This is a genomic window from Moheibacter sp. (genome assembly GCF_049672845.1).
Classification (GTDB): domain Bacteria; phylum Bacteroidota; class Bacteroidia; order Flavobacteriales; family Weeksellaceae; genus Moheibacter.
Genome location: NZ_JBATWT010000012.1, coordinates 115,344 through 173,014 on the forward strand (window position 1 = coordinate 115,344; position 57,671 = coordinate 173,014).

The window sequence follows — 57,671 nt, forward strand, 5'->3', positions numbered from 1 at the left end:
CATATTGCTTCGATTCCGATTAATTATTCTTATTCGAACTCAATTACAGGTTATGAAAACCTGTCTAAAATCGGCAATAATCAATACCTGATAGGTACTTCAAATGGTTACTTAATTCTAAATCCTGATAAAATTCAGCCAGCAGAAAATCCTCTGTTTTTAAATGGCGTAAGTGTCGCTCGATCCGGCGCTACTCCCGAATTCAGAGAATTGAAAGAGGAAGGGAAATTTGCCAATAAAGAGAATAATATTCATTTCTATTTTACCATTCCTTCTTTTTCAAAAATGACAAGCGTGGAATACAGTTATCGTCTTTTGGGAACTGAGGATGAGGATTGGTCTGACTGGACGACTAAATCCAATGCTCAGTTCAATAATTTAGGTTGGGGTTCCTATATTTTTGAAGTAAAAGGAAGAATCGGATATGAAGAAATGGATAGTGTTGCTTCTTATAATTTTTCTATAAAACGTCCTTGGTTTTTGTCAAATCTTGCCTTGATTTTTTATCTGATTGTTTTTGTTTTGTCAGGTTTTCTGATTAACCGATTGTACAAAAGATATTATCAGAGACAAAATGAGAAAATCATTCAGGAGAATAAGCGTCTGTACGAAATTCAGGAGCTTGAAAACCATCAGTACATTATGAAACTGAAAAATGAACAACTTCAAACAGATATAGAAAATAAAAACCGGGAACTTGCCACTTCCACCATGAACCTGATCAACAAGAGTGAAATTCTGGGAAATATTCAGAAACATCTGGAACAATGCGAAACAAAGGATGCGCATATAAAAGCAGTCATGAAGATCATTCACGAAAATCTAAATGGCGAAGACACCTGGAATATGTTTGCGGAAACATTTAACAATGCCGACAAAGATTTTCTGAAAATCATCAAGGAAATCCATCCTTCGCTTACCCCAAATGATCTCAAACTTTGTGCTTATCTCAGATTAAATCTGACCTCAAAAGAAATTGCTTCACTTTTGAATATTTCGGTGCGAAGTGTGGAAGTAAAAAGGTACCGTTTGCGTAAAAAATTAAATCTTGAACACGAAGACGGACTCATTGACTATATTTTGAGTTTGTAAACACCTTTACATTTCTGAATTTCACCACAACATTACCACAACATTTTAATAAAAACATCGATTTATAACGTTTGAATTAAACATTGTTAAAATTTCAAACCATAACTTAACATTGATTTAACGCATAATTTGACATATCGAATCTCAATTATTTTGCGCTGTATATTATTTGTAGGGGATAGATTTTAGGGAAAATCAATTTCATTTCCTTACTTGGGTATTATTAAAATACAAAACATGAAGTACAAAATTTTACTATTTCTATTTACAGTTTTCATAGGGCAAATTTATGCACAGGAAACTGTTTTAAATGGAGTTGTGAAAGATGCCGAGTCGGGCTTACCTCTGTCCGACGTTTCGGTCACAACTACCGACTTTTCAAAAGAAGTCGTAACCGATACCTCGGGAACCTTTCAGTTGGATGGAATTTCAGAAGGAGATATTCTCATTTTCAGTGCATTTGGTTATGACACCATGGAGTTTGACTACAAGGGTGAACTGGCCATGGAATTCTTCCTGAATCCCGAGCAACTCACTCTTCTGGATGACGTGGTCGTAATCGGATATGGCTCACAAGTGAAAAAAGAGATTACCGGAGCCGTTTCCACAGTAAATAGCGAAACCCTCGAACAGCTGAAACCTGTAAAAGTAGAACAAGCTTTACAAGGAACAGTTTCGGGAGTGAATGTTACCGCACAATCGGGAGCGCCCGGTTCGGGTTATAACATCAACATCAGAGGGATTGCCACCAACGGAATCACAGCGCCAACTGTTATCATCGACGGATACATCGGGGATTTGAGCACGCTGAATCCGGCTGATATTGAGAATATTACCGTTCTGAAAGATGCACAAGCCGCGATTTACGGAACCATTGCAGCCAACGGTGTAATTCTCGTTACTACTAAAAAAGGTAGAAAAAACAGGAAAATTGAATTTGGATACAATGCTTATTACGGAATTCAGGAAACTTCCAGAAAGTTACCGCTTTTGAATGCCACCGAATATGCCTTATTATTAAACGAATCTTATGCAAATGGTGGCCAGAACATTCCCTATCCGGAAATCGGAAACCTGCTGGGAATCGGTACCAATTGGCAGGATGAAGTTTTCTCGCTTGCACCTGTAATGAGCCATGAACTTTCGGCTGCTGGTGGTGGTGAAAAAGTTGCTTATGCATTGAGTGCTTCAAATCTGGAGCAGGAAGGGATTGTAGGTGAAGATAAATCCGGATACAAAAGAAACACCGCAAGAATTTCACTTTCAGGAGACCTGACCGACCGACTTCGGTTTAGTACCAATGTGAATTATATGAACATCAACCGCAAAACTTTGAACGAAAATGGTTTAGGCTCTGTGCTTTTCAATGCACTGAATGCGCCGCCGACTGTTCCGGCTTACAACGATGATGGTTCATTTTATCTGATGCCCAACACGGCAGGAATCGGTAATGAGGTAATCAATCCGCTGGCGCAGATTGCCAATACTTTTAATAATTATACAATGCGTAAACTCAGCGGAACTTTTGAATTGAATTATGATTTATTCAAAAATTTTGAAGTGACCGGACGTGTCGGATTTAATTCTTCAAATGACGATTACCGCGGTTTCAGTCCGATTGTGGATTATGGCGGAGGAAAGGTTTTTAACAATCCGAGAAGCAGCGTAACTCAAAATAAATCAAACTATTACGATTATACATTTGACTTGTTTGCGAATTATAACTTCGAACTTGCCAATCATAATTTCACCACAACAGTTGGGACAACATTTTTCAGAACCTGGGGCGATCAGTTATCGGCCACCGGATTTGATGTACCCAATAATTCCTGGGATTTTGCCGACATCGGACTTGCACAGGGACCGGTGGAAAACAACCCAAGTAATTCCTGGAATTATGACGACAGGAGACTATCTTATTTCGGGCGTTTGCAATATGATTTCAACGGAAAATATTTATTGTCAGCGATGATTCGCCGAGATGAATCAACCTTGTTCCACAAAGACAACCGAGTCGAATGGTTTCCTTCTTTTACAGCAGGTTGGATTGTTTCGGAAGAAGGATTCTGGGGTGATGCCGGATTTGTGAACTTTATGAAAATCCGCGGGAGCTGGGGACAATTGGGGAATGACCAGGTAAGCGGAACTTATCGTTCATTATTGAACGGCGAAGGGGTTTACGTTTTGAATGGTTCTATCACAAACGGTTTGGCCATCGGTGGAATTCCAAACAAAGAAATGCGTTGGGAAACAGCTGAAAAGCTAGATGTAGGATTGGATCTGAATTTCTTCAATAATAAATTAACTTTTGTGGCCGATTATTTTATCGATACAAGAAAAGACCTTTTGATTAATAATATTCCGATTTCAGGAATCGTTGGAATCGGTGCGCCGGGAAGTTCCGCTCCGACTATGAATGCTGGAACTGTTGAAAATAGAGGTTTTGAATTCGCATTGAATTACAATCAGAAAATTGGATCTGATTTTTCTGTATCGGCAGGTTATAATTTAACTTTAATTAAAAATGAAGTTACGGAAGTAAATAACAGCACCGGATTTATGGAGGGCGGTGCTTTTGGTGTGGGACAGCCTTTTCCTTCAAGAATGGAAGTCGGGCAGCCGATGGGGTATTTCTTCGGTTATCAGACCAATGGTATTTTCCAAAATCAGGATGAAGTCAATACGCACGCCGACCAATCGGCTTTGGGAACGTCCGATGTCAGACCCGGTGATTTGCGATACGTGGATCAGAACGGCGATGGAATCATCGACACAAACGACCGCGTTTACATAGGTGACCCGATTCCCGATGCCACTATGGGATTCAATTTGACTTTGAATTATAAAGGAATTGATTTTACAACTTACATTTTTGCTTCCTTGGGCAATGATATGGTTCGAAATTATGAAAGAGCGCTGAGCGATGTCAACCGACTCAATTATGTGTTGGACAGATGGCACGGTCCCGGGACCTCAAATGAAGTTCCGCGCGTGACAACCGGCGCCACAAATAATTATGTTTTTTCTGATTATTATGTAGAAGATGCTTCTTATGCCAGAATTCAGAATCTGCAATTGGGTTACTCATTCAGTGACAAACTTTTGGGAGATTCATTCATCAAGAAGCTGAGAATTTATGCAGCGGTAAACAACCTTTATACTTTTACGAAATACAAAGGTTATGATCCGGGTGCTTCGTCCAATGATCCGCTTGCAGCGGGAATTGATTACGGATTTTATCCGATTCCGAGAACCTATATGATGGGTATAAATCTTAAATTTTAATGAGCGGATCGAATCCGTCTGAAACCAAAAAATATTAAAAGATGAAATTCAACAGATATTTAACAATCGTTTTTTCTGCTCTGCTCACTTTGTCATTGTACAATTGTCAGCTGGATCAGGATCCAGAATATACCATCGACTCCGAAAACTTTTTCAATTCGGAAGATGATTATTACAAAGCATTGATCGGTGCTTATGATTTATTGCAGTCCACTTATCAGAACGTGTTGATGGGCGAAATTGCTTCTGACAATACCCTCAGTGGTGGCGAAAGTGCAAATGATGTAATCGGCTTTCAACAGGTCGATGAAATGACCCATAATCCGGTAAACGACCAACTGAAAAAAGTTTGGGACTGGATGTTTGCCGGTGTGCAACGATGCAATTTCATTATGGAAAATCAGGATAAAATCAATTTTGACGGTAAAACTCAAATGATTGCGGAAACCCGTTTCCTTCGTGCATATTATCACTTCGAATTGGTAAAATGGTTCGGGGGAATTCCTATGAAAGGGGATGAAATGTTTGTCATAGGCGATGAGAAAGTCATTCCGCGTTCTCCGGTTGAAGAAGTTTACGCAGCTATTGAACAGGATTTGATTTTTGCAAGTGAAAACCTGAATCCGGTTGCACCCGAAGTGGGACGCACAACACAGGGTGCGGCTTATGCCTTATTAGGGAAAGTGTATTTGTATCAGAACAAATTCCAGCAGGCAGCGACAGCACTTGATCAGGTAATAGGTTCCGGAAATTATTCGCTTGTACAGGATTATTCGACTTTATTTGAATTCGACCAGGAAAACGGTTCCGAATCGGTTTTTGAAGTTCAGTACACCGATGTCGAAGGCGCCGGATTCGAATGTTTACAGTGTAGCGAAGGAAATGTGGCAGTAGGTTTCAATGGTATCCGAAATTATTCTGGCCCATTATTTACTTCGGGTTATAGTTTCAACGTTCCTACTGCTGAATCTTACAATGCTTATGATGAAGAAGATTTGAGAAGAGATATTGCCATTCTCGATATCGAAGCTTGGGCTTCGGCTACCGGAGCAACTTACGGTGAAGGCTATAAACATACCGGTTATTTCAACCGGAAATATCTGCCAAGAGAAAGAAGTGGTGAAGCCCAAGGTGATTTAAACCTTACCAATCCGAATAATTACCGAGCTATCCGTTATGCCGATGTTTTACTGATGGCAGCTGAAGCTTACAACCGTGGAGGAATCAGTGATGCAACGGCAAGAAATTACCTGAACCAGGTTCGCTCACGTGCATTTGGGAATACGAACAACAATGTGACCGTTTCCGGACAGGCGCTTACCGAAGCCATTTGGCGTGAAAGAAGATTGGAACTGATGGGTGAAGGACACCGGTTTTTTGATTTGGTGAGAACGGGAAAAGCAGCCGGAACCATCCCGGGATTTGTCGCAGGTAAACACGAATTGTTTCCGATACCTTTTGAAGAAATTCAGTTTTCAAACGGAAACTGGCAACAGAACCCTAATTATTAAAATACAGAACTATGAAAAATTTAGTTAAAATAATATTTTTAGCATTGCTTCCCTTTTATTTCGGATGTTCCGATGACGACGCACTTACCGAAGTTTCGGGTACGGGAGCGCCTACCGGACTTTCGATGGATTTTAAAATTACCCAGGACAATTCAGGTCTGGTAACCATCACGCCTTCCGGCGAAAATGCTACTCAATTTCAGGTGGAATTCGGGGACGGTGAAATTTCGGAAGAAATCGCGCCCGGACAATCCCTTGAACATATTTATGCAGAAGGAAATTATGAAGTGAAATTGCTAGCAGTGAATTTAAGTGGGGAAAGAGCAGAAGTGATACAAAATTTGGAAGTTTCTTTTCAGGCACCTCAGAATCTGGAAGTAAGCATCGTAAAAGACGCAAATAATCCTTTCATTGTAAATGTTTCTGCAACCGCAGATTTTGAAACTTATTTCGATGTGTATTTCGGGGAGAATGTAAATGAAGAACCTGTTTCATTTCTGGAAGGCGAAACAGCCACCTACCAATACCAGGAAACAGGAACTTATAATATTACGGTCATTGCCTACAGCGGAGGTACCCAAACCACATCTTTCCAGCAAGAAATACAGATTTTCTTTCCGCTTGCTTTGCCTATAACATTTGAAAATCCGCAGGTTGATTATACCTTTTTTAACTTCGGAGGAGGAGATGGCGATGGCGTTCCGATTGTAGACAATCCTGCACCCAATTCGGTTAACAATAGTTCCAGAGTCGGACAATATACCAAAGTAGCAGGTTCTGAGAGCTGGGCCGGTACCGTGGCAGTTTTGAATGAAGACATTGATTTTTCGGGTTCCAACCTTTTATCGGTAGATGTGTATTCGCCGCAGGCAGGAATTCCGGTTCTGCTGAAAGTTGAAAACGGAACCGATGCCAATATTTTTGCAGAAGCCGTTACAAATACAACTGTCAGCGACCAATGGGAAAGACTTGTGTTTGAAATGCCGGTAGATGCTGCACAGACTTACGGAAAAGTTGTTTTGTTTTTCAATTTCAACATTCCGGGTACAGGCGAAACTTATTATTTCGACAACATCCAGAAAGTTCCGATGAGTCTTCCGCTTGATTTCGAAATTTTTGATCCAAGTGCCTATATTTTTACCGGATTTGGCGGCGGAAATATCACGGTAGAAGGAAATCCTTTCGCAGATGCGAATAATCCGAGCACTCACGTAGGGAAATTTAACAAAGGCGTAAACGCCGAAACTTGGGCGGGTGCCTTTATTGAACTGGATGAAGCAGTTGATTTCAGTCAGGGAAGTAAAATCCGACTGAAAGTTCGTTCGCCCCAAGCCGGAATTCAGGTTTTGGTGAAGTTTGAAGACCCGACAGATGCTGCACAGTTTGTGGAAGCCTCAGCCACCGTCAATCAGGCCGATACCTGGGAAACTGTCGAAGCCGATTTTACAGGTATGAACCTCGGAAACTGGAAACGTCTGGTTTTATTCTTTGATTTCGGAAACCCCGGAGTGGGAACTGATTATTATTTTGATGATGTGGAACAAACAAATTAAATCTTATGAATATTTTTAAAAATTATATAATCTTTTTGGTTTCGGTTTTAGGCGGATGCCTTACGCTGAACGGCTGTTATGATGATGATCATTCTATGGGAGACATCAATGCACCAACCAATTTATCGGTGAATTTTACGATTTATAACGTAACAGATTCAGATCCTTATGGCGACGGAAGCGGAATTGTAAATTTCACCGCAACTGCGGACAACGCCATGAATTACAAATTCTTCTTTGGTGATAATACGACTGCTTCTACTTCAAATGGAGAAATTTCTCATTCTTACGCACTCACAGGAATCAATACCTATACGGTTACGGTTCTGGCTACAGGCGCAGGCGGAGCAAGTACCAGTACAACGGTTTCTGTAACGGTTTTTAGTAGTTTTTCTGATGAAAATACCAAAGAATTATTGACTGGAGGTTCCTCCAAAACCTGGTACATCGCCAAAGGCTTGCCGGGTCATTTGGGATTAGGACCCATGACAAGCTATACCCAGGATTGGTACAGCGCAGCTCCTTTTGAGAAAGACGAATGTTTTTATAATGACGAACTTACTTTCAGTTTGGATGGAAATCAGAACATCGTTTATAACCTGAACAATCACGGTGAAACATTCTTTAACGTTACTTACCTGAGCGTTGGTGGCGGAAGTGGTGACGAAGACACTTGTCTGCCTTACGATACTTCGGGTGACCGTTTTGTAACGCTGGCGGCAGCAACACCGGGTGCACCCGAAACCACAGGTACTCAAATGATGATTGGTGATGGCGGCTTTATGGCGTATTATGTAGCACAAAGTAATTACGAAATTCTGGAAATCACGGAAGATTATATGTATGTGCGTTTTCAGATGGCCCCTCCGGGCGATACCAATATTGCCTGGTATATGAAATTCACAACCGATCCGAGTGGCGGTGGCGGAAATGATGATCCGGGCGAATTTGAGACGGAATTCAACAATTTATTTTGGTTTGATGAATTCGACGGAGAATCAGTTGACCTCCAAAAATGGAATTTTGAAATCGGGAATAACAATGGATGGGGAAATCAGGAATCTCAATATTATACAGATCAGAATGCAGTGATTGAAAATGGAATTTTGAAAATCATTGCCAAACGTGAAAATATGGAAGGTTTCGAATTTACATCTTCACGCATCAACACCAAAAACAAATTTGATTTTCAATACGGACGGATGGAAGTCCGTGCCAAACTTCCTGTAGGTGGTGGAACCTGGCCGGCTATCTGGATGCTGGGTTCAACATTTGACAATGTGGGTTGGCCTTATTGTGGCGAAATTGATGTGATGGAGCACGTAGGAAACAATCCCGGAGTGGTGCAGAGCGCCTTGCATTTCCCGGGCAATTCCGGTGGAAATGCGGTAGTGGGTTCAACCGATTTGCCGACTGCTGATTCTGAATTCCACCTTTATACAGTCGAGTGGACAGCCGAGCATATTTTGTTTGCAGTGGACAATGTGGTTTATCACGAATTCTCCAATAATTCGGGAATCCCGTTCAACAGTCCGTTCTTCATTATTTTAAATGTTGCGATGGGTGGTAATCTGGGAGGTGTAATTGATCCCGCATTCCAACAAAGTGCAATGGAAATTGATTATGTAAGAGTTTATAATTAGAAATAGAGTTTAATGTCATTGAATAGCTGCCCTTTCATTGGTTAGGGATTTTTAAAGGGCGGCTGTTTTTCCTAATTAAAAAAGAATGAAAATAAAATTAATAGCAGGCACCATCCTTTGCGTTGTCTGGTCAGGGCTTGCTTTGGCTCAAAATCAGAAGGAAAAGGAGATTGAAACGAAAATCGATTCGCTTCTTTCCATTATGACTTTAGAAGAAAAAATCGGCCAACTCGTCCAGTACAGTGCCAGCTGGGACGTAACCGGACCGGCCAATGATGCTTATAATCAAATTAAACTCGACAACCTCAAAAACGGACTGGTAGGTTCTATGCTGAACGTTACCGGTGTGAAAAATACCCGCGAGGCCCAACGTCTGAATTTGGAAAATTCAAGACTGAAAATTCCTTTAGTGTTTGCGTATGATGTCATTCACGGCTATAAAACGATTTTTCCGATTCCACTGGGTGAAAGCGCCAGCTGGGATCTTGATTTGATGGAAAGAACGGCTCGTGTGGCGGCTGCGGAATCTGCGGCTTCCGGAATTGGCTGGACTTTTTCTCCTATGATTGACATCTCACGCGATGCCCGTTGGGGAAGAATTATGGAAGGCTCAGGTGAAGATCCTTATCTGACTTCACTCATCGGAGTGGCAAAAATTAAAGGATATCAGGGTGATGATCTGACTTCGAAATCATCTATTGCAGCAAGTGCAAAACATTTTGCGGGATATGGACTAGCTGAAGGCGGACGTGATTATAATACGGTCAACATCGGTATTTATGAATTGAATAATTCGATTCTGCCGCCTTTCAAAGCTGCTGCAGAAGCTGGATCCGCGACATTTATGAATGCATTCAACGAATTGGACGGAATTCCTGCCACTGCCGATTCTTATCTTCAGCGAAGATTATTGAAAGGCGAATGGGACTGGGACGGTGTAATGGTTTCGGACTGGGGTTCCATCAGAGAACTGATTGCACATGGCGTAGCCCAAGACGAATCGCAAGCGGCTCTTCTAGCCATGACAGCCGGAAGTGACATTGATATGGAAGGAAGGGTTTATGAAGTCGCACTGAAAAATCTGGTCGAACAAAAGAAAATGGATATCGCATTGCTTGACGATGCTGTAAGACGTACACTTCGACTGAAATTCAGATTGGGACTTTTTGATGATCCTTACAAATATTGTGATGAGGAATTTGAAAAGAAAGAATTGTATTCCAAAGAAAATCAGGCGTTAGCATTAGAAGCAGCTAAAAAATCAATCGTTTTATTGAAAAATGACCAAAATATTTTACCACTTTCCCATACGGTGAAAAGCATTGCCGTAATCGGACCTTTGGCAGACGATAAAGATTCTCCGCTTGGGAACTGGCGGGCACAGGCGACGCCTAATTCAGCGGTTTCCGTTTTGGAAGGAATTAAAAATCACGCACCAAAAGGAATTAAAATTACCTACGCAAAAGCAGCGGAATTATCCACGGGCGAACGAAGTTTTTTAAAACCGATGACTCTTAACCAGACCGATCAATCAGGTTTTGCAGATGCGGTGAAAAAAGCCAAAGACGCAGATTTGGTCATTTTGGTGGTAGGAGAAGATGCATTCCAGTCAGGTGAAGGTAGAAGCCAGACCGACATTGGTTTTGCGGGTGTTCAGGATGAGTTGATTTCCGAAATTCATAAGGTCAATAAAAACATCGTAATGGTTTTGATGAATGGTCGTCCGATGGATCTGAGCTGGAGCGATGAAAACATTCCGGCGATTCTGGAAACCTGGTTGCTGGGCTCGCAACACGGAAATGCAGTTGGCGAGGTTTTATTCGGAAAATACAATCCAGCCGGAAAATTACCGGTTTCTTTCCCCAGAAATGTAGGACAATTACCGCTTTATTACAATCATAAACATACCGGTCGCGGCGATGAAATTCAGGAAGTAACTTATACTTCTTATCGGGATTCTGATCGAGATGCACTTTATCCGTTCGGATTCGGTTTGAGTTATACTAATTTTAAATACAGTGCGGTAAAACTTGACAAAACCAGTTTTTCAAAAGGCGGAAATATCACAGCAACTGTTCAGGTGACAAACATTGGAAACCTAAAAGGTGAGGAGGTAGTGCAACTTTATTTGCGTGATTTGGTGGGAAGCATTACCCGTCCCGTGAAAGAATTGAAAGGTTTTCAGAAAATCAGTTTAAATCCGGGTGAAACCCAAACCGTTTCCTTTAAAATCGATGAAGAAATGATTACTTATTTCACAAAAAATCAAAAATGGGAAGCCGAACCGGGAGAGTTTAAAGTTTTCATCGGGACGAATTCAAGAGATGTCCAGGAAGCTTCATTTCATTATCAATAATTCATCTCATCTTATTTTTTCAAGCTTTGGTTAGATTTAGCCAAAGCTTTTTTTATTCAAACTAAATGCGGATTGTAAGTTAAGCGCTCAAAGTCTATATTTGTAGTCAATCCTTATTTATGAACACAATCGGAAAGATTTTTCGACTTACGACTTTTGGAGAAAGCCACGGAACGGCAATGGGTGGAATTATTGACGGTTGTCCCGCCGGAATTGAACTTGATTTGGAGAAAATTCAATCCGAATTAGATCGACGCAAACCCGGACAATCCAAAATTGTAACCCAAAGAAAAGAATCCGATACGGTACAGTTTCTTTCCGGAATTTTTGAAGGAAAAACAACAGGAGCGCCCATTGGATTTGTCATTCCGAATGAAAATCAGAAATCCAAAGATTATTCGCACATCGAAGATGTATTTCGGCCGTCGCACGCCGATTTTACTTACCAAAAAAAATACGGCAACAGAGATCATAGGGGCGGAGGCAGAAGTTCAGCGCGTGAAACTGCCAATTGGGTGGTAGCCGGAGCAGTTGCCAAACAAATTATCAAAGAAATAGAAATCAATGCCTATGTTTCATCGGTCGGAGATTTATTTTTAGAGAAACCTTATCAGAAACTGGATTTCTCCAAAACCGAATCAAATATCGTTCGTTGTCCCGATGAAGAAACCGCTGCCCAAATGATTGAGAAAATCGAACAAGTCAGAAAAGCCGGCGATACTATCGGCGGAACGATAACTTGTGTGATTAAAAATGTGCCTATTGGATTGGGCGAGCCGATTTTTGATAAACTTCACGCTAGATTAGGCCAGGCAATGCTTTCAATCAATGCGGTAAAAGGATTTGAATACGGAAGCGGATTTTGCGGTGCACGAATGCAAGGTTCGGAACACAATGATTTATTCAACGAAGACGGAACGACCAAAACCAATCTTTCAGGTGGGATTCAAGGTGGGATTTCCAACGGAATGGATATTTATTTCCGTGTGGCATTTAAACCAGTGGCAACTTTGATGCAAAAACAAGAAGCACTTAGTTCTCAAGGCGAATTAGTAGAAATGCAAGGCAAAGGACGTCACGATCCTTGTGTTTTGCCAAGAGCCGTTCCGATTGTAGAAGCCCTTTCGGCAATGGTTTTGCTCGATTTTGTTTTATTGAATAATTCCCGGAAAATCTGAATTATTTAGGCAAACTGATCAAAGGAGAAGTTATATTTTCATTTTTGTCAAAGAATATTTTGCCACGCAAAACACTTTGAATTGTCTTGATGAAATTGTCTTCAAAAGACTTGCGCAGATTGGATTGATGATAAACCAAACTTACCTGCCGGGACGGCGCGGGATCTTCAAAATAACGAACATTTTTCTGATATTCTTTCGGCAGATCTTCTGCATGAAGACTTGGCAAAAGTGTCATTCCATAGCCTTCATTGGCAAGTTTTACCAAAGTATCAAGGCTTCCACTGTCAAGTTTTACAGGTTGCTCTTTAAGTTTTTCAGGTTCACAAAGGTTCAAAACATTATTTCGGAAACAATGGCCTTCTTTCAGCAACAAAAGATCTTCCACATCCAGGTCGGAAGTCTGAATCATTTTTTTGGAATGGTAAATATGCGAATCCGGAACATAGGCCACCAAAGGTTCATAATACAGCGTTTTTTCCACAATTTGATCTTCATGAAGTGGCGTTACCACTATCCCGAAATCCAAAATGCCTTCGCGTAGGCCCGCAATAATTTCTTCGGTCTGTAGTTCTCTGATGATGAGGTTTGATTTGGGATGTGCTCTCTGAAATGTTTTGTAAAACATAGGCACAAGCGTTGGCAAAACCGTTGGGATAACCCCAATACGGAAATCGCCTTCTATCTGGCCCTTTTCTTCAAAAACCAATTGTGCCATTTTGTTGGATTCTTTCAGAATAATTTTGGCTTGTTCTACCACTTTTTCACCAATGGGTGTAAGTTTAATCGGATGAGAACTCCTGTCAAAAATTTCAATCCCCAGTTCCTTTTCCAATTTTTGAATCTGCATACTCAAAGTAGGTTGCGTGACAAAAGACTTATCTGCGGCGAGCGTAAAATTCTTGTATTCGGCAACGGCTAAAACATATTCCAACTGTACCAGCGTCATATATAAATATTTTCAATAAAGGTATTAATTTAATCGAATTTGTCTATGAATGATGGTATGATTTTAGTTAGTTATAACTGAGGTTTGACATTGTTCAGGTCATCTAAATTCCTTATATTTAGAATATTAATTTAGTAACTTAAAAAAATATATAATATGAAATTATCTACCATTGGATTGGAGAAATCCACAACAAAAGAACTATCGGAAGATCTGAATATACTTCTTGCCGATTTACAGATTTATTATCAGAATTTACGTGGTGTTCATTGGAACATCAAAGGCGAGCAATTTTTCCAATTGCACCCGAAATTTGAAGAATTATACTTGGACGCCCAAGAAAAAGTGGATTTGGTTGCCGAACGAATTTTGACTTTGGGTGCAACTCCCTTGCATACATTTGAAGATTATGTAGAGCATTCGACAGTTAAGGTCGGGAAAAATATTTCTGAAGCTGAAGCTTCTGTTCAACTGATTTTGGATTCTATTCAGGAATTATTGAAAATCGAACGCCGAATTTTAGACCGTTCTGCTGAATTAGACGATGAAGGAACCAATTCGATGATGAGTGATTTCATTTCGTTTCAGGAAAAAACAGCCTGGATGCTGAAAGCATTTTTAGGAGGGAAATAAAAGCAATTGGACTTTGTTTTACGTCCGGATCAATAGGTTCGGACGTTTTTTATGGCAACAAATCGGGGTTGATGTCCAAAATATTTTCCCGTTTGTATCGCTCAATGAATTCATCCGTGAAATGCTCACTTCCCATTAATTTGTTGGTTTGAAGAAGTTTTTTTAAGTCCAATTCCTTGTACTCCTTTAGCATTCTGATGGAAATTGGTTTATAGGAAAAATGCCAAGGCTCGTAAGCAAATCCTTTTCGACCGGGTGTGTTGGTGTAAACCAGATGAAACCCAAATTTTTCTGAATTCTCATCCAACCAGATTTTAAATTTCCGCATACGACCGCCTTCATTGAAATGAACTTCACTCAAAGGGTTGGATGGAATGCCTCGGGTCGAATCGATGATGTCGAGATCCGTTCCCCAATGATGTCGCGAAGTGCCCGGAATGGTGCTGTATTGGATAATCTTCTCAATTGTTTTTTGATGCGAGAAACCTTGACTGCGGAAGCTTTTGTACTTACGCTCCCAAATCCCGTTTTGGTGCGTATAACTTCGATAACTTGAAATGACGTGCATATTGAAACCTTTTTCCTTGGCGGCTTTTCGCATCAGATTAAATTGAAGCCGTGCTTCGTCCCGTAATTTGAAGTCTTCGCCAAAAAGTGCAGGTTTTCCTTTTCCGATGAGTTCTTCCTCCGTAAATTCGTTTAAAAAATTAAAATTAAATGAAGGATTGATGATGAACAATCCACCCATGAGTGTGGATTTTTTAATAAAATCGCGTCTGTGCATCAGATAAATGAAATTTTATGTTTGTTTTCCATGAATTTGAAAAACATAAAAAGTTTGTATTCAAATTCCAAACCATAGTAAGTTCTGCTGTCATAATCAATCGGCATTTCGTAGATGTCTTTATTTCCACTGATTACCCGACTGTTCCAAACTGAAACGTAATGGTTGTTTTTGTTTTCCAAATAATTTAGCGAATAAGAAGATGCAGAAGGTTGCATCGCCATAAATGATTCATAACCCAAGTCGAGGACGGCGAGGTCGTATTCTTCTTGCGAACCCAATTCTTCCTGATATTTTTTGGTTTTAATTATTACAACATCCCTAGAAATGTGAGTAATACCTGTATTTTTTAATATATCGACTGAAAATATATCAGTTGCATTTAATGCCTCAAATTTATTCTTTTCAACATATTCTCCATCAATTACAAATAACGCATTTTCAGGAATGAAACTTTGATTACAACCAACTGTTTTAATTGACATCGAAACCTCTCTCTTCTTCAACTTGATTTCAATCAGACCGTTTTTGCCTTGTTCGCCATATTTCTCGATGGCTTTTTCACCTTTTAGTACATTGATTGACTCAATGGTATTGGGATCTAATTCATTGACAACAGCCTCATTTGTTTGTTTCCCGTTGATGAAATATAGGGGTTTTGGTAAGTCGGGCGATTTTACTTCGTTTCCGTTTTTTCCCTGTAATTTTTCATCCAAACGCAAACTGTCGTTCTGCGCAAATGAAACCATGGGAACCACCAAAAGAAAGATTAATTTTTTCATCCAAATTGATTTTGAATTCTAAAGATAAAAAGTTTCAACTAAACGGAAAAATAAGGACCTGACAGGTTTTCAAAACCCGCCAGGTCTGAATAAATTATTGTTCTGCAATGAGTTCTCCGATTCTTACGATGACTTCCACCGCTTTTTCCATAGACTCCAAAGGAACGTATTCATAAGGTCCGTGGAAATTATGTCCGCCTGCAAAAATATTCGGACAAGGAAGTCCCATAAAACTCAGTCTTGACCCATCAGTTCCACCACGAATGGGTTTGATGTTCGGTTCAATTCCTACATCTTTCAACGCTTGTTCTGCGATTTCCACCGATTGGAATTTTTCCTTCACCTTTTCGACCATATTGTAATATTGGTCATTCATATCCAGGATGATGTTGTCTTCGCCATATTCCGCACGCATTTCCGCCACAATTTGTTCCACGAGTTTTTTTCGGGCTTCAAATTGGGTCATATCGTGGTCGCGGATGATGTATTTGATGGTTGTTTCCGAAACATTTCCTTCGAAATCATTCAGATGGAAAAAACCTTCGCGACCGTCGGTCAATTCCGGTACTTCGTCGGAAGGTAACTGATCAGCAAATTCTCTGGCAAGCGTGATGGCATTTACCATTTGGTTTTTGGCGTAACCGGGATGGACGCTTTTTCCTTTGAAAGTCAGATGCGCATAAGCTGCATTGAAATTTTCATATTCCAATTCCCCGATTTCACTTCCGTCCATCGTATAAGCCCATTCCGCACCGAATTTTTCCACATCAAAGAAATCCGCTCCGCGTCCGACTTCTTCGTCTGGCGTGAAACCAACGGCAATTCTTCCGTGTTTGATTTCGGGATGCGCGATCAGGTACTCCATTGCGGTCACGATTTCGGCAACGCCGGCTTTGTCGTCTGCGCCTAATAAAGTTGTTCCATCGGTTGTGATGAGAGTTTGACCTTTGTATTGTTTCAGTTCTGGGAATTCCTCCGGATTCAGGTTCATTTTTAATTCTGCATTCAAAACGATATTTCCGCCGTCATAATTTTCAATGATTTGCGGTTTTACATTTTCACCCGAATAATCCGGTGAAGTATCAAAATGCGAAACAAATCCTATCGTGGGAACTTCTTTGTCGATATTGGAAGGCAGATAGCCCATTACGTATGCATTGTCGTCGATGGAAACATCTTCCAATCCGATGGATTTTAATTCTTCGAATAAATATTTTGCGATGTCCCATTGTCTTTCCGAACTTGGAAACTCATCCACAAAAGGAATACTTTCCGAATAAAAACTTACATATTTCAAAAAGCGGTTTTTGAGTTTTTCACTCCATATTTTGTCCATATATTTCAAATTTTTTGGTAAAAGTAGGAAATTCTATATCTTTCAGCCCGCAAATAACAAACAAAATGAGCGAAAGGATAAAGATTGTGGATTGTCCGCGTGATGCAATGCAGGGAATTCACAATTTCATCAAAACAGAAGATAAAATTGATCATCTGAACCTGCTTTTGAAAGTGGGTTTTGATACAATTGACTGCGGAAGTTTTGTTTCGCCCAAAATCATTCCCCAAATGGCCGATACAGGTGAAGTTCTGAAAGCGGTGAAGAACATAAAACACAATTCTAAACTATCGGTCATCATTGCAAGCGAAGGAGGAGCAGAACGTGCAATGGAGCATGAGAATGTGGATTATCTCGGATTTCCTTTCTCGATTTCGGAACAATTTCAAAAAGACAATACCCATAAATCAAGAGAAGAAGCTTTTCAAAGCATTCTGAATATTTCGAAACGAATTGAAGGAACAAATAAAGAAATTTTACTGTATTTTTCGATGGCTTTTGGAAATCCTTATAATGAAGAATGGAATGTGGAAATGGTGAATGAATGGGCCGAAAGGTTTGCCGAAATCGGAATCAGAAGAATTAATTTGTCGGATACAACTTCTGTGGCAGCTACAAAAGATGTCGAAGAATTATTTAGTAAACTGATAAAAAAATACCCTGAAATTGAATTTGGTGCGCATTTCCATTCGGAATATACGGACTGGCACGCCAAAGTGGATGCTGCTTATCAAAACGGTTGCAGAAGATTTGACGGAGCTATCAAAGGATTTGGGGGTTGCCCGATGGCCAAAAGTGATTTGGTCGGAAATACACCTACCGAAAAATTGATTACCTATGCCGAAAGTGTAGGAGCGGAGCACGGCTTGAATTTATTTGCATTTGAGGCGGCTTATAATTCGGCGATACACGTAATGGGTTAAGGATAATGAAAAGAGAAATTTTGCGTTCTAAACGAATGAAAGGAGTCAATAATTTAGTATTCGGAATCATCATTTTGTCAGGTTTTGTAGCTTGCAAGGGAAAAATTGATTTTTCTAAAAAGAAAGCTGATGATGAAAAAATTATTGTTCAATACGGCGAACATTTCCTTACCGACAGAGATATTCGGCTGGTTTTGCCGAACGAATACACACCGGAAGACAGTGCGAAATTAGTGAAAGCTTATGTAGAAGAATGGGTAAAAAAGAAAGCTATTGTAGACAAAGCCGAAGCCAATATTGATGAACTTACCTTAAAGGAAATCGACAATAAAATGGTTGAATATCGTCAGGATTTGCTCATCAATGCTTATAATAATTACCTGATTGAAAAAAATATCAAAGATTCTGTTTCTGAAAAGGAAATTCAGGATTATTTTGAAAAACACAAAGAAAGTTTTCCCTTGAGCAAAGATATTGTACGTTATCGGGCTGTAATTGTGGAGAAAAAAGATGAAGCGAGAGCCGAGAAATTGTTCAATTCGGGGCGTGATGAAGATTTTGATGAACTGATGAAAATTGTACTGACTTCCGGAACGCCTTACCACGACAACGATAGCGTTTGGTATTCCGCAGATGTATTGGCGGGGCAGTATCCGCAATTAAATCAGGACAATAATCTGAATCAACTTCTGAACCGCAGACGAATCAAAATGTCTGATGATGCAAGTGTAACGATGATCAGAATTCTTAATTTTAAACAAAAAGGAGGCGAAGCGCCTTATGAATTTGTTAAACCTACCATAAAAAATCTTTTGCTAAACAAAAGAAAGTTAAATTTGCTCGGTGATTTACAAAATCAACTGTACAAAGAAGCTATCAATAAAAATCAAATCAAAATAAATGAAAATTAATATTTATGTTTTGGCCATGTTTACAACTCTTGTAAGCAGTTACGCATTTGCACAACCGAAACAAAACAACCCTTCGGGTCAGATAAAACTCGACGGAGTTGCAGCGGTGGTCGGAGAAGAAGTAATTCTGGATTCCGATATTGAAAGAGATTATATTCAAGCCAAAATGCAAGGTTACGAGGTAGAAAATGAATGTGATTTTCTGGAAAATATTTTGGTAGACAAACTTTTATTGACAAAAGCCAAAGAAGACACTTTGGTAGTGGTGACCAATGATTTGGTGGATCGTCAGGTAGATGGAACTATTCAGAGATTCCTGACACAAGGAAGTGAAAGAGAAATTCTTGATTATTTTGGGTACAATACCATGGCCGAATTCAAACAAGATCTGAGAGGAATCATGCGTGATCAGGCTTATGCCCAAAAGAAGCAGGAATTAATTACAATGGGAATGGATGCTACCCCAGAAGAAGTCCGTAATTTTTACGAGCAATATAAAACAGAATTACCTGATATTCCTGAAGAAGTAAGTTTAAGTCATATCGTGATGTATCCGGAAATTTTTCCTGAAAATGAACAAAAAGTTGTAGATGAACTGGCGCAGATGAAAAAAGAAGTGGAGGAGGGAGCGAGTTTTGCCACCAAAGCCATTTTGTATTCAAATGATCCCGGTTCTGCTTCAAACGGAGGTTTGATTCAAAATGTGAAACGCGGACAGATGGTCCCTGAATTTGATGCAGTTGTTTTCAATCTTCAGGAAGGTGAAATTTCAGAACCTTTTAAAACCGATTTCGGGTATCACATTGCACTTCTAGAAAAAAGAAAAGGGCAGGAATTGGACATAAGACATATTTTGATTCAACTAAAACCTACGGTAGAAGAAATTGCATTGACCAGACAAAAGATGGATTCGATAATCTTGAAAATTGAGGCAGGGGATATGACTTTTAAAGAAGCGGCATTTCAATATTCAGTTGACAAATACACCAAATTCAATGCAGGAAAAATGATAGACCAGAACACAGGTGAAGACCGAATGGAGCGTTCCAAATTGGAAACAAAAATGCTTTTGGCAATTGGCGGATTACAAGACGGTGAGATTTCAGAACCATTTGAAGATGAGTTCAACCGTCAAGCTGTGCTTCGTGTAGTAAGGTTGGATGAAACTGTTCCTGCGCATAAAATAAATTTGGAAACAGATTACTCAAGATTGAAAAATCTTACCATCAGCACCAAACGTCAGGAAACGGTTATGAAATGGGTGGGAGAACAAATAGACGACACTTTTATCACTATTGACTCTGATTATGATAATTGTACTTTCCGTATGGATTGGAGAAAAACCGAGTAATAAATCAATATTTATTGAATAATTTGAATGCACCCACATCGGGTGCATTTCTTATTTAAAATAATTGAAATAAAAAACAGGAAAAATCCCCTTTTTTTTCAGGGTTTTTCCTTTTTATTACTTTTCTATTCTTAATAGCTTTGGTGTTCAATTAACCTGATTAGTAATTGTTAATTCAAATTGTGTGTGTAATCTTATAAAACTCAATTACTAAACTACTCTAAACGACAAAATTAAACCTATTACCTCCCTTCCGAATGCTCTCTACTTTCGGAAGGTTTTTTTTGCTTTAAATTTAAATTACTTATTACCCTGATTTATTTAAATCAAGGTTTAGTAAGGTGAAGTAAAAAATAGATTATTTGTTGAAAAAGCTGTCTACGAATTCAAATTTATCAAATGCCTGAAGATCGTTCATCCCCTCACCAACTCCGATGTACTTCACTGGAATCTGAAATTGATCAGAGATGCCAATTACCACGCCGCCTTTGGCAGTCCCATCGAGCTTGGTAACGGCCAGCGCAGTTACTTCTGTTGCCTGGGTAAATTGTTTGGCTTGTTCAAAAGCGTTTTGTCCGGTGGAACCATCGAGAACCAAAAGAACTTCATGTGGTGCATTTGGATAAACCTTTTGCATCACGCGTTTTATTTTGGACAATTCATTCATCAGATTGATTTTATTGTGCAATCTTCCTGCCGTATCGATGAGCACTACATCTGCATTTTGAGCTTTGGCAGATTGTAAAGTGTCAAATGCAACAGAAGCAGGATCTGAACCCATCGCTTGTTTAACAATAGGCACGCCCACTCTTTCCGACCAAATGACAAGTTGATCTACGGCAGCTGCTCGGAAGGTGTCGGCGGCGCCCAATACTACTTTTTTACCGTCCTTTTTGAACTGATGAGCGAGTTTCCCAATCGTAGTCGTTTTGCCAACGCCATTTACGCCCACGACCATGATGACGTAAGGTTCATCCTGTGAAGGGATTTCATAACCTTTTGCTTCATTGGAATTATTTTCTGAAAGTAAACCGGCTATTTCTTCTCTCAAGATGAGGTTCAGTTCACTTGTATTCAGGTATTTGTCACGCGCTACTCGTTCTTCAATCCTTTTGATGATTTTAAGGGTGGTTTCTACACCCACGTCAGAACTGATGAGTACTTCTTCTAAATCATCCAGAACATCTTCATCAACTTTTGACTTTCCGGCAACTGATCGACTAAGTTTATCAAAGAATGATTGTTTGGATTTTTCCAGACCTTCGTCAAGTTTCTCTTTGCTTTCTTTTCCCAGAATTTTTTTGAACCAGCTCACTTTTCAAGTAATTTAGATTGCGAAGATACGGATTGTTGGCATAAAAAAAAGCCCACCAAAAGTGGACTTTTAAAACCTTTAAAATTTATTTTACAAATACGCTTGTAAATATAATTATTTGAAAAAGTCGTTTACGCTATCAGCGTTCACTACTCTTTCTTCAAAATAGTAAGCACCAGATTTTGGCGATTTTACCATTTTGATAACTTTCGTCATTTTCTTTGATGCACCTGTCTGTAAGGTAGCTACGGTCTTCTTTGCCATGGTTTACTATTTTATTTGATTTCTTTGTGAACAGTATATTTCTTCAAAACAGGATTGAATTTTTTCAGTTCAATTCTGTCTGGCGTGTTCTTTTTGTTCTTAGTTGTGATGTAACGAGACATTCCCGGCATTCCGCTTTCTTTGTGCTCGGTGCATTCCAAAATTACTTGTACTCTATTTCCTTTCTTTGCCATGATGAATGCAATTAATCGATTAATCCGTTTTTACGTCCGCGTTTAACAGCCTCTTCAACACCAATTTTGTTGATAGTTTTCAATCCGTGGGCAGATACTCTCAAAGTAATCCACTCGCCGGTATCGGGCATAAAAAATTTCTTCTTAAACAAGTTCACTTCAAAAGTGCGTTTTGTTTTATTGTTGGCATGAGAAACATTGTTTCCCACCATTCTCTTCTTTCCAGTAATTTGACAAATTTTCGACATTTGTTCCTGATTTTTTTCGGACTGCAAAGATAGGAATTAAAATTTCAGAAAAACAAGAAATTATACTTTAATTTTTTATTTTCTTTTTATTCCGATTTAGAATCTCCCAAGCAATCGTGTATCCCAGCAAAATGCCGGCGATGATTAGTGCGATTCTTGCCAAGTAATCGCCGTGTTTCGTGTAAAATGTAATTTCATTATTGAGTTTGGCTTTGCCAATTAATGCGCCTTTTGTTTCATAAGGAAGCGAAGAGGTTATTTCTCCTTTCTGATTGATGAAAGCTGAAATTCCCGAATTGGCAGATCTTACAATGTCTCTTCTGGTTTCAATCGCTCTTAAATTCCCAAAAAGCAACAATTCTTTATGTCCGTCCGAATCGCCCCACCAAGAGTCGTTGGTCATGATGAACAAAACATTGGCACCGTTTTTAACGTAACCGGTAGTGAATTCGCCATAAATCGACTCATAACAGATTATCGGGGCAACGACTGCATTGTTAAACGAGTTTCGAAAAACCGAACGATTTTCCTGCGTAAGATGTGTGCGTACCGTTCCGCCAAAATTCAGCATGATGTCACCCATAATCGGTTTGAGCGTTTTCATATAAGGGAAATGTTCTACCCCGACTACCAGTTTGGATTTATGATAAATCTGAATTGAATCTTTTGCGTTGAGCTGAATCCCGGAATTGGTGACGTCAATCCACATATCGGAATTTCCATATCGGGAAGCGGTTTCGGAAGCGAGTTTTTCGTACGGATAAAAACGCATCAGTTCTACTCCGGAAACAAAACTCAATTCGGGATATTTGTGGAAATTATCCTGAAGGGTCTGAATCAGAAAATCCTGTGGAAGGCGATCTATGTTCAGTCCGGGGCCAGGCCCCGGGAATGCGGTTTCGGGCGCCACTACAAATTGAACGCCCGGCTGCATGTGATTATGTGTCAAATTGATCAGTTCATTGACGATCTGAAAAGGTTCTTTGTTGTATTTTTCCGTATAAGGATTCAATTTGGGCTGCAGAGCCATCGCAGTTATTTCTTCTCCTTTTTCTTCGTAAGAATTAAAAATTATATAAGAAATCCCGATGGGAACGCCAATCCATAAAACTGTATAAAGGATTAATTTGTTCAGGTATTTTTTTTCTTTCAGATTGAGATAAGCATATAAAAAATAAAAAACGATAAGATTTCCAACGAACACCCAAAGCGTTCCGCCAAAAGTCCCGGTGTATTCATACCATTGAATCCATTTGGGGAAATTGGCAAATCCGTTTCCTAAATTAAACCACGGCCAAGTCATTTCCCAGTTAAGATGAAATTTCTCAAAACACATCCAGATAGCAGGTAGGAATGGAATTCCGTAGAAATTTCCGGCTTTGGATTTAACCCAATGGTATAGCTGAAAAACAATACTCATCAGAAATGCATTTGCCACAACTGGGAAAATATAAGCCGTCCAGGAATTTTGCCATTCACCATTCGCATTTAACTCTTGCGCATAATGCAGCCACCAGATACCGATGGCGTTCCAAATGAAAAATGCCAAATAAGCCAGACCGAAAACTTTCCAGCCTTTGCGTTTGACATCGGTCATTTGTGCGATTTTGTTTTCCGCAAAAAGTAAAGGGACGAATCCGAAAAAGAGTAAAATCGGGAAACCATTTGAGGGCCAGCCCAAAGCCAGTAATAATCCCGATGCGATGGCGTATAAAATGTATTTCAGCATAAGGGCAAAGTTAATCGAAATTCAAATTACCATTGTGAAATGCTGATTTATTTCATACGAACTGAATGTTATATATTTTGGAGAAATTAAAATTGTTGTAACTTTGCAGCGGGCAAGTCCTACACAACCAGCTCCTGGTCAATCCCCCAGGGTGGGAACACAGCAAGGGTATCCGGTCGTAGCGGTGTGATGTAGTAAGCTTGCCTTTTTTTCTGCCCTGAATTTTCCTTAAATTTTCACTCCTGAATAACTGAATACATTCATAAAATATAATTTGATTCAATTTCGTTTTGGGAAAGCTTAACTCAATAATTTGTCGTAATTTTGCACCCATTGAATTTATAAGTCAATGAAACCAGAATCTGCAAAATACATCTTTGTTACCGGTGGTGTAACTTCTTCACTCGGTAAAGGAATTGTCGCTTCTTCGCTTGGTATGCTTTTGCAGGCAAGAGGATATTCGGTCACCATACAAAAGCTCGATCCCTACCTGAATGTTGATCCCGGAACTTTAAACCCATATGAACATGGGGAATGTTATGTCACAGAAGACGGCGCAGAAACCGATCTTGACCTTGGTCATTACGAACGTTTCTTGAACCGTGCTACTTCACAGGCCAACAGTGTTACAACCGGGCGAATTTACCAAACGGTAATAGAAAAGGAGAGAAGAGGAGACTATTTAGGTAAAACGGTGCAGATCATTCCGCATATTACCAATGAAATCAAAAGAAGAATCAAATTGCTGGGAAGCAGTGGTAAATACGACATTATCATTACCGAAATCGGTGGAACTGTAGGCGATATCGAGTCACTTCCTTACATTGAGAGCGTTCGTCAGATGATCTGGGATTTAGGAGAAAAAAACTCAATGGTTATCCATTTGACATTGGTTCCTTATTTAGCCGCAAGCGGCGAACTCAAAACAAAACCAACACAACATTCCGTACGATTGTTAATGGAAAGCGGAATCAGAGCAGATGTTCTGGTAACGCGCACTGAACATCATCTGCCAAAAGATGTACGTGAGAAACTTGCACTTTTCTGCAACGTGAAAAAAGGCAATGTAATCGAATGTATCGATGCAGAATCCATTTATGATGTTCCACTTTTGCTACACGATCAGAAATTTGACGAAGTTGTTTTGGAAACACTTGATCTGCCAACTGATCAGCAGCCGGAATTAGACAGATGGAAAAACTTTTTAGACCGACATAAAAATCCGGCCAATCAGGTAGAAATTGCTTTGGTTGGAAAATATACTTCGCTTCAGGATTCTTATAAATCCATTTCAGAAGCGTTTACACACGCTGGTGCTGCAGCCAATACGGGCGTGAAAATCCGTTGGGTTTATTCAGGAGATCTGACCGAAGAAAACATCGGTGAGAAGTTAAAAGGAGTGGACGGAATTTTGATTGCACCCGGATTTGGAGACAGAGGAATTGACGGGAAAATTATAGCAGCCAATTATGCGAGAAGAAACAAAATCCCAACTTTCGGGATTTGTCTGGGAATGCAGATTATGACCATTGAATTTGCCCGAAATGTATTGGGATTTGAAGATGCCGATACAACCGAAATCAACGGCCAGACAACCAATCCGGTTATCAATTTAATGGAAGGCCAGAAAAACGTGACCCACAAAGGCGGAACCATGAGGCTTGGGAACTGGAAATGTCAGCTCGATAAGAATTCAGAAGTTTATAAAGTTTATGGTGAAGAAATCATTGAGGAGCGTCACCGTCACCGTTATGAATTCAACAATGAGTATCTTGAAAATTTCGAAAACGAACAATTCATGCCGGTCGGGAAAAATCCCGATACCGGATTGGTCGAAATACTTGAATACAAAAACTTACCTTTTTATATAGGCGTACAATTTCATCCTGAATACAGAAGTACGGTTGCGAGTCCGCATCCGTTGTTTGTGAAATTTATTGAAGCCGCTTTAATGCAAAAACAAAACGAACTGATTCATGCAACAAGAAAGAAAATTTGATAAAAACACCTTGGTGGCCTTCATCCTTATGGGGGCTTTATTATTGGGGTATTTTTATATCAGTCAACCATCTGAGGAAGAATTAAAGGAAAGAGCAAAGCAAGAACAATTAGCAAGAGAAAAGGCTGAAAGCCAAAAAGATACTGTAGCGGCTGTTCAGTCAAACGGTCAGATTTCCACGACATCTGATTCTACCGTTTTAGTGGCAGAAGCCAAAGATTTTGAAGCGGAAAATTCCAAATTCAAAGTGAAATTTGCCGGAAAAGGCGGTATGATTTCAGAATTATTACTGAAAGAATATTCGGCTTTTGAAGAAAATTCAGAAGACCATAAAATGCCTTTGTATCTGATTAAAGATGGCAACAATGAATTTAACCTGAAGTTCAAAGATAAATCCGGACGTGAAATTCATACATCACAGCTCGCATTTTCTCCTTCGGTTCAGAAATCCGATTCGGTAACGATTATAACCATGACAGCTCCTGTAGATGGTGGGAAGCTTGATTTTGTTTATACGGTCGGAACGGATTATACAATTGGATTTGAAGTAAAATCCCAGGGAATTCATCAGATTACAAACGATAAAAATATTTCGGTTGACTGGAACCTGAAAGCTTCTTCGCTTGAAAAAGGAAAGCAACAAGAACATTATTGGGCGCAAACTTATTACCGTTTCAAAGGAACCAATGATGTGGAGTATGAACTTTTTGGTGCAGATGAATGGTCGGAAAAAGAAAGCATTGACTGGATTGCATTTAAGCAACAGTTTTTCTCATCCATTCTTTCTTTTGACGAAGGTTTTCAAAATCCGGTGGGCGGTTCAACTGTAATTGATCAGGAAGTAGATCCTTCGCACAGTAAAGATTACCGCTTCGCGGCTTCGATGCCGATTTCAGGTAGCGAATTGAATTACAAAATGCAATGGGATTTTGTTCCTTTGGATTATAAATTATTATCGAAAAACCAATACAAAGGAACCGATTTTGACGAAATCATTCCATTTGGTTGGGGATTTCTGGGGTGGATCAACAAACATTTCTTCCTGAACGTTTTCCAATGGATTGCTTCCTTGGGGATGAATTATGGTTGGGTTATTTTTTGGATGACCATTGTAGTGAAACTGGTGCTTTCACCTATTATGTACAAACAATATCGCCAGAGTGCGATGATGCGTATTTTACGTCCTGAGTTAAATGAAATCAACGAAAAACACAAAGGAAAAGACAATGCAATGAAGCGTCAGCAATCGACGATGGAATTGTATCGGAAAGCCGGTGTAAATCCGCTTTCGGGATGTTTGCCAGCCTTGATTCAAATTCCAATTTTCTATGCATTGTTCCGATTCTTCCCGAACATCATCGACCTGAGAGGTCAATCTTTCCTTTGGGCAGAAGACTTGACGGCGTATGACTCACCGATTACACTTCCGGACTGGGTTCCTTTCATGGATGGACATTTGAGTATTCTGGCGCTTTCTTACATCATTGCGATGGTCGTATACTTCCGCGTTTCCGGTTCGATGGACAGCTTCAACCAGCCGCCACAAGAAGGAATGCCTGATATGCGAATGATGAAATGGATGATGTACTTGATGCCGGTATTCTTCTTCGTATTCCTGAACAGCTACGCATCTGGACTTTCCTGGTATTATCTTGTTTCCAACGTGATTAACATCGGAATCGTGATGTTCATTAAAAATGTGATGATTGACGACAAGAAAATCCATGCAAAAATTCAGGAAAACAAAGCCAAACCCAAAAAGCAAAGCAAATGGGGCTCTAAAATGCAACAATTGATGGAGCAGGCACAAGAAGCTCAAAAGCAACAAGAGCAAATGAAAAAAAGAAAGAAATAATTCTTGAAATAGTATAAAACCGGATTCGAAAGTGTCCGGTTTTTTTTGTGAGGGTCGAATTAAGCAATTAGTTTTAAATCCCTTAAATTTGGGGAAATCTAAAAAATATAGATAATGGAACATTTAGCGGAAATCTTTATTCTCATTATGCTCGCCATCGTTTTTCTTCAGTCTGGAATTGATAAAATTGTGGACAGAAAAGGAAATCTAAGTTGGCTAAAAGGTCATTTCGCCAATTCTCCTTTGAAGAATATAGTTCCGTTTTCGCTTTTCACGGTAACGGTTTTTGAAATCATTTCGGGACTTTCAGCTGTTGTGGGAGCGGTTTCGCTGATTACTTGCGAAGGAAATTTATTTGCCCTTATCAGCGGAATTCTTTCGGCCATCACATTCTTGATGTTATTTCTGGGCCAAAGACTTGCAAAGGATTATGCTGGCGCCCAAACCATTGTGATTTATTTAATTCCAACGGTGTTGTTGCTATATCTTTTGCAGGCTTGATCAAAGTTCTGCGAGGAAATCTTCAACTGATTCGTAATTTTCTTCCTGTAATTTCTTTTTGAGACGCATTTTGGTGACCCGTACACTTTGAGGTGAAATGCCAAGCGTTGAAGCCATCTCTTTACCTGAAAGTTTCAGACGCAATAATACTAATAACCTGATTTCGGCTTCGGTAAGAGAAGTTTTTAGCATAATGAGTTTCGGGAGGAATTCCGGATAAATTCCGCTGAACTTTTCCTTGAACTTCTCCCAATCTTCATCGGTCAGGATTTTCTGATTTAAAAGCTGAGCAACCTGAATTTCATTTTTGTCTGATTCAAATGATTTTTTTTGCTGAAGCTCATTTATCAATTGATTTTTTTGGGATAAATCCACAATATAATTTCGTAATTCTTTCTTTTTAACCGAAAGAATTTTCTGGGAATTTTCAAGTTCCAGGGCTAATTCTTTTTCTTTCATTTGAATGAGTGAAATCCGACGGTACACAATCAGAGATAAAATCAGTAAAATAATCAGAATTGAAATCAAGATGAACCACAACCGATTTTGGGCAATGATTTTTTCTTTTTCCAGATTCTGAATCCGCAGATTTTTGACTTCATTTCCAAGTTTTGCCTGTTCTTCAATTAACTTTTCGGACTGGTTGGCTACCAGGATTTCTTTTTCAAATTCCGCATACTTTTTATGGTATTTCAATGCGGAATCCGCTTCACTGAAAAACTCATAAGTTTCGGCCAGTTTTCTGTACGCCTCGCTGATTCGCACTTTACTTTGGCTTTCTAGTCCTGATTCAAGACTTTTATCGGCAGCAATCACTGCTTTTTGTTTCTCTTGCTGACGCGTATAAATTTCGGCCAAATTATAATAAGTCGCGGCCATTCCGTCTTTGTAATCTATATGATTGTAAATCTGGATGGCTTTGAGGTAATTGGTCAGAGCGGAATCATTTTTATATTGGTTCTTGAAGATTTGACCATGATTATTATATGCTATTGCAAGATCTCTTCTGGAATTTAATTCCTGAAAGATTTTTATGGCTTTGGTATTGTTTTCTATTGCATTTTCAAAATCACTTTCTTCTTTCTGTATCAGAGATATATTGGTATAAGTTAAACCCGTGAGTCTTTTCAGTCCTAGTTTTTGGGCGAGTCGATTGGATTCGCGATAGGATTCCATTGCTGCAAGATTGTCGCCCAAACGCCAATGAACCAAACCGGTATTGTTGAGAATATTCGCAATGCGGGTTTCATCTTTTTCGTCCTTGGCTTTCTGGTAGGCTATAGAAAAGTAATTTAGCGCTTCTTTATAATTTCCTTTTCCCCATTGTGAAGTCGCATAATTGTTTAAATCATCGATGTCTGCATCTTTCTCGGGTACCGGAAAATTATATTGTTCTGATTCAACATCGGATTTTGAAAGCGTAGGTTTCTGCTCTTTGCTTTGACAGCCAATTATTAACATCCAAAAAATCCAATATACTTTCCTGAATTTAAACATGATGATAAAATTAGTTCATTTGAAATTAGCCTATGCGAAATATAATGAAAACTCTCTTTTTAATTACAGAAAATAAATCTTGGACGCTTTTAATTTTATTGTAAAATTGCAGTTCATGTCAAAGGATATTTATATCACTTACACTTGAAAACTCATTAAAGCTTATTATATGAAACTAATTTTCAGTATTTTATCTTCAGTTCTGCTTTTTGCGCAGTCGTATTCTCAAAACAGTGAATTTTCTTACGAGGGTGTTTCCATCAAATGGGAAAATGACTGGGAAATGTCTGAACAGGATCCAATGGATGGCGACGGATACTATTTGGCACTTGAAAAAACAGGCGAAGATGAAAGCGGTTTGGTAGCCATTACCTGGATCAATGTAGATTTGGAGGAAAGTGCTTTTTTGGCAATATTTCAGGAACAATTTTACAGTAGTTTTAACAACCAAGCCGAAATTAATTTTTCGGAATTCTATGAAACCAAATTTGCGGAAATTAACGCATTGGCTACCGATTTTGAATTTGATTTATTTGGTTTGCATCACAGAGGCACAATTTATACTTTTCGCTTAAACGGGAAATCTTTTGGCATTCTGAAACAGGAAGCAACGGAAGATGCAGCCAAAAACGCAGCCGGCTTCAAGAAAATTGAAAATAATTTTAAGGTTATATAAAAAAAAGACCGCATTTCGCGGTCTTTAGAATTCAACTTTTATTTAACGATGAGCTTCTTGGATTGGACAAATTTCTGTGAATTTAATTGATAGAAATAAATTCCTTTTGGAAGTCCCGAAAGATTAATTTCAGCAGAATGCGTACCTGCCGGATAATTTCCTTTTACTAAAGTTCGTATGAATTTCCCCTGAACATCATAAAGATTAATTTCCACATTCCCTGAACTTTCAATCCCAAATGGAATGGAAGTGATGCTCTTTGCGGGATTCGGATAATTTTGTCCCAGCCAATTGCCTGTTAGATGATCAATGGGGTCATCAGCTCCCAAAACTTTGTGTTCGGTTTCAAAGAATTTAATTCCTGCAAAATGGTCCATTTCGTTTGACATTTCGGTGGAAATTAATAATCTTCCATCCGCGAAAGGAACCAGACTTACGGGATTCAAGGGCGATAGTTCGTCTCCTATGAAATCTTCTGTTTCCATTTCGCCATCGGCTGAAATTTTCATCAGTGTCGCAGTGGTAAAAGGACCGAGCGAATAATAGATTCTTTTGGGATGCGTTGATGAATATTCCTGATTTAACACATAAATATTGTCGGCATTATCAATGTACATATCGCGGTAATATTGTAAATCATCAGAGGATTTGTTCCAAACCAATTCGCCTTGGGCATCATAATTCAAAACGATTACGCGGTTGATCATGGTCGAAATATGATTACTGAACCCGGTTAGGATAATGTTTCCTGAAGAATTTGTCTGGATTTCGTAGGAACGGATTCTCCGACCTGTTTCACTATAAGTTTTGTCCCAGATATTTTCACCTGCGGAATTATATTTTAGAATTACCATTTCGCCTAAATTCATTTCGGACTGATTTTCTTTCCAAGCACTTAGGTAAATATTATCATTTTGGATAGCTAAATCCGTTGCCCCAGAATTCCATCCGCCAATGGGGAAGAATTCCATCCAATTGAGGTTTCCGCTTTGGGAAATTTGAAAAACTGCGACATCTGTGGCTTGAGAGAAAAATGAACCTACACCTGAATGGCCGGTGAAAACAAGATTTCCGGTTGGGTCAAATTCTCCCGCACTGATTTGGAAAAGGTTGTCGCCGTCCCGGGCCGAAATAAATTGGTTCCATTGTTCTTCTCCTTGCGAATTGAATTTTATCACGTTGAAATAAGGTTGATAAAGATCCGAAGATTCGTGCGCTGTACCTGCGATGTAAACATTTCCCTCGTTGTCAACCATAGGCTGAATATAGCCTTCAGGGAAAATCATTTCTTTTTGCGCTTCCCATAAAACTTCTCCGGTAGGTGAAATTTTCTGAACCGTTATAAGTGTTTCGAGGTCGTAAGGACTTGGCGTGAGCAAAACATAGCTATTTCCTGTTTCGTCAATATTTACCGAAATCCGGTTTGCAACATATCCGTCCTCTGGACTATACAATTTTTCCCACGCAATTTCTCCATTGGAATTATAATGAATTACAAGATATTTGAACATGAAATTCAGATCTTCATTCACAAAACCATGGTAACCAATCGCCGTCATTGAACCATCAGGTCCGGGTTGGCTATCCAGCAGGGTGATGTTTCCGCCACCCATATTTTCATAGCGTTTTTCCCAAACGGGAATTTCCGGATTGTCCTGAAATTTAATCAGTTCGTAAACCTCGCCAAATTCTGTGTATCTTGGACTTAAACTTAAATAAATTGCTTCGTTTTCATCAATGCCCAGTCCAATAGAGCCCGCCAAGGAATATGTATCCACTGATTCTTTGGTATAAGTTTTTTCTAAAGCCAAAGAACCATCAGTGTTGTATTTTCTTACTTCCACCGTGTTATTGAAATCTCTTAGTCCCCAAACCGAAATAACCGGTTGGGAATCGGCCAAAAGAAACTGAACGAATGTGCCGATGTTATCGCCTGTAATCTGTAAGTTGTTGGTTTCCTGAATCCAGTTTTCAGTTCCATCTTCAGGGGAATAAGCAATCAGGATGCTTCCGCCGCTCTGGTCATATTCCCGGTGCATACCCGCTACATATACCGCGTCTTCGTTTATTCCAATATGATATCCCAATGTAATGTGATTCCCGGACTGATAAGATTTCACCCACAAAAGTTCGCCGGTAGGAGAATATTTAATCGTTCCCATTAAACTACTTCCCGAACCATCAGCAAAAGTTCCGGTAACGTAGCAATTTCCTGCTTCGTCAAACTCCACATCAGATGCTGTATTATTGGTGGGATTCCCATTGTCATCGTACATATATTTATTCTTCCAGATTAATTCTCCGTCCGAATCATATTTAATGGTATAATAAACTTTGTACAAATTTTCATCGGATCCAAATCCTGTAATCGCAACATTTCCAACCGAATCCGTTGTTACATTGTAAGGTTCAATCCAAACTTCTTCTATATCGTTTTCATCCAAGGCACTCCAAATTAAATCACCTTCGGAATTATATTTTAAAGTTAAATATCCGACTCCTTCAGCTCCGTTTGAATTCACGGAATAACTCATTCCACCAACAATTATGTTGTTTTCAAAATCGGTGGTAATGCTTTGCGGATAATCCAATCCGCTAAATCCTGCGTCAAAAACAGAACTCCAAATGGTTTCTCCTGTGATTTTGTCATATTTCACAGTAAGGATATCCATATTGTCGCCATTCCATTTGATCCCCGTAATGATTGGGTTATTTTCCTCGTCAAGCGTAATGGCAAACCCGATTTCCACTACAAAATCGCTGTTTTCTTCTCTTTTTTCCCAAATTAAATTACCGGCAGCATCGTATTTAATCGTCAGTATATTTCCTTGTGGCGCATCGATATGGGAAGAAGTTCCTGTGATGTAGGTGTTTCCCTGCAAATCGGTCACGCTTTGGCGCGGAGCATTTACGCCCTGATAAGTTTTCTCATAAAAACCCAAATCTTCTGCATTGTCAATTCTGTTTGTTTCTTCTAAATTTGGAACGGCAGGTTCCGAAATCTCATTCAGCTTTTTCACTAACGGCTGTTGTGCATTTAATCCGTAAACAGTGAATAAAATCAACAGAATCAGATAAAAATTTCTCATGTGTTTGATATTAATTTGTTTCTAACCAAATGTAGAAATCACTTTGCATTAACTACTGTTTTAGGTGTTGACAAAAATGTTGACAATGAACCAAATGAACAGTGGGATGGCTTTTATAAGTATATTTTCATTCAAATAAATTCTCATCCGAATAAAAAACTTTTCCATCCACCACACGCGCCGGGGAAGTAAAAGGATGTTCTTCGGTTTTGTCCACGGCCATAATGTGGATTACATTCCAGCCCGAAGCTTTCAGATAATCCGAAACCAACGAACGATGACAACGCCACCAAACAGCTTCTGAACACATATAAGCGGTAGGATTTTCCAATGCGATTTCTTCTAATTTCTCAATGCCGTATTGAAATTCCGGCGTTTCCATAAAATCGGCATAAGCCCGAAAAGAAGCGTTTTTCCATCGGTGATTTTTGGAATCTTTTTGAATTTTTCTTCTTCCACCCAATTCTTCGAAATGTTCATAGGAAATTCCCTGATTCTCAAGAAACTCTTTCAGATTTTCACGATTGAAATACGGATAATTCCGCGAACCGGGAAAACGACGAATGTCCACAAGTACTTTGATCCCTTGGGATTTCAACATTTTTAGAAATAATTCGGCACTATGGGTCGAGTGTCCGATGGTGAAAATTGTTTTTTGAGCAAATTCCATTTTTCAAATTTTAAGTTTCATTTTCAAATGCCAAAATGTATTTGTCGAGATAAATTTGCTTTTCCTTGGATTTATATTGTTGAATGTAACGCGGATGTTCCAAAACCGTCATTTTTTCAAACAAATTATTTTCCTGATTCAATTGATGGATAAACACCGAATTTTTATTGCCCAAAACAAATACTTCGGAAGTATCCAATCCAAATGAAATAAAGGTTTGCAAAACATCAACCATATAATTTTTCACTGACTGAAACAATGCTTTGTTGTCATAATAATTAGCATTCAACCATTTCCCTTTGGTTTTTTGCACAATGGCCAACGGAAAAGGAGAATTGATAAAGAATTTCCGATAAAACAAATCAACACCGCCGTATTCTTCCATCATTTCGTACATGAAAACCGATGAAATTTCATGCGTTTTTGCCGAATTCATCTGGATGCCACAAACCGCTTCGAGTCGTTTAGTATCAGTAAACGGAATGCCTGTGACGCCGGCTCCGTGGCGACTTGGATTGATTCCGATAATGAATTTCCGCTGATTCAGGTCATCATAATATTTCCCATAAAATTCCGACATTACTTTCATCGTTTCGGGATTATCGGCAAAAGGATTCATTACCTGAAATCCGGGAGGCAATTTCCCTGTAAATTTCAAAGTTTGATTAAAAGCAATAATTTTTTCGGCAAAAGTTTGATTCATAATGGAATGCTTCACAACCAGCAAGAACTGTTCCTGACTCAATTCATTCAAATCCTTTTTTGAATTTGGAATTAATCCGAAAACCATTTTTAAATTAATTATTTTTACCGCATGATTTCAAGACAGACCATAGATGCAATTTTTTCTACCGCAAGGGTGGAAGAGGTAATTGGTGATTTCGTCAGTTTGAAACGCTCGGGAAGTAATCTCAAAGGTCTTTCCCCATTTGCTGATGAGAAAACGCCATCCTTTATGGTTTCGCCTGCCAAACAGATTTGGAAAGATTTCTCCACCGGTAAAGGTGGAAATGTCGTGACCTTTTTGATGGAACACGAACAATTTACTTATCCCGAAGCGCTTCGTTGGTTGGCCAAAAAATACAATATTGAAATCGAGGAAGACCGTGAGCAGACCGATGAACAAAAGGAAGAACTCAAACAACGCGAGAGTTTATTCATCGTTTCGGAATTCGCCAAAAAATATTTCGTAGAACAATTACACGAAACCGAAGAAGGGCAAAATATCGGACTTGCATATTTCAAGGAAAGAGGATTTACGAAACAAACGATTGAGAAATTTGAACTTGGTTATTCGCCTGCCAAACGAAATGCTTTTACGGAAGCAGCAGAAAAAAAAGGCTACGGTAAAAACATTTTGGAAGCTTCGGGTTTATCGATTTACAAAGACAGCGATTTTGGAATTGACCGTTTCCGTGAACGGGTAATTTTTCCGATTCACAGCTTTTCAGGACGAGTTCTCGGATTTGGCGGACGGATTTTACGAAGTGATGTCAAAGCGGCAAAATACCTGAATTCGCCTGAATCCGAAATTTACCATAAAAGCAAAATTCTTTATGGAATTTTTCAGTCCAAACAAGCGATTTTAAAGGAAAATGAATGCTTGTTAGTCGAAGGCTATACAGATGTGATTTCACTTCATCAGGCTGGAATTGAAAATGTGGTCTCGAGTTCGGGAACGGCGCTTACGCCCGATCAGATTCGATTGATCAAAAGGCTTACGCCCAATGTGATCATTCTTTACGATGGAGATGCGGCAGGAATCAGAGCTTCATTCCGGGGAATAGATTTGATTTTGGAACAGGAATTAAACGTCAAGGTTTTATTGTTTCCCGAAGGGGATGATCCCGACTCTTTTGCACAGAAACATTCTTCAGAAGAAATTCAAAAATACATTGCAGAAAATGCAACGGATTTCATCCGTTTCAAAGCCGGAATTTTACTCGAAGAAGCCAAAGACAGCCCGGTAAAAAAAGCAGAGTTGATTCGTGATATAATCCATAGTATTTCTTTGATTCCCAATGTGATTCAACGTGAATTATACATTCAGGAAACTTCCAAAATCATGGATGTCCGCGAAGAAGTTTTGTTTAAAGAATTAGGGCAAAACCTTCAGCGAAAACAAAAAGAAGACCGCGAAAAAAGGCAAAATGAAACAACTTCCGCTCAAATGGAAGTAGTGAAAGATGTGGTGATTGCGGTAAATCCGCGCGAAGTAGTGGAGGAAGAAATAGTCCGTTTGCTATTGCAGTATGGTGATTTGATTGTTGAATTAAAGGATGATGAAGGAGAAAATTATCAGACAACTGTAATCGAAGAAATCATCAATCAGTTTGAAGCCAATGATTTAAAATTAAACAATCAACTTTATCAGTCGATTTTGGAAGATGTAAAGCTTGGATTTGAGCAGGAAGAACTTCGCACAGGTACATTTTTTGTCAGACTTTTTGACGAAGGAAAAACAGAAGTAGCTTCTGAGGCGATGATGGAGAAATATTCGCTGAGTGAAAACTGGAGCAAAAAGCTGAATATTCACATCAAACCAAAAGAAGAAAATATTTCAAAAGACATTACCGATACGATTTTGCGCTATAAAACCTTTTATCTGGAGGATGTAATCAAAGAATATTCAGAAATTCTGAAAAAGGAGGATATTACCGGTGAAGTACGAAATGAACAACTGGAAAAAATCATGTTGCTGACAGAAATGCGCGCAAAAATTTATCAAGCACTGAATCGTGTGATTTGAGTGATTGAATTTTTAATTCCAACCTTAGGGGTTTAGGGGAGATATTGAAAAATGATCAGCGGAATTCCGCGAAATCTGCGGGAAAATTAATCAATCAGACTGCAACGGATTGTTTCTTCCACGATGAGTGAGGATGGAAATGCCCGTCGCGCTCTGTTTAACATAGTTTGCGCAGACTCTCTTGATTCGAAATGACCTAATTTGATTTTGTAATCCGGGGAAATGTATTCCAGGTTTGAAAATTCACCCGGAAAAAGCGATTTGAGTTCTTTTAATTTTGCTTCGGCTTCAGAGCGGTTTTTACTGTAAAAAACCTGAATTCTTGCGCCACGGCAGAATTCGGGTTTAGGTTCCGGCAGGCTTACGGTAGCGGGACAAACTTCGTTTTCTTTTTCCTCCATTAATTCTTCCAAAGATTTTTCCCATTCGATGGTCAGATTTCCGTATTCAGAAGTGACAACATTGGACTGGGCCAACAAAAATCCGGAAAATAAAAAGGCAATTGCCGATAATTTAATCTGCATAATCATTCAGTTTCCTCTATGAAACGGAAAAATAAAAGTAGAAGTATCTTATTAAGAAAAATTAACTTATTAAAGCATCAAAATTTAAATCGCTTTTCTACACCAAACGCGCCACTGAACTGCAAATGCAGCCGGATAAGTTCGCTGAATTCTTCTTAAATCAGAATTAGCTGACTGACGTGTAAAATAATCACCCACAAGAATTCTCCAGTCGGGGCTTGCGTAAATCAGTTCAGGCGTAAGGTTGGGATGTTGTTTCGCAAAATCATTTTTAACCTTGTCGGCAGTAGCTCTGTCTTTGGTATAGAAAATTTGAATTTTATAACCCATAATTTTCTGTTGGGTCGCACATTTGTCGGCAGGAGAAAGTTTTTTTGGCGGAACATATACATTCTTTTTACATACAGCTTGTTCCTTGCTTTTTAAAAGATTTTCCAATCGACCGTCCAGTTCGATAGATAGTTTACCACCACTGATACTGTCATTCAAAATCCAGGTAGAGGCTTGTCCGGCATCTGTTTGAGCGAAAGATTGAATCCCGGCAATAATTAGAATAAAAAGAAAGTATCTGCGCATAACTTCTGGTTGAAATGAAATACAAATATATTAAGAAGAAAATAATTCCACCGATTCAAAAATTTAAAAAGGGAAATTAGTTTTACAAATTTTGAAATACAAGCTAAATATTGATTATCTGTGAGTTTGAAGCTTAATTTATTTAGAAACGTTTTAAATTAAATGAAATGATAAACTTCATCATCAAAATCTTATGATTTTATTAAGGTTTGAGCCTATTTTTGTCGGGTTAAATCGCAACATTTAACATTTGTAACCGAACTCAATGTTTAGTAAATGAAGGCACGACCATTTTACAAATTGCAATTTTTGAATTTGGCTGTATTCTTGGCCATTTTCACTTTCTCTTATTCACAGGATGAAATCACGGGCGATGGCGCGAAAGGATATGAATTATTCCAAGCCAATTGTACTGCTTGTCACCAAATTGACGGAACACTTATTGGTCCGCAGATTCGTGGCGTAGTCGACAGAGTGAAAGAAGAAGGCGGTGTGGGCAGAGAATGGCTGCATGCCTGGATCAAAGATAACAAAGCACTTCGCGAATCAGGTGATGCGTATGCCAACAAGGTGTACGAGCAATACAACCGTCAGGAAATGTTGTCTTTCCCGTCTTTGAGCGATCAGGATATAGATGATATCCTTACGTTTTCAATGAATCCGGAAGCGGGACAGGAAGCTTTTGAAAAAGCAAAAGCTGATGCGAAAGCAGCAGCCGAAGCGGCTAAAGCAGCTAAGTCAAGTGGAGGTGGAGCTTCCAGTGGTATTGTAATCGTGGGATTCTTTATTCTGTCGGTCCTTCTTATCTGGATTCTGATAAGATTGAACGCATTGGTAAAACTTACACGAGCCGAAGAACTTGCTCCAGACGATGAAGAAGTGGCATTCAGCTTTGCCGAATTCATCAATAAATATGACAAAGTATTTAAACTTTCTCTTATTGCCTTGTTGTTCCTTACCTTATTTGGTTTGTGGAAATTCATGCTGGGAATCGGGGTAGATAAAGGATATGAGCCGGAACAGCCAATCTATTTCTCTCACCAGATTCACGCAGGAGTTCAGGGGATTGACTGTCAGTATTGTCACTCAAGTGCTAAATACGGAAAAGTTTCAGGGATTCCTTCTCCAAACTTGTGTATGAACTGTCACAAAACAATTAAAGAATACAAAGGTGATTATTATGAAGAGCATCTAGTGGAAAGCGGACGCTTTGCAAGTGCAGATGATGTGAAAGAATTCTACACCGGAGAAATTCAGAAAATGTATAAATCCATCGGTTGGGATCCTGCAACCAATTCTTTTACAGGAGAACAAAGACCAATCGAATGGGTGAGAATTCACAATATGCCTGATTTTGTGTACTTCAGCCACCAGCAACACGTAGTGGCGGGAGAAAAAGCGATCCTTCAGGCAATTGCAGACGGAACGATTCCGAATGCAAAAGAACTAAACCTGCCGGGAAACAGTCAAGTGTGTTTCGCTTGTCACGGTGATGTTACAAAAATGGATGAATTGAAAATGGCCAATCAGTTTACGATGGGGTGGTGTATCGAATGTCACCGTACCACCGAAGTTGATATGTCAAACGAATATAACAGTCAATACTACGCTGAACTTCACGAAAAACTTAAGAAAGAGTATGGTGATGGGGCTAAGATTACAGTTGATGCGATCGGTGGTCTGGAGTGTGGAAAATGTCATTATTAAAATATAAATTAAGAGGTATAAATGGCTTCTAAGAAAACATATTGGAGAAGTGTCGAAGAGTTAAATAATCCAAATTTAACTGAACAATTAGCGTCCAATGAATTTGCAGATGAGGTTCCGGTGGAAGATTTCCTTGGAAACAAAGAGGCAATGGAAGGAACGCAGACTTCGCGAAGGGATTTTTTAAAATTATTGGGATTCAGTACAGCAGCTGTGACACTCGCAGCTTGTGAGGCGCCTGTAATCAAATCAATTCCTTATGTGGTGAAACCGGATTCAATTACGCCGGGCGTACCGACTTGGTATGCGTCCACCATTTTTGACGGATATGATTATGCCAACGTTTTGGTGAAAACCAGAGAAGGTCGTCCCATCCGTATTACAACCAATAAATCAGCGAAATATTTTGCTACAACCAATGCAAGGGTTCAGGCATCCGTACTTTCTCTGTACGATTCAGACAAAGTGCGAGGTCCGTTGATGAAGAGTGGAAACTCTTTCAAACCGGTATCCTGGAAAAATCTTGACGAAGAGGTTTTGGCAAAGTTACAAGCTGTGGGCGGAAGAAAAGTTGTCATTTTGACTTCTTCTTTGCCAAGTCCGACTACCAAAAAGCTAATTGCAGATTTCAAAGCTAAATATCCGACTGTTGAACACGTAGTGTATGACGCTGTAAATTATTCGCCGGCATTGGATGCGGCAGAAGAAATTTACGGACAGCGCGTATTGCCGTTCTACAACCTTGAAAATTCAGAACTTGTTGTTTCTTTCAATGCAGATTTCCTTGGTGATTACAACGGAGGAGCGGCGGAACACGGATACGCAAAAGCTCGCAGACCGGGCAAAAATATGCTTCGTCACATTCAGGTGGAAAGTAATTTGTCTATGACCGGTGCCAATGCAGATACGCGCCATCCAATGAAACAGACAGATGTGCTGAGAACGCTGGCTGAAGTTTACAAAGGGCTTACCGGTTCAACTTCAGACAAAGTAGCAGCTTCTGTCGTAAGTGAAATCAAAGCAAAAGGTAGCAAGGCAGTTGTACTTGCAGATGGAAACAAGGAAGCTTATGCGCTTTGTTTTGCAATTAATCAGCTGATTAATTCAGAAGCAGTTTCCAAAACCAAAGTGACTTTATTAAAAGAATCAAACGATAAACTTTTTGATCAGTTCATAACAGATGCAAAAGCGGGAAATGTTGGAGCGCTTTTAATGTTCCAAACAAATCCGGTTTACAACCATCCGAAATCAAAAGAAATTGCAGGAGCTTTTTCCAAAATCGGTCTGAAAGTAGCAATGTCTGAAAAACTGGACGAAACTGCTTTTTATGCGGATGTGATTGCACCGGTTCCACATATTTTGGAAGCCTGGAATGACATCAATCCGATTACGGGTGTTTATACACTCCAGCAACCTACGATTCAAAGAATTTTTGATACAAGACAATTCCAGGATTCATTATTGACCTGGATGAAAGATACCGTAACGACTGATGCGGCTGCTGCCGATACGCTGGTGGTAAATCAGGATCCGAATAAAGTGGAACTTGTAATGCCAAAACCATCTTATCAGCAACCTGCAACTGAATTTTACAAATATTTAAAAGCAAATTGGGAAGCAAGCATTTTACCTCAGTTAGGATATAGTTTCAATCAAGCATTGTACAATGGATACAATGAATCTGCCGAAACTGCTTCTATCACTGCTTCAGGAAATGCTGCTGCGGCTGCAGATAAATTAGCTTCAGCCAAAGCTTCTGAATGGGAACTTCAACTTTATACAAGTTGTGGAATCGGAGACGGAGGACAGGCCAATAACCCTTGGCTTCAGGAATTACCGGACCCAATCACACGTGCATCATGGGATAACTATATTACGTTAAACCCAATGGATGCGGATAAATTTGATATCAAAACTTCTGAAAATGCAAACGTTAAAAACGGACGTATGCAGTATGACGGAGATTATGTAAATATCACTGCCAACGGACAGACCATTGAAAAAGTTCCTGTATTTATTCAACCGGGACAAGCCATCGGTACTGTGGGTCTGGCACTTGGTTACGGAAGAACCAAAGGTGGAAAAGTTTGTAACAAAGTCGGTGTAAATGCTTATCCGATTTATGCAAACGGGAGCATGGCCGTTACCAATGTGAAAATCGAAAGAACGGCGCAGGGCGAGAAACATGAATTTGCTTGTATGCAGATGCAGAATACTCTGATGGGCCGATATGAAATCGCAAGACAAGCAACTTTGGCCGACTTCTTAAACAAACCGGTTGAGGAATGGAACGAGCCGGCAGTAATGCCAACCTGGAGAGGAACTTCGCCTGTGGGAGAAGTTGACATCTGGCGTGTACATGATCGTTCGGTTGGACCTCACTTTAATTTGTCGGTTGACTTGAATGCCTGTACGGGATGTGGTGCTTGTATCATCGCTTGTCAGGCAGAAAACAATACAGCTGTTGTAGGTAAAGCAGAAATGCGTATGTCGAGAGATATGTACTGGTTGAGAATTGACCGTTACTATTCCGATACTACCAACAACACCCGAACGCAGAAAGTTCAGTTGGAAGGATTGACTGAAGACGCAAGAGAAGACAAAACAGAAGCTGCGATGTACAAAAGGTTGATCAAGCCGGGTGCAGAAAATCCGGATGTGATTTTCCAACCGATGATGTGTCAGCATTGTAACCACGCTCCTTGTGAAACGGTTTGTCCGGTTGCGGCAACTTCACATGGTAAACAAGGTCAGAATATGATGGCTTACAACCGTTGTGTGGGAACCCGTTATTGCGCCAACAACTGTCCTTACAAAGTAAGACGTTTCAACTGGTTTAACTATGCCTTGAACGACAAATTCGATTTCAATATGAATGACGATTTGGGTCGTATGGTATTGAATCCTGATGTAGTCGTAAGAACACGCGGGGTAATGGAAAAATGCTCATTCTGTATTCAACAGACACAGGCGACGATTTTGAAAGCCAAGAAAGAAGGAAGAAGAGTTACCGATGAAGAATTTAAAGATTCCGTAGCATGTGCTTCTGCTTGTGCAACTGGAGCAATGGTATTTGGTGACGTCAATGACGATAACAGTGAGGTAAAACAATTGAGCGAAGACAACCGCGTTTACCGTGTGATCGAAGAATTGGGTACAAAACCAAACGTATTCTATCACGTTAAAGTTAAAAACAGAACAGAGAAGGCTTAAGTTTAATAAGAAATAAGTTAGAAAGAAATATGTCACATTACGAATCACCGGTTAGAGAGCCTTTAATTATAGGACATAAAACCTACCATGATATTACGGTGGACATTGCCCGGCCGATTGAAAATAAATCGGGTAAATTATGGTGGCTGGCGTTCAGTATAGCATTGGTAACCTTTTTATATGGTTTGGGATGTATTGCCTACACCATTGGTACTGGGATTGGCGTTTGGGGTCTTAACCGAACCATCGGTTGGGCCTGGGATATTACCAACTTCGTTTGGTGGGTAGGTATCGGTCACGCAGGAACTTTGATTTCTGCGGTATTGTTACTCTTCCGTCAGAAATGGAGAATGTCCATCAACCGTTCTGCTGAGGCGATGACCATTTTTGCCGTTGTTCAGGCAGCATTGTTCCCGGTAATCCACATGGGACGTCCATGGGTTGGGTATTGGGTTTTCCCAGTTCCGAATAACTTCGGTTCTTTTTGGGTAAACTTCAACTCACCGCTATTGTGGGACGTATTTGCGATTTCAACTTATTTCTCGGTATCGGTTGTATTCTGGTACATGGGATTAATTCCTGACTTTGCGATGATTCGTGACCGTGCAAAAAAACCTTTTTCAAAGAGAATATACGGAATCCTTAGTATGGGATGGGGTGGAAAAGCCAAACACTGGCAAAGACATGAGGAACTGTCTTTAGTATTGGCAGGTTTATGTACGCCACTTGTATTCTCGGTTCACACCATTGTATCCTTTGACTTTGCTACTTCGGTAATCAAAGGATGGCACTCCACCGTTTATCCGCCGTACTTCGTTGCGGGGGCTATTTTCTCCGGATTTGCCATGGTACAGACACTTTTGAGTGTGATGCGTAAAGTTATGCACCTTGAAGAGTATATCACTCGTCAACATATTGAATTAATGAACATCGTAATCATCGTAACAGGTGGTATGGTAGCTGTGGCTTATGCGAGTGAATTCTGGGTGGGATGGTATTCAGGAAGCCGATATGAAGACTTTATGTACTTCTCGCCGGGAGCAGCAGTAGGTCCTTATTGGTGGGCATTCTGGGCGCTTATCTTTTGTAACGTATTAATTCCTGCACTATTATGGATTCGAAGAATCAGAAGAGATTTCGTATGGACTTTCATTATCTCAATTGTAGTAAATACAGGGATGTGGTTTGAGCGATTCGATATTATTGTGGTGAACTTATCACGTGACTATTTACCGGGTGGATGGACCATGTTTATGCCAACATTTGTGGACGTGGGGATTTTCATCGGAACAAACGGATTCTTCTTTGTGTTATTCCTTTTGTATGCACGTACATTCCCGGTTATTGCACAAGCTGAATTAAAGACGATTTTGAAATCATCAGGAGAAAGTTATAAAAAACATCATACAGAAGACGATCATCAACATGAGCACTAAAACTATATACGGCCTATACGGTGACGACGACGAATTATTGAATGCCGTTAAGACTTTCAATAAGGAAGGTATCGCAATCAAAGAAGTTTATACACCCTTTCCGGTGCACGGACTAGACAAAGTATTGGGACTGAAAAAAACCCGTATTTCCGATGCCGCATTCTTTTACGGATTGTACGGAACCACGCTTGCCACGACCATGACTTGGTTTATGATGAACCACGACTGGCCGCAGGATATTGGAGGTAAACCATCTTTTACTTGGTTGGAAAACATGCCTGCCTTCGTTCCGATTATGTTTGAGTTGACGGTTTTCTGTGCGGCTCACCTTATGTCATTGACTTTTTTGGTTCGTAATAAATTATATCCGGGAGCTAAAGCTCAGAATCCGGATCCGCGTACGACTGATGACAAATTCCTGATGGAAATCGAGTCAAGTGATGTGGACAAAGTGAAAGAAGCATTTATTAATACCGGAGCTGTAGAAGTAACTGTAAGAGATTTAAGCCCGGTTCAATAAGATTTAGAAATGAAAAGAGGATTCATATATTTATTATTAGTTGGCGTCGCTTTTTCGTTGAGTTCCTGCTCAGGGAAAAAACGAAATCCAAGCATCGTGTTTATGCCCGATATGTATTATCCGGTAGCATACGACCCTTATTCAGAGGCGGACTTTGAATACTGGCCGGAAAGAAACGGGGAAAAATCTAACGTTCCTTTGTTCAACGACCGTCGTCAGATTACGGCGCTTTGGCCCGCTCAGGGTTCTGTGGAAAGAACAGACGAACAAATGATCTTACCTTGGGAGTTGAAAAATACTTTGGAAGATTATAATAAATCTAAAGCAATCACAACCTCGCCATTGGATCCTGCCAATCGCAAAAAGGATTTGGAAAGAGGGGAGAAATTATATGGTCAGACCTGTACGGTTTGTCATGGTGACACCGGTGACGGACAAGGATCAATCGTACAAACCAAAGCATATTCGGGAGTTCCGACTTATGGGGAAAGAGAACTTTCTGTAGGTTCTGTTTATCATGTGATTATGTACGGGAAGAATGCGATGGGACCTTATGCACCACAACTTACACCGGTTGACCGCTGGAGAGTTGCGGAATATGTAATGAACCTGAGAGCAAAAAGCTTGCAGGCAGCAGGTGCGCCGGCTGCAGCTGGATCTCCGACAACCACAACTGCCGGAGATGAAGCGGAAACGACAACGGATAATACAAATAATCAATAAAGGAAAGAAATATCATGCAGTATACGTTTTCTCCAAGATTGAAAATGACCTCATTTGCACTAATAGGTGTAGGTATCTTGATTTATGCAATTGGTTTATTTTTGAATTTTCAAGATCAGGCAAATCCTGACTTTATTACGGATAAAATCAAAGAAAATCCTCAGCTTTTTTATGGGGAATATCAAACAGCCGAATTTCAAAAACTGAATCCAAAAGACGGTAAAGACGGAGTTGTGAATGAGGCTCAGTTTAAAATTTATGAACACCAGGTTGCAAACCGTCCTTGGGCTGCAGTTCTGGTTCCTGCTTTCCTTGCTTTTGGTATGGCGGGTGCAGCTTTGTTCTTTTTATCGGTTCAATTTGTAGCCAATGCAGGTTGGTCAATGGTAGTAACCCGTGTGATGGAAGGAATCGCTTCCTTTATTCCTGTCGGAGGAATCATAATATTAATCATTGTTTTTGCAGCAGCATTACATGGAAACCATCTTTACCACTGGATGGATCCTACATTGATTGATGTAAACAGTGATACGTACGATAAATTTATCGCGACCAAATCCAAAATTTGGTTAAACGTTCCGGGATGGTTAATCCGTTCGGTTTTATACGTTGCCCTTTGGACTATCTTTATGGTTTGGATTAAGAAAACCACTAAAAAATTGGATGAAACTGGCGACAGAAAAGTATTCAGTCAGCTTTATACCAGATCAGTTTTGTTCATCATCGTGTTTTCACTTACCACTGCCGGATTGGCTTGGGACTGGATCATGTCACTTGACCCACACTGGTATTCGACATTGTTTATGTGGTACGGAATGGTGAGTTATTTGGTTGCTTCAGTTTCAGCAATGGCAATCATCGCTATTTACTTGAATAGAAAAGGATCTTTGCCTTTGTTCAACGATAACCATCAGCACGACCTTGCCAAATATATGTTTGGATTCAGCTTACTTTGGACTTACTTGTGGTTTGCACAGTTCATGCTTCAGTGGTATGCCAACATTCCTGAAGAAGTTCAATATTTCCAACAAAGAATTACGCAATACGACGGATATTTCTGGATGTTGGCGGTAAACTTCGTAGCTGTATTATTGATCATGATCAGTTCAAGTATCAAGAGAAGAGTTACTTTGGTTTTTGTAATGGGATTTGTAATCATCCTTGGTCACTACTGGGATTTCTACAACCAGATTATGCCGGCTTCAGTTGGAGCATTCCATAATTTCGGGTTCCTGGAAATCGGAGCATTACTTTTCGTAGCCGGATTGTTTGTGTTCTTTGTAATGAACGCTATCAGTAAATTGAACTTGGAAGCAAAAGGACATCCTTACTTCCACGAATCAAAAATTTACGAATATCCATATTAATTAAATCGTTCACTTCGAGAACCTAAGTGAACTAAACCATACCCAAAGGGAATTCTGAAAAGAGTTCCCTTTTTTATGATTCAAAATTCAACAGTTCTTTAGGCTGAATTTCCAAACCATCTGCCAGAATTTTTATTGTATTGAGTGTGGTGTTTATCTGACCAAGCTCTATTCTGCTTATCTGTGAGTATTCAATATTACACAAATGGGCGAGCTGTTCCATGCTCAGATTTTTTGATTTTCTTAATTTTCTGAGATTTTTGCCAAAAGCAATGATGAATTCTTCATTCTTGGTTTCTTTCACAGAACGAAAGTGCAGATTGCAAGACAAAATTATTATAGCACAAATGCTATATTTTAATATTGTATTTTCTATATTTGGAATTCATTAACATTTTATTTAATTTTAAAAACCTTAAACAACTTTAACATGAGAAAGACAATTTACTTACTGTTGCTTTGTGCAACGAGCTTACTATTTTCTTGTTTGGAAGATGATAATAATACTTACTCTAATACAGTTATTAAAGAAACTCCTGTAACATGGAGACCAAATTGGACAAAAGTAAACAATGTATTAATTTATAATCAACCTTTAAGTATTTTAGGATGCCAATAGTTAAAATCTTATATCGTACAATTATTTTTACAATTTTATTTTGTTTATTAAGAATAGGAGTTCATACTTTAATAGACTTCTTTGAAACTCAAAGCTTAACTGTTGATAAAATTATTGAATTTGCTACAATAGAATACATCCAATATACTTTTCTTATTGTTTCTGTGCCATTTTTAGTTTCTTCTACAATTTACTTTTATTTTCATGATAAAATAACCAAAGTCATTTATTGGATTATTGGATCAATACCAATTGGAATATTTATTTATGGAGCAAATATGGTAACGAATGAATTCACAGATTTAAAAGAATACATGTATTTGTTGATCCCTATTTTTTTATTTATAGCATTTTACTATAATTACCGGATGATAAATAAGGAATTGAAAAAAAATGATTTTTAATTCTGAATATCTCCCAAATTAATTTCCCAAACCGTTTTGGATTTCGAGCCAAACTTCTTCTCTAGGGGTTCAAAACGGATGATTTGATTTACTTCGAATTCTGTGCGAATTTGTTGGTTCGAAACGACCAAAACATAAGAGTTAACCCACTCATTAAGTCCCAATTCTCTGGAATTTTGACCTGATTTGATTTCAAACCGATACGATTTATTCTCAATTTTAGATAAGAATTCAATGAAACCGATTTCGGGTTGAGTAGATTTTGTAAAATCTCTGAATCGCATCTGGGCATCAGCCATCGCCAAGATATTCTCTCGGATTTGCTTTTTCAATTCCACATTTGTTTCGGACGAATAAATCGAAAGGTATTCATAAAACTCCTCCAATTTATTTTGAGAATTCTCCTGATAAGCCTCTATACTTCGCATGGAAAAATTGGCTTTGATTCCTTTCGGAGATTCAGGAACGGCTTGTCCCAAAAGAATTCCCGAAAGAAAAAACAGAGAGGCTATGCTTATTTTTTTTAGTTTCATAAGATTTGAATTCTGATGAAATTTATTTGTTTCTTATCATTGGTTTCCAGATTCAGGATTTTCATCTTCTTGGTTTCAGAAGTCGGAACGATTAATTTTCCCGAAAACTCCTCTTTGTTCAAATATTCTGCACCCAGATTTTCTTTCAGCATCAGGATGACTTCCAAATCTTCCGACAAAATCTTCTCGAGTTTCTCCTTGCGGTTTTCCCAATCCTTCAAATCCGAATGAATGAAATTCTTCAAAACCATCGCATAATCTTCCGGCTTGATCAAAATCTCTTGATCCGTTTTGGAAATTTCCACTTCTTTCGTTTCGAAATAAGGACTTTCAATGATGATTTTTTCCGAATTTGTATCTACCTCAAAGCTTGAATTCCCCAAATCAACCGGAATTTTCTCATCTTTTGAAACCTTGAAAACCTGAAGCTCTTCCGCTTGAACCGGTTCTTTTGTAAACTCATTTTTAATTTGAATGGTTTTCGGTTCTGATTTATTATAAAAAGTATAAGCCACCGTTACCAAAACCGCAAATAAAACCAATCCAAAAGCCAATAATCTTTGTTTGGATTTGGGAAGCTTGCCATCCTTTGCGAGCAATTCTTCGGAATCCGATCGATTTTGAAACCTAAAATCATCCCAATCGGCAAATCCAGAAAACCTTGAAAAAATATCCAGCATATCTTTTCGGGGAAGTTTTTCATTGGCTTCCGGTTTCAGATGTGTGTAAATCCACTTTTCGCTGACCCTTTCCTTGAGTTCCGTTTCGATTAAATCAATGAGCTGACGAATATCTTTTGAACTGAAACTTTTCCAATCGCCCTGAAATTGCGGATAGTAACTTTGGTAAGTCACCAAAATCCGCTTTTTCAGTTCCTGAAAATCTTTGAGTTCATTCATTTATCCGGTTCAAAATTAATTCGAAAAGAAATTTTAACTGCTGTAAATCTACTGTAAAACTACGGAATAAGTTTACAGTCAATGGAAAGTTGTTTTGCAGTGATACACTTTCTCTTCAGTCCTAAACTTGCGGAAAAATTAAAAATATGAAAACAAAATTATCATTTTTATTAAGTGGTCTGGTTTCAATTTGTATGGCACAAATTGGAGGAAATCAATTGTATGGTGGAAACAATTCTTCGAATTCTCATCTACATAATTTAACAATTAGCAATTCCATTTCGCCTAAAATCCAAATGTCAAAAGATGCTTTGAGTTTTGAAGTGAACATTTTAAATAATATCCAAGCAGATGTTTACGTCGTCACTTTGGGCGTAAATGAAGAAAACACTTCGGTGGAAGCTTGTAATACCCAAATCAATCAGAGAATTGAAAATTTCATGAAATCAATTTCCAAAATTGGAATTAAAAAGTCAGATGTTTATGTAGATTTTATTTCTCAAACCAAGATTTACGATTATGTTTCGGATTCAGAAGGAGAAAGAATTGACATCCAACAAGTGGATGTGGGATTTGAAATCAAAAAGAACATCATTTTTAAATTAAGTCGTTTGGAGTTATTTGATAAAATTCTGGAATTAGCTTCCAAAGAAAAGATTCACAACATCATCAATGTTGAATATTATGTGGAAAATCAAAATGCGATTTATGAAGAAATGTTGAAAGAAGCGATGAAAATACAAAAAGAAAGATTGAAATTATTGAACTTAAACGAGTCCGATTGGGAAATGGAGCCCATGATTTCCATTAATTTTTCTTCGGTTCAACCCGGACATCAATACAAAAAATTTCAGGCTTACGAGTCCGGAACCGTTTCTTATTCGAATTATTACAACAATAATTCAGTAATTGTTCGAAAAGAAGAAAGAAAATCCAATTCCTTTTACTTTGATGGTTTGGACTCCAATTCCTTTGATAAAATATTAAATGCTTCTACGCCGGTAGTAGGTTTACAGTTTCTGATGAACTTAAAAATAACTTATGTGAAAAAAGAAAAAGAGAAGAAAAATTATTATGTCGTTACCTCCAACGGTGAATTAAAAGCGCTGGAATTAAATTAATGCTTTTGCCTTGTCAAGATTCTGAATCTTGACAAGGATTTTATATCTTTAGGAAAAATTATATTTCCCAATGAACAAAAGATTTTTGATTTTTCTGGTAATTCCTTTTATGATTCTTTCATGCGACGAGAAAACACAAACCGTTGAACAACCCGGAAAAATTGAAAAAACCGTGAAAACGGTCGTTCCGGAAGATCTAGTGACTTTGGATTCTACTCAAGCCAATCGACTTGCAACTTTGCCACTTAAATGTATTCAGGTCGAATATCCCAATAAAACAGGCCAAGTGCTCAATGATTCCGCAGATCTGGGAACGCCGCGCGAATTACATCCCGCTTTCTTTGGTTGTTTTGACTGGCATTCTTCCGTGCACGGACATTGGTCGCTGGTTAAATTACTGAAAGACTTTCCGGAATTGGAACATAGAGATTCGATAATTGATCAATTGAAACTAAATATTTCCAAAAAAAATATTCAGGGCGAACTAGATTATTTCAACCGTGAACAGGAATATTCCTACGAACGGATGTACGGTTGGAGTTGGCTTTTGAAACTACAACAAGAACTCGATAGCTGGGATTTGGAAGAAGGAAATGAAATGGCAGAAAATCTTCAGCCTTTGAGCGATTTGATTATCGAAAGATACAAAGAGTTTTTACCCAAACTGAATTATCCTTTACGAGTGGGAACACATACCAATTCGGCATTCGGGATGAGTTTTGCTTATGATTATGCTGTTTCATCTAAAAATGAAGAATTGAAATCGGTCATTGAGAAAACCGCACGAAAACTTTATTTGAAAGATAAAAAATGTCCTATTTCTTGGGAGCCTGATGGATTTGATTTCCTTTCGCCTTGTTTGGAAGAAGTCGCTTTAATGCAAAGGGTTTTACCAAGGGATGAATTTCAGTTTTGGATCAGTGATTTCTTGCCGGAGTTAAAAAATCGTAATTTTTCGATGAGCGTAGGTAAAGTTTCGGATCGGGAAGATGGACATTTGGTTCATTTGGACGGACTGAATTTCGCACGTGCCTGGGTTTTTTATCGGCTTGCAAACGAAATTCCCACCGAATACGGGCATTTAAAACAAGAAGGCGACAAACATCTGGCTTATTCTTTACCTTCGATTACCGACGGAAGTTACGAAGGCGAACACTGGCTGGCGAGTTTTGCTTTGTATGCTTTGTCGGAAAGATAATTTATTTAATGGAAATAAAAGGAGTTATGATTATAATTCCGTCATAAAATTGTCCATCATATAATAAAAAATTGTTTTTCAGAACTTGGATTGACTTGATCGAGTCTTTATTTAATTTTTCGATTTCTTTTTGTGGTATTATGCTCCCATCGAAAATATAAATAATATTGCTATCCTTAATGTCTTTCTGTTTTGTTGTGGCTTTTTCATTTAGCCCAAAAATCAAAACACCGTTTTTAGCATTGGGTCCCCAAAGTTTTTCTAAGTCATCAATTTCTTCTCCCAAAAATGTAAAGTTTTGAATGTCTTTTTTCTCAAATAGTCTGAATTTCTCTGGGATTTCTTTTTCATTTTGATAAGCTTTTCCTTTGATAATGAACATAGGTTGCGTAATTTCCAATGATTGCTCTTGATTGGAAAGAAAATAATTGATAGAGTCATTTAACTCAGAATTAAAAACTGTAATTTGAGAAAAGGCAATTGAACAAAGAGATAGTGTAATATAGGTAAGTATATGCTTCATAATTGAGAAAAAAATCTTATGTAATATTAATCACGTGAAAGTATTTGCCAAAAGTATGAAAAATCAATACATTTGCGCTACCAAAAATATAAGTAATGGCAGTTTTAGTAAACAAGGATTCAAAAATAATCGTACAGGGATTTACCGGAAAGGAAGGAACTTTCCATGCAGAACAAATGATTGAATACGGAACCAACGTGGTTGGTGGCGTAACACCGGGCAAAGGTGGTTCAGAACATTTGGGTAAGCCTGTTTTTGACACAGTAGAAGACGCGGTAAATAAAGCCGGTGCTGATGTAAGTATTATTTTTGTTCCGCCGGCATTTGCCGCAGATGCAATTATGGAGGCTGCCGATGCAGGAATTAAAGTCATCATCTGTATTACCGAAGGAATTCCGGTATCAGATATGGTGAAAGTTCAGGCGTATATTGACAATCGTGATGTAACGCTAATCGGACCTAACTGTCCGGGAGTTATCACGGCTGACGAAGCAAAAGTGGGAATCATGCCCGGATTTGTTTTCAAAAAAGGAAAAGTAGGAATTGTTTCCAAGTCCGGAACTTTGACTTATGAAGCAGCGGACCAAGTGGTAAAAGCCGGATACGGAATTTCAACTGCAATCGGAATCGGAGGAGACCCTATCATCGGAACTACCACCAAAGAAGCATTGGAACTTTTCATCAACGACCCGGATACCGAAGCGGTCGTAATGATCGGTGAGATCGGTGGACAATTGGAAGCAGAAGCTGCTAGATGGTACAAAGAAAGCGGCTCTAAAAAGCCGGTTGTAGGTTTCATCGCCGGACAAACAGCACCAAAAGGAAGAACCATGGGACATGCCGGAGCTATCGTAGGAGGAAAAGACGATACAGCTCAAGCCAAAATGGAAATCATGAAAGAGTGCGGAATCAACGTAGTAGATTCTCCAGCTGAGATTGGTGAAACTGTTGCAAAAGTTTTAGGTTAATTATTGATAAAGAAATAAAAAAAAGTCCGGAATCAATTTTTCGGACTTTTTTGCGTTTTGAATTATAGGTTTATATTTGTAAGATAAAAAATCAACCAAGAAAAAATGAAAAAAATAATATTTACAGCGATAATCTGTTTAGTTTTTGCAGAAATAGGACAGGCACAGATTCGTTTTGGAGCTCGTGTGAGTGGTAGCATGACCAACATTACTGATGTTCACGGAAATTCTCGTTCCAGAGGTGGTTTCCAAGTAGGTGCATTAGGGCTAATCCCTATTACAAATAACGATATTTTATTTTTCCAACCTGAGATAAATTATTCAGCTCAGGGAGAATTTGATGAACCAAGAAGGGCAGATGGATCATATGAAAGACAAAAAATATTTTTAAGTTATATCAATGTTCCTTTGAATATGAAACTTTATTTTACCGATGCGGACAGTGAGTTTTTTGTTTTAGGAGGTCCGTATCTTGGGTTTATGGTGGCTGATAATACGGAAGCTTTAGATTATCCTAACGAGGCTGAAGATAATGAATACAGTGGCTTTGATTTTGGTGTTTCTTTAGGAGTAGGATTCAGCCTTAACCGCCAATTTGAAGCATCATTGCGTTATTCTTATGGATTAGTGGATCAAGTTAAAAATGATTGGGCTCAATCCAATAATCACACTTCTGTCCTGAATTTAGGTGTGAGTTATTTTTTTAACTAAATGAATAATAAAAAAACATTTATACTAAACCCGGTTCTGCCGGGTTTTTTTATTAATCCAATTTTTAACAAACAAATTCTCACTGGGAACGATTTTTGTGGTAAATTAGAAACTTAAATTGAACGAAATGAAATGGTATTCTTTATTTGCTTTTTTAATTGCGGCTGTCTTTTTGACTTCTTGTAATACTGTTCGCGTGACCTATGATTTTGACCGCGCGACCGATTTTAATACGTATAAAACCTATAATTTTCATCAGAAAGGAATTGATAAATTGGAACTAAACGATTTGGATAAACGAAGAATTCTTGCTGCAATTGATGTGCAGATGGCTGCGAAAGGCTTTACAAAATCGGATAATCCTCAACTGTATATCAATGTTTTGGCAAGTTCAAAAGAAAAAATCAACATTGACAATGGATATTACGGCGGATATTGGGGACCCTATTGGGGTGGACCTTCCAGGGTTTATCAATATACTTCCGGAACCATCATCATCGATATTGTAGACAATGCAAGAAATATTTTGGTATGGCAGGGAGCAGGAAGCGGTCTGGATGTTTCCAATCTGAACACTAAAGGTGATGATATTCCCAAAGCTATCGAAGAAATTTTAGCTAAATTCCCACCACCTGCGAAATAAATTAACTTAATAAAAAATTAAAATCCGAACTGATCACTGAGATTCTCGAAGTGAAGTGTCCGGATTTTTTAATTTCAATTAATCACGCCCGACCCAATCAATTCATCATCCAAATACCAGGCGGCAAACTGTCCTTCCGTAATGGCCGACTGTGGTTTTTCGAATTCAATGTATAAACCGGATTCGGCTTTGTGTAAAACCGCTTTTTGTAAAGGTTGACGATAACGAATTCTTACCATCGCTTCCATCGTTTCATCGGTATTTAATTTCAAATCTTCTCTGACCCAATGCAATTCTTCCTCCGAAATATAAAGTGCCTTTTTATACAATCCCGGATGATTTTTCCCTTGTCCGGTGTAAATGATATTTTCTTTCACATCGGTATCCAGCACAAATAGTGGCTCTATTTTTCCACCTACACCCAAACCTTTTCGTTGGCCTTTGGTGAAATAATGGGCGCCGTCATGTTTTCCGACTACTGCCCCAAAGCTTTTTTCATAAGCAACACCTTCCGACTCATAAGCCAGTTCTTCCCATTTGGTAAAAAACTGAGGTTTTGGTTGAGAATAAATTTCGTTTTCAGTCGAAATTTCAATGATTTCACCGGTTTTAGGTTTCAATTGTTGCTGTAGAAAATCGGGCAAACTTACTTTTCCTATGAAACAAAGTCCTTGCGAATCCTTCTTTTCTGCCGTTACCAATTCTTGTTCTTTCGCGATTTTCCGAACTTCCGATTTTTCCAAATCTCCAATTGGGAACAATGCTTTGGCTAATTGTTCTTGGCTCAATTGGCACAAAAAATAGGATTGATCTTTGTTTTTATCTTTTCCGGCAATCAAGCGAAATACCTTTTCGCCATTGATTTCCATTTCTTCACGACGGGCATAATGGCCGGTTGCGACATAATCTGCACCCAAGTCCAAAGCAGTTTTCAGAAATATATCAAATTTGATTTCACGGTTGCACAAAACATCGGGATTCGGCGTTCTTCCTTTTTCATATTCGGCAAACATATAATCCACGATGCGTTCTTTATAAATTTCACTTAAATCAATTACCTGAAAAGGAATTCCCAGTTTTTCGGCCACCATCAGCGCATCAGCGCTGTCTTCAATCCATGGACATTCGTCTTCCAAAGTTACCGAAGCATCGTTCCAGTTGCGCATGAAAAGCCCGATGACATTGTATCCTTGTTCTTTTAACAGATAAGCCGCAACGCTGGAATCCACTCCTCCCGATAATCCTACTACTACAGTTTTCATTTCGGGTGCAAATTTACGGAAGTTTTAAGTTATATATAACAGATTGTGAATTTAAAGTTTTAATGAGTAAATAGGATTAAGCAATAAGTGAAGCATTTAAATTTACCTTCGTTCTATTCATTGATACCAATCATTCTGTCCAGTTCTGCTATTTTTAAATTCTGATTGTGTTCATAGTTCAGATTATCACCTTGAGTAGTAAGTCGGAATGTTTCCAGTCGTTTGGAAATCTTCTCTGAATCTATACGGAAAACGTAGTTTTTTATAGGTTCATGATTGGAAGTTTTGAAAAATGTATAAGTTCTGTCTCCAGAAATACTGTCATTCTTTGTTTTGTAAACCAAAACTTCTTCATTTTTGATTGTTTCGAAGTTGTTTTTTACAAAATTTAAATAAGTTGCATCGACTTTTTCTGCTGTATGTTCTGAGCAGGAAAAGAACGATTTTCTCCAGTAATTTCTATTTTTGTCTTCCCAAAATAAATCAGTAGACCAATAATAGGGTGTTTCAATACAATCATACTGCATATCTTCTTTTTTCATCACCTTTATAGTCCCGGGGCGGGTTTCTTCTACAAAGAAATAATTTGTACCGCTGCCGAGTGAATCAATAAAAGTATTGATTTTAGGGTTTTCGGAAATTTGGCTGAATACCAGAGCAGGAAAGAGTAGGAGTAAAAGTAAATTTTTTTTCATAAGATTCATTAGAATTAATTTTTAGGCCACAAAAACTCCACTGTTTTCTTCACATCTTCATGAAGACTAAGAAAAACCGGACAGGTCATTGCAGTATTTTCAATAATGGCTTTTTCTTTGTCCGAATAAGTATCCTGACCTTTGATGGTCATTTTTACTACAATTTCACCAATTCTCCGTGGATTGGAAGTCATGATTTTGGTAATTTCAACTTCGGTACCTGCAATTTTATAGCCATGTGTATTTCCGGCGATGCCCATAATCGTCAGCATACAACTTCCCAAAGCAGTTGCCACCAAATCGGTAGGAGAGAAGCGTTCGCCTTTTCCGTTGTTGTCCGTCGGTGCATCGGTTTCGATCTGCGTCCCGGATTGCAAATGAACAGCTTCAGTTCGCAGTCCGCCTTTGTAAATAATTTTTGAAGTCATGGTTTTTTGTTTAATGTTTAAGGTTCAAAGTTTAAAGTTACACGGTGAATAGTCCCTCCCCTTTGGGGAGGTTAGGAGGGGCTTAATCGTATTTTCGTCAAAACTTTCTTCGTATAAAGTGGGAAATCCGCATTTTGAATCCAGCCATAATACCCCATGTCTTTCTCAAATACCTCTTTTACACTTTGACCTTTGTATTTTCCGAAATTGAAGATTTCATTTCCTTTTTCATCAATCCCAATCATTCCCGCCAAATCGGCTGTTTTTCGCTGAGAAGTATATTCGCTCAGGAATTTGATGTCATTTTCTAAATCATCATATCTTTTCAATTGGGCTTTGAAAATTTCATAAGTTGCTTCCACATCGGCTTCGGCCGAATGGGCATTTTCCATGGTTTTACCGCAATAAAACTGATAAGCCGCTGTCAAATCCCTTGGTTCTTTTTTGAAAAAAATCACCTGAACATCTACCAATCTATGTTTCTCCAAATCGAAATCAAATCCATTTCTCAGAAATTCTTCTGCCAAT

Annotated in this window: 51 protein-coding genes and 1 other RNA gene (2 of these 52 cut by a window edge); 29 read left to right on the forward strand and 23 right to left on the reverse strand. The window is 38.9% G+C overall.

The genetic code is table 11. The annotated features are described in order from the left end of the window. From WBF63_RS06330 to aroC, 7 genes are all read left to right on the forward strand, one after another. On the forward strand, positions 1-1,092 hold the end of the coding sequence (locus tag WBF63_RS06330; protein WP_424368869.1) for a LuxR C-terminal-related transcriptional regulator. It extends 1,692 nt beyond the left edge of the window; 1,092 of the gene's 2,784 nt are visible here — the last part of the coding sequence; its start codon lies beyond the left edge, outside the window; its stop codon occupies positions 1,090-1,092. A gap of 237 nt (positions 1,093-1,329) precedes the next feature. Next, on the forward strand, positions 1,330-4,377 hold the full coding sequence (locus WBF63_RS06335) for a SusC/RagA family TonB-linked outer membrane protein (RefSeq protein WP_424368870.1): 3,048 nt from the start codon (positions 1,330-1,332) through the stop codon (positions 4,375-4,377). Positions 4,378-4,418: 41 nt separating this feature from the next. Further along, on the forward strand, positions 4,419-5,888 hold the full coding sequence (locus WBF63_RS06340) for a RagB/SusD family nutrient uptake outer membrane protein (protein WP_424368871.1): 1,470 nt from the start codon (positions 4,419-4,421) through the stop codon (positions 5,886-5,888). Between the two features lie 11 nt (positions 5,889-5,899). After that, positions 5,900-7,441 carry a hypothetical protein gene (locus tag WBF63_RS06345; protein WP_424368872.1) on the forward strand — a complete coding sequence of 514 codons (1,542 nt, stop codon included), beginning with the start codon at positions 5,900-5,902 and terminating at the stop codon, positions 7,439-7,441. Between the two features lie 5 nt (positions 7,442-7,446). Then, positions 7,447-9,084: a family 16 glycosylhydrolase gene (locus WBF63_RS06350; RefSeq protein ID WP_424368873.1), complete on the forward strand. Its 1,638-nt coding sequence runs from the start codon at positions 7,447-7,449 to the stop codon at positions 9,082-9,084. 85 nt (positions 9,085-9,169) lie between these two features. Next, positions 9,170-11,440, forward strand: a complete 2,271-nt coding sequence (bglX, locus tag WBF63_RS06355) for a beta-glucosidase BglX (RefSeq protein ID WP_424368874.1) — start codon at positions 9,170-9,172, stop codon at positions 11,438-11,440. Between the two features lie 119 nt (positions 11,441-11,559). Further along, complete coding sequence (gene aroC / locus WBF63_RS06360; protein ID WP_424368875.1) at positions 11,560-12,618, forward strand: chorismate synthase; 1,059 nt, start codon at positions 11,560-11,562, stop codon at positions 12,616-12,618. Position 12,619: 1 nt separating this feature from the next. Here aroC and WBF63_RS06365 read toward each other — a convergent pair whose 3' ends face one another. Then, on the reverse strand, positions 12,620-13,567 hold the full coding sequence (locus tag WBF63_RS06365; protein ID WP_424368876.1) for a LysR family transcriptional regulator: 948 nt from the start codon (positions 13,565-13,567) through the stop codon (positions 12,620-12,622). A 156-nt stretch (positions 13,568-13,723) separates the two neighbouring features. Here WBF63_RS06365 and WBF63_RS06370 point away from each other — a divergent pair, with 156 nt between their 5' ends. Further along, positions 13,724-14,200, forward strand: a complete 477-nt coding sequence (locus WBF63_RS06370; protein ID WP_424368877.1) for a Dps family protein — start codon at positions 13,724-13,726, stop codon at positions 14,198-14,200. A gap of 49 nt (positions 14,201-14,249) precedes the next feature. On the opposite strand, the gene WBF63_RS06375 is transcribed toward WBF63_RS06370, so the two are convergent. From WBF63_RS06375 to pepT, 3 genes are all read right to left on the reverse strand, one after another. Beyond that, a complete protein-coding gene (locus tag WBF63_RS06375; protein ID WP_424368878.1) occupies positions 14,250-14,984 on the reverse strand; it encodes a M15 family metallopeptidase in 735 nt (244 codons plus the stop codon). After that, entirely contained in the window at positions 14,984-15,766 is a 783-nt protein-coding gene (locus tag WBF63_RS06380) for a DUF6146 family protein (RefSeq protein ID WP_424368879.1), read from the reverse strand. Before WBF63_RS06380 ends, WBF63_RS06375 begins: the two co-directional genes overlap by 1 nt. A gap of 94 nt (positions 15,767-15,860) precedes the next feature. After that, complete coding sequence (gene pepT, locus WBF63_RS06385) at positions 15,861-17,102, reverse strand: peptidase T (RefSeq protein WP_424368880.1); 1,242 nt, start codon at positions 17,100-17,102, stop codon at positions 15,861-15,863. Between the two features lie 65 nt (positions 17,103-17,167). Between pepT and WBF63_RS06390 the strand changes: the two genes are divergently transcribed. From WBF63_RS06390 to WBF63_RS06400, 3 genes are read left to right on the forward strand one after another with little or no spacing between them, the layout of a single operon-like run. Beyond that, entirely contained in the window at positions 17,168-18,025 is an 858-nt protein-coding gene (locus WBF63_RS06390) for a hydroxymethylglutaryl-CoA lyase (protein WP_424368881.1), read from the forward strand. Positions 18,026-18,030: 5 nt separating this feature from the next. Beyond that, on the forward strand, positions 18,031-18,936 hold the full coding sequence (locus tag WBF63_RS06395) for a hypothetical protein (protein ID WP_424368882.1): 906 nt from the start codon (positions 18,031-18,033) through the stop codon (positions 18,934-18,936). Then, positions 18,926-20,287, forward strand: coding sequence for a peptidylprolyl isomerase (locus WBF63_RS06400; RefSeq protein WP_424368883.1), 1,362 nt, complete (start codon positions 18,926-18,928; stop codon positions 20,285-20,287). The genes WBF63_RS06395 and WBF63_RS06400 overlap by 11 nt, the downstream gene beginning before the upstream one ends. A 358-nt stretch (positions 20,288-20,645) precedes the next feature. Here the strand turns inward: WBF63_RS06400 and ftsY are convergent, their stop codons facing one another. The 5 genes from ftsY to lnt form a co-directional block, all read right to left on the reverse strand. Next, complete coding sequence (ftsY, locus tag WBF63_RS06405; protein ID WP_424368884.1) at positions 20,646-21,602, reverse strand: signal recognition particle-docking protein FtsY; 957 nt, start codon at positions 21,600-21,602, stop codon at positions 20,646-20,648. A 114-nt stretch (positions 21,603-21,716) separates the two neighbouring features. Beyond that, complete coding sequence (locus tag WBF63_RS06410; RefSeq protein WP_424368885.1) at positions 21,717-21,866, reverse strand: DUF4295 domain-containing protein; 150 nt, start codon at positions 21,864-21,866, stop codon at positions 21,717-21,719. A gap of 11 nt (positions 21,867-21,877) precedes the next feature. After that, on the reverse strand, positions 21,878-22,060 hold the full coding sequence (gene rpmG, locus WBF63_RS06415) for a 50S ribosomal protein L33 (RefSeq protein ID WP_084018523.1): 183 nt from the start codon (positions 22,058-22,060) through the stop codon (positions 21,878-21,880). A gap of 11 nt (positions 22,061-22,071) precedes the next feature. Beyond that, complete coding sequence (gene rpmB / locus WBF63_RS06420) at positions 22,072-22,308, reverse strand: 50S ribosomal protein L28 (protein WP_424368886.1); 237 nt, start codon at positions 22,306-22,308, stop codon at positions 22,072-22,074. 67 nt (positions 22,309-22,375) lie between these two features. Next, positions 22,376-24,037 (reverse strand): apolipoprotein N-acyltransferase, encoded by a 1,662-nt coding sequence (gene lnt, locus WBF63_RS06425; protein ID WP_424368887.1) that lies wholly within the window; start codon positions 24,035-24,037, stop codon positions 22,376-22,378. 110 nt (positions 24,038-24,147) lie between these two features. Between lnt and ffs the strand changes: the two genes are divergently transcribed. From ffs to WBF63_RS06445, 4 genes are all read left to right on the forward strand, one after another. Further along, positions 24,148-24,246: signal recognition particle sRNA small type (gene ffs / locus WBF63_RS06430), an RNA gene on the forward strand. A 140-nt stretch (positions 24,247-24,386) separates the two neighbouring features. Then, entirely contained in the window at positions 24,387-26,036 is a 1,650-nt protein-coding gene (locus tag WBF63_RS06435) for a CTP synthase (protein WP_424368888.1), read from the forward strand. Then, positions 26,014-27,891 carry a membrane protein insertase YidC gene (yidC, locus tag WBF63_RS06440; protein ID WP_424368889.1) on the forward strand — a complete coding sequence of 626 codons (1,878 nt, stop codon included), beginning with the start codon at positions 26,014-26,016 and terminating at the stop codon, positions 27,889-27,891. The genes WBF63_RS06435 and yidC overlap by 23 nt, the downstream gene beginning before the upstream one ends. Positions 27,892-28,005: 114 nt before the next feature. After that, complete coding sequence (locus WBF63_RS06445) at positions 28,006-28,392, forward strand: DoxX family protein (RefSeq protein ID WP_424368890.1); 387 nt, start codon at positions 28,006-28,008, stop codon at positions 28,390-28,392. Here WBF63_RS06445 and WBF63_RS06450 read toward each other — a convergent pair whose 3' ends face one another. Continuing rightward, a complete protein-coding gene (locus tag WBF63_RS06450) occupies positions 28,393-29,889 on the reverse strand; it encodes a tetratricopeptide repeat protein (RefSeq protein WP_424368891.1) in 1,497 nt (498 codons plus the stop codon). It abuts the gene before it with no gap. A gap of 169 nt (positions 29,890-30,058) precedes the next feature. Here WBF63_RS06450 and WBF63_RS06455 point away from each other — a divergent pair, with 169 nt between their 5' ends. After that, on the forward strand, positions 30,059-30,565 hold the full coding sequence (locus WBF63_RS06455) for a hypothetical protein (protein ID WP_424368892.1): 507 nt from the start codon (positions 30,059-30,061) through the stop codon (positions 30,563-30,565). Between the two features lie 38 nt (positions 30,566-30,603). On the opposite strand, the gene WBF63_RS06460 is transcribed toward WBF63_RS06455, so the two are convergent. From WBF63_RS06460 to WBF63_RS06470, 3 genes are all read right to left on the reverse strand, one after another. Next, entirely contained in the window at positions 30,604-33,654 is a 3,051-nt protein-coding gene (locus WBF63_RS06460; RefSeq protein ID WP_424368893.1) for a T9SS type A sorting domain-containing protein, read from the reverse strand. A gap of 127 nt (positions 33,655-33,781) precedes the next feature. After that, complete coding sequence (locus WBF63_RS06465) at positions 33,782-34,324, reverse strand: DUF488 family protein (protein WP_424368894.1); 543 nt, start codon at positions 34,322-34,324, stop codon at positions 33,782-33,784. Positions 34,325-34,334: 10 nt separating this feature from the next. Then, positions 34,335-35,027, reverse strand: coding sequence for an SMUG2 DNA glycosylase family protein (locus WBF63_RS06470; RefSeq protein ID WP_424368921.1), 693 nt, complete (start codon positions 35,025-35,027; stop codon positions 34,335-34,337). 111 nt (positions 35,028-35,138) lie between these two features. Here WBF63_RS06470 and dnaG point away from each other — a divergent pair, with 111 nt between their 5' ends. Continuing rightward, on the forward strand, positions 35,139-37,073 hold the full coding sequence (gene dnaG / locus WBF63_RS06475) for a DNA primase (protein ID WP_424368895.1): 1,935 nt from the start codon (positions 35,139-35,141) through the stop codon (positions 37,071-37,073). An 86-nt stretch (positions 37,074-37,159) separates the two neighbouring features. Here the strand turns inward: dnaG and WBF63_RS06480 are convergent, their stop codons facing one another. Then, positions 37,160-37,597, reverse strand: a complete 438-nt coding sequence (locus WBF63_RS06480) for an SPOR domain-containing protein (protein ID WP_424368896.1) — start codon at positions 37,595-37,597, stop codon at positions 37,160-37,162. An 84-nt stretch (positions 37,598-37,681) separates the two neighbouring features. Beyond that, entirely contained in the window at positions 37,682-38,173 is a 492-nt protein-coding gene (locus WBF63_RS06485; protein ID WP_424368897.1) for an SPOR domain-containing protein, read from the reverse strand. A 276-nt stretch (positions 38,174-38,449) separates the two neighbouring features. On the opposite strand from WBF63_RS06485, the gene WBF63_RS06490 reads away from it, so the two are divergent. From WBF63_RS06490 to WBF63_RS06515, 6 genes are read left to right on the forward strand one after another with little or no spacing between them, the layout of a single operon-like run. Continuing rightward, positions 38,450-39,880 (forward strand): c-type cytochrome, encoded by a 1,431-nt coding sequence (locus WBF63_RS06490; RefSeq protein WP_424368898.1) that lies wholly within the window; start codon positions 38,450-38,452, stop codon positions 39,878-39,880. A 21-nt stretch (positions 39,881-39,901) separates the two neighbouring features. Continuing rightward, a complete protein-coding gene (locus WBF63_RS06495; RefSeq protein WP_424368899.1) occupies positions 39,902-43,093 on the forward strand; it encodes a TAT-variant-translocated molybdopterin oxidoreductase in 3,192 nt (1,063 codons plus the stop codon). A gap of 29 nt (positions 43,094-43,122) precedes the next feature. Beyond that, on the forward strand, positions 43,123-44,529 hold the full coding sequence (gene nrfD / locus WBF63_RS06500; RefSeq protein WP_424368900.1) for an NrfD/PsrC family molybdoenzyme membrane anchor subunit: 1,407 nt from the start codon (positions 43,123-43,125) through the stop codon (positions 44,527-44,529). Further along, complete coding sequence (locus WBF63_RS06505) at positions 44,519-45,049, forward strand: DUF3341 domain-containing protein (protein ID WP_424368901.1); 531 nt, start codon at positions 44,519-44,521, stop codon at positions 45,047-45,049. Before nrfD ends, WBF63_RS06505 begins: the two co-directional genes overlap by 11 nt. A 9-nt stretch (positions 45,050-45,058) precedes the next feature. Next, positions 45,059-45,772 (forward strand): c-type cytochrome, encoded by a 714-nt coding sequence (locus WBF63_RS06510; protein ID WP_424368902.1) that lies wholly within the window; start codon positions 45,059-45,061, stop codon positions 45,770-45,772. A gap of 14 nt (positions 45,773-45,786) precedes the next feature. Further along, the gene (locus tag WBF63_RS06515) at positions 45,787-47,139 is read left to right on the forward strand and encodes a hypothetical protein (protein ID WP_424368903.1); all 1,353 of its coding nucleotides are present in this window, start codon (positions 45,787-45,789) and stop codon (positions 47,137-47,139) included. 73 nt (positions 47,140-47,212) lie between these two features. On the opposite strand, the gene WBF63_RS06520 is transcribed toward WBF63_RS06515, so the two are convergent. Then, positions 47,213-47,443 (reverse strand): helix-turn-helix domain-containing protein, encoded by a 231-nt coding sequence (locus WBF63_RS06520; RefSeq protein ID WP_424368904.1) that lies wholly within the window; start codon positions 47,441-47,443, stop codon positions 47,213-47,215. 305 nt (positions 47,444-47,748) lie between these two features. Between WBF63_RS06520 and WBF63_RS06525 the strand changes: the two genes are divergently transcribed. Continuing rightward, positions 47,749-48,162: a hypothetical protein gene (locus WBF63_RS06525; protein WP_424368905.1), complete on the forward strand. Its 414-nt coding sequence runs from the start codon at positions 47,749-47,751 to the stop codon at positions 48,160-48,162. Here the strand turns inward: WBF63_RS06525 and WBF63_RS06530 are convergent. Continuing rightward, positions 48,159-48,695: a hypothetical protein gene (locus tag WBF63_RS06530; RefSeq protein WP_424368906.1), complete on the reverse strand. Its 537-nt coding sequence runs from the start codon at positions 48,693-48,695 to the stop codon at positions 48,159-48,161. The two genes, WBF63_RS06525 and WBF63_RS06530, sit on opposite strands and share 4 nt — an antisense overlap. Continuing rightward, a complete protein-coding gene (locus tag WBF63_RS06535; RefSeq protein ID WP_424368907.1) occupies positions 48,692-49,594 on the reverse strand; it encodes a hypothetical protein in 903 nt (300 codons plus the stop codon). The genes WBF63_RS06530 and WBF63_RS06535 overlap by 4 nt, the downstream gene beginning before the upstream one ends. 146 nt (positions 49,595-49,740) lie before the next feature. Between WBF63_RS06535 and WBF63_RS06540 the strand changes: the two genes are divergently transcribed. Further along, a complete protein-coding gene (locus WBF63_RS06540; RefSeq protein ID WP_424368908.1) occupies positions 49,741-50,715 on the forward strand; it encodes an SIMPL domain-containing protein in 975 nt (324 codons plus the stop codon). A 70-nt stretch (positions 50,716-50,785) separates the two neighbouring features. Beyond that, positions 50,786-51,913, forward strand: a complete 1,128-nt coding sequence (locus WBF63_RS06545; RefSeq protein WP_424368909.1) for a DUF2891 domain-containing protein — start codon at positions 50,786-50,788, stop codon at positions 51,911-51,913. Between the two features lies 1 nt (position 51,914). On the opposite strand, the gene WBF63_RS06550 is transcribed toward WBF63_RS06545, so the two are convergent. Then, positions 51,915-52,436: a hypothetical protein gene (locus tag WBF63_RS06550; RefSeq protein WP_424368910.1), complete on the reverse strand. Its 522-nt coding sequence runs from the start codon at positions 52,434-52,436 to the stop codon at positions 51,915-51,917. 95 nt (positions 52,437-52,531) lie between these two features. Between WBF63_RS06550 and sucD the strand changes: the two genes are divergently transcribed. The 3 genes from sucD to WBF63_RS06565 all read left to right on the forward strand — a co-directional run bounded on the left by sucD (position 52,532) and on the right by WBF63_RS06565 (position 54,758). Continuing rightward, positions 52,532-53,404 (forward strand): succinate--CoA ligase subunit alpha, encoded by an 873-nt coding sequence (gene sucD / locus WBF63_RS06555; protein ID WP_424368911.1) that lies wholly within the window; start codon positions 52,532-52,534, stop codon positions 53,402-53,404. A gap of 105 nt (positions 53,405-53,509) precedes the next feature. After that, positions 53,510-54,115: a porin family protein gene (locus tag WBF63_RS06560; RefSeq protein ID WP_424368912.1), complete on the forward strand. Its 606-nt coding sequence runs from the start codon at positions 53,510-53,512 to the stop codon at positions 54,113-54,115. Positions 54,116-54,242: 127 nt separating this feature from the next. Further along, a complete protein-coding gene (locus WBF63_RS06565; protein WP_424368913.1) occupies positions 54,243-54,758 on the forward strand; it encodes a DUF4136 domain-containing protein in 516 nt (171 codons plus the stop codon). 74 nt (positions 54,759-54,832) lie between these two features. On the opposite strand, the gene mnmA is transcribed toward WBF63_RS06565, so the two are convergent. From mnmA to WBF63_RS06585, 4 genes are all read right to left on the reverse strand, one after another. Next, entirely contained in the window at positions 54,833-56,020 is a 1,188-nt protein-coding gene (gene mnmA, locus WBF63_RS06570) for a tRNA 2-thiouridine(34) synthase MnmA (RefSeq protein ID WP_424368914.1), read from the reverse strand. Between the two features lie 113 nt (positions 56,021-56,133). Further along, positions 56,134-56,715 (reverse strand): hypothetical protein, encoded by a 582-nt coding sequence (locus tag WBF63_RS06575; protein ID WP_424368915.1) that lies wholly within the window; start codon positions 56,713-56,715, stop codon positions 56,134-56,136. Positions 56,716-56,729: 14 nt separating this feature from the next. Then, entirely contained in the window at positions 56,730-57,143 is a 414-nt protein-coding gene (locus tag WBF63_RS06580) for an OsmC family protein (RefSeq protein ID WP_424368916.1), read from the reverse strand. A gap of 71 nt (positions 57,144-57,214) precedes the next feature. Further along, on the reverse strand, positions 57,215-57,671 hold the 3' portion of the coding sequence (locus WBF63_RS06585; protein ID WP_424368917.1) for an exonuclease domain-containing protein. Its footprint extends 305 nt past the window's final position; only the last 457 of its 762 coding nucleotides appear in the window; its start codon lies off the right edge, out of view; it ends in the stop codon at positions 57,215-57,217.

Coding starts and splice junctions, on each gene's coding strand:
- WBF63_RS06335 (WP_424368870.1), top strand. CDS start 1,330: ATGAAGTACAAAATTTTACTATTTCTATTTACAGTTTTCATAGGGCAA.
- WBF63_RS06340 (WP_424368871.1), top strand. CDS start 4,419: ATGAAATTCAACAGATATTTAACAATCGTTTTTTCTGCTCTGCTCACT.
- WBF63_RS06345 (WP_424368872.1), top strand. CDS start 5,900: ATGAAAAATTTAGTTAAAATAATATTTTTAGCATTGCTTCCCTTTTAT.
- WBF63_RS06350 (WP_424368873.1), top strand. CDS start 7,447: ATGAATATTTTTAAAAATTATATAATCTTTTTGGTTTCGGTTTTAGGC.
- bglX (WP_424368874.1), top strand. CDS start 9,170: ATGAAAATAAAATTAATAGCAGGCACCATCCTTTGCGTTGTCTGGTCA.
- aroC (WP_424368875.1), top strand. CDS start 11,560: ATGAACACAATCGGAAAGATTTTTCGACTTACGACTTTTGGAGAAAGC.
- WBF63_RS06365 (WP_424368876.1), bottom strand. CDS start 13,567: ATGACGCTGGTACAGTTGGAATATGTTTTAGCCGTTGCCGAATACAAG.
- WBF63_RS06370 (WP_424368877.1), top strand. CDS start 13,724: ATGAAATTATCTACCATTGGATTGGAGAAATCCACAACAAAAGAACTA.
- WBF63_RS06375 (WP_424368878.1), bottom strand. CDS start 14,984: ATGCACAGACGCGATTTTATTAAAAAATCCACACTCATGGGTGGATTG.
- WBF63_RS06380 (WP_424368879.1), bottom strand. CDS start 15,766: ATGAAAAAATTAATCTTTCTTTTGGTGGTTCCCATGGTTTCATTTGCG.
- pepT (WP_424368880.1), bottom strand. CDS start 17,102: ATGGACAAAATATGGAGTGAAAAACTCAAAAACCGCTTTTTGAAATAT.
- WBF63_RS06390 (WP_424368881.1), top strand. CDS start 17,168: ATGAGCGAAAGGATAAAGATTGTGGATTGTCCGCGTGATGCAATGCAG.
- WBF63_RS06395 (WP_424368882.1), top strand. CDS start 18,031: ATGAAAAGAGAAATTTTGCGTTCTAAACGAATGAAAGGAGTCAATAAT.
- WBF63_RS06400 (WP_424368883.1), top strand. CDS start 18,926: ATGAAAATTAATATTTATGTTTTGGCCATGTTTACAACTCTTGTAAGC.
- WBF63_RS06410 (WP_424368885.1), bottom strand. CDS start 21,866: ATGGCAAAGAAGACCGTAGCTACCTTACAGACAGGTGCATCAAAGAAA.
- rpmG (WP_084018523.1), bottom strand. CDS start 22,060: ATGGCAAAGAAAGGAAATAGAGTACAAGTAATTTTGGAATGCACCGAG.
- rpmB (WP_424368886.1), bottom strand. CDS start 22,308: ATGTCGAAAATTTGTCAAATTACTGGAAAGAAGAGAATGGTGGGAAAC.
- lnt (WP_424368887.1), bottom strand. CDS start 24,037: ATGCTGAAATACATTTTATACGCCATCGCATCGGGATTATTACTGGCT.
- WBF63_RS06435 (WP_424368888.1), top strand. CDS start 24,387: ATGAAACCAGAATCTGCAAAATACATCTTTGTTACCGGTGGTGTAACT.
- yidC (WP_424368889.1), top strand. CDS start 26,014: ATGCAACAAGAAAGAAAATTTGATAAAAACACCTTGGTGGCCTTCATC.
- WBF63_RS06445 (WP_424368890.1), top strand. CDS start 28,006: ATGGAACATTTAGCGGAAATCTTTATTCTCATTATGCTCGCCATCGTT.
- WBF63_RS06450 (WP_424368891.1), bottom strand. CDS start 29,889: ATGTTTAAATTCAGGAAAGTATATTGGATTTTTTGGATGTTAATAATT.
- WBF63_RS06455 (WP_424368892.1), top strand. CDS start 30,059: ATGAAACTAATTTTCAGTATTTTATCTTCAGTTCTGCTTTTTGCGCAG.
- WBF63_RS06460 (WP_424368893.1), bottom strand. CDS start 33,654: ATGAGAAATTTTTATCTGATTCTGTTGATTTTATTCACTGTTTACGGA.
- WBF63_RS06465 (WP_424368894.1), bottom strand. CDS start 34,324: ATGGAATTTGCTCAAAAAACAATTTTCACCATCGGACACTCGACCCAT.
- WBF63_RS06470 (WP_424368921.1), bottom strand. CDS start 35,027: ATGAATCAAACTTTTGCCGAAAAAATTATTGCTTTTAATCAAACTTTG.
- dnaG (WP_424368895.1), top strand. CDS start 35,139: ATGATTTCAAGACAGACCATAGATGCAATTTTTTCTACCGCAAGGGTG.
- WBF63_RS06480 (WP_424368896.1), bottom strand. CDS start 37,597: ATGCAGATTAAATTATCGGCAATTGCCTTTTTATTTTCCGGATTTTTG.
- WBF63_RS06485 (WP_424368897.1), bottom strand. CDS start 38,173: ATGCGCAGATACTTTCTTTTTATTCTAATTATTGCCGGGATTCAATCT.
- WBF63_RS06490 (WP_424368898.1), top strand. CDS start 38,450: ATGAAGGCACGACCATTTTACAAATTGCAATTTTTGAATTTGGCTGTA.
- WBF63_RS06495 (WP_424368899.1), top strand. CDS start 39,902: ATGGCTTCTAAGAAAACATATTGGAGAAGTGTCGAAGAGTTAAATAAT.
- nrfD (WP_424368900.1), top strand. CDS start 43,123: ATGTCACATTACGAATCACCGGTTAGAGAGCCTTTAATTATAGGACAT.
- WBF63_RS06505 (WP_424368901.1), top strand. CDS start 44,519: ATGAGCACTAAAACTATATACGGCCTATACGGTGACGACGACGAATTA.
- WBF63_RS06510 (WP_424368902.1), top strand. CDS start 45,059: ATGAAAAGAGGATTCATATATTTATTATTAGTTGGCGTCGCTTTTTCG.
- WBF63_RS06515 (WP_424368903.1), top strand. CDS start 45,787: ATGCAGTATACGTTTTCTCCAAGATTGAAAATGACCTCATTTGCACTA.
- WBF63_RS06525 (WP_424368905.1), top strand. CDS start 47,749: ATGCCAATAGTTAAAATCTTATATCGTACAATTATTTTTACAATTTTA.
- WBF63_RS06530 (WP_424368906.1), bottom strand. CDS start 48,695: ATGAAACTAAAAAAAATAAGCATAGCCTCTCTGTTTTTTCTTTCGGGA.
- WBF63_RS06535 (WP_424368907.1), bottom strand. CDS start 49,594: ATGAATGAACTCAAAGATTTTCAGGAACTGAAAAAGCGGATTTTGGTG.
- WBF63_RS06540 (WP_424368908.1), top strand. CDS start 49,741: ATGAAAACAAAATTATCATTTTTATTAAGTGGTCTGGTTTCAATTTGT.
- WBF63_RS06545 (WP_424368909.1), top strand. CDS start 50,786: ATGAACAAAAGATTTTTGATTTTTCTGGTAATTCCTTTTATGATTCTT.
- WBF63_RS06550 (WP_424368910.1), bottom strand. CDS start 52,436: ATGAAGCATATACTTACCTATATTACACTATCTCTTTGTTCAATTGCC.
- sucD (WP_424368911.1), top strand. CDS start 52,532: ATGGCAGTTTTAGTAAACAAGGATTCAAAAATAATCGTACAGGGATTT.
- WBF63_RS06560 (WP_424368912.1), top strand. CDS start 53,510: ATGAAAAAAATAATATTTACAGCGATAATCTGTTTAGTTTTTGCAGAA.
- WBF63_RS06565 (WP_424368913.1), top strand. CDS start 54,243: ATGAAATGGTATTCTTTATTTGCTTTTTTAATTGCGGCTGTCTTTTTG.
- mnmA (WP_424368914.1), bottom strand. CDS start 56,020: ATGAAAACTGTAGTAGTAGGATTATCGGGAGGAGTGGATTCCAGCGTT.
- WBF63_RS06575 (WP_424368915.1), bottom strand. CDS start 56,715: ATGAAAAAAAATTTACTTTTACTCCTACTCTTTCCTGCTCTGGTATTC.
- WBF63_RS06580 (WP_424368916.1), bottom strand. CDS start 57,143: ATGACTTCAAAAATTATTTACAAAGGCGGACTGCGAACTGAAGCTGTT.